This window comes from Jejuibacter sp. L23, from assembly GCF_050815825.1.
Taxonomy (GTDB): Bacteria; Pseudomonadota; Gammaproteobacteria; order Enterobacterales; family Enterobacteriaceae; genus Jejubacter; species Jejubacter calystegiae.
The window spans coordinates 2,928,707-2,986,377 of record NZ_CP138199.1 but is presented as its reverse complement, the minus strand read 5'-3'; the positions used below and the strand labels follow the sequence as shown (position 1 = coordinate 2,986,377).

Sequence of the window (57,671 nt, the reverse complement as noted above, 5' to 3'; positions counted from 1 at the left end):
AACGCTGCGCACTGGGGCGCCTAAGGGCAACGATGATGGCCCCATGCCGATGGCTTGCTGGAGCTGCAAAAGTCCGGATGTGGCACGGGAAATTGCGGAAAACGGCGAGCAGGCGTACTTCCACGGTCAGTGGGCCAGGGGCGGGCCTCAGGTAGTGAACGCCCTGGGCTGGGCTGATTGCCATAACACCGCCGCTCCCGGGTTTTCCAGCGGCAAACCTGCTCTGGTGCTGTCCCGCCCCTATGCCGCCCGTGCCATGAACGCCCTGGGTACCCCATTTGAGCAGGCCAGTCGCTTTGATCAACAGTCGATGGTTTGTGGACAGTGTCACGTTGAATACTACTTCGCGGGCAAAAGCAAAGCGGTGACTTTCCCCTGGAAACAGGGCACCACTGCGGATGCGATGGAAGCGCTGTATGACGATATCCGGTTCAGCGACTGGACTCATCAACTTTCCGGAGCACCGATGCTTAAAGCCCAGCACCCTGAATATGAAACCTGGCGCAGCGGTATCCACGGCCAGAACAATGTGACCTGTATCGACTGCCATATGCCGAAGGTGCAGAACAGCCAGGGTCAGCTCTATACCAGCCATAAAATTGGTAACCCCTTCGATAACTTTGAACAGACCTGCGCCACCTGCCATACCCAGGATAAACAGACGCTCACGCGGATTGTGGCTGAACGTAAGCAGAGCATCGGGGAAATTAAGCTGAAGGTGGAGGATCAACTGGTTCATGCCCATTTTGAAGCCAAAGCGGCCCGGGACGCTGGCGTGAGTGAGGCGGCGCTAGCCCCGGCATTGCAGGATATCCGTCATGCCCAGTGGCGCTGGGATTATTCCATCGCTTCCCACGGTATTCATATGCATGCCCCCGAGGTGGCGCTGCGCACCCTGGGAACCGCGTTGGATAATGCCGCTGAGGCGCGCATCAAGCTGGCGCATCTGCTGGCGAGCAAAGGCATTAACGGGCCGGTGGCGCTGCCGGATATCTCCACCAAAGAGAAAGCCCAGCAGGCGATCGGACTCAATATGCCGCAGATCCTGGCGGAGAAAATCCAGTTCCTGAAGGCGGTAGTGCCAGCATGGGAGCAGGAAGCCCAGCGTGAAGGCCGACTGGATAAATAACCCGTCGCCCCGCCGGGCGGGGCACACCACGGAGCGGAGTGAATATGCGTACGATGCGTTGGTTATTAACGGTCGGTTTTGGCTGCCTGTGGCTGATGCTGTTGTCCCTGGCCCGTGCGGATACCGGGGTCGAGCTACAGCGCAGCCGGGACCAGGCCTGCCTGGATTGCCATAAGTCCCACCAGCAGGGGATGCTGGGGCAACATGCCCGGGCAACCAACCCCAATAATGGTCTGCCGGTGACCTGTACAGACTGCCACGGCAGGCCAGGTCCCCGACATCGCGAAGGGGCAAAGGACGTGATGCGCTATAACGACCCGGCTTTTAGCGTGGAGCAACAGAACAGCGTCTGCTTCGCATGCCATCAGCCGGAAGCGTTAAGGGAGGCTTTCTGGCCCCATGACGTGCATGCCGCCACGCTGACCTGTTCGGGCTGTCACCGGTTACATCCGGACAAGGATAGGGTGACGATGCTGAACGATAAGGCCAGGGTCAGGCTGTGTGTGGACTGCCACCGCGAACAGCAGGGCAATCCGGCTTTTAATCCGGCCTCGGTCTGGCCGGATAAGGAGCGGCCATGAGCTGTTCCCGTCGTCGTTTTCTGGCCGGGGCTGGCGTACTGGCGGTAGGGGGGCTTTCCATACCGCTGGTGCTGGCCCAGAGCAAGAACCGGGCTGGTGTGCGCCTTGGCATGGTGCATGATGAAACGCGCTGTATTGGCTGTACTGCCTGTATGGATGCCTGTCGGACGGTGAATCAGGTACCCGAATCAGTCTCGCGGCTGGAGATTATTCGCAGTGGCCCCACAGGGGCGTTTCCCGAAGCTCGCTATCGCTTCTTCCGCCACTCCTGCCAGCACTGCGATCGCGCTCCCTGCGTGGCGGTCTGTCCCACTGGCGCCTCATATCGCGATATGGCGACGGGGATCGTCGATGTCCATGCCGATCTCTGCGTGGGTTGTCAGTACTGCATCGTGGCCTGCCCGTATCAGGTACGTTTTATTCATCCCGAAACCCGGGTTGCCGATAAGTGTGATTTTTGCCGTAAAACCCGTCTCCGGCAGGGGCAGCAGCCCGCCTGCGTTGAAGCCTGCCCGACAAAGGCGTTGATCTTCGGCAACCTTGAGGATCCACAAAGCGACATCGCACGGCTTATTGCGGCGCGCATCACCTATCGCTACAAACCGGCGTTGGGCACGCTCCCCAAACTCTACCGGGTCCCCTTCCGCTATGGCGAGGTGAAACTATGAGATCGGCGTTTCATTTTGAAGGACTTGTCTGGGACTGGCCCATTGCCGTCTATCTGTTTCTGATTGGCATATCGGCGGGGTTGGTGATGGTGGCGATTATGCTGCGTCGCGGGCTTCCGGAAGCGGGAGAGCCGCAGAGTCCGGTGATGCGCGCCACGCTGTGGGTGGCGCCGCTGTCGGTGATACTGGGTCTGCTGATACTCATCTTCCATCTGACCCGCCCCTGGGCCTTCTGGAAGCTGATGTTTCACTACAGCCTGACCTCGGTGATGTCGATGGGGGTGATGTTGTTTCAGATCTATATGCTGACGCTGGCGGCGTGGCTGGCGGTGGTGTTCCGCGCGCCGCTCAACGCGCTGGTACGGCGTTGGCTGCCGCCGCTGTTGCCCGCCGTTGCGCTACTGGAGAGGTTTCAGCGCTGGCTGCGACCGCTGGAACATCTGATGCTGGGGCTGGCGCTGCTGCTGGGGGCTTATACCGGCTTTCTGCTGTCGGTATTGACCTCCCGCCCCATGCTTAACCATCCCGTGTTACCCGCGCTGTTTCTGTTTTCCGGGCTGTCATCGGGTCTTGCCGTCGCCATGCTGGCGGCTGCCCGGGAGCGGCATGCCAGGACTCTGCACTGGCTCCATGGCCTGGAAATGCCGATCCTGGCAATGGAGATTTTTCTGCTGGTGGCCTTTTTTGCCGGGCTGTGGCTGGGGGACGACGGTAAAGTCCGGGCGTTCGGGGCGGCGCTGGGCGGGGGATTCTGGAGCGCCTGGTTCTGGTGGGGCGTGGTGGGGCTCGGATTTGTGGCCCCCATTCTGGCGCGCTGGGCTATCCGGCGCAGGCCCGGGCTTCAGGTGGCGATTGCCTGCGGCTGCTCTCTGGTAGGAGTCCTGATGCTGCGCTTTTATATTCTCTACGCGGGGCAGATGACCCTTGCCTGAGTCTGCAGTGCTGCCCGGCGTGGGGAGCTGGCTGGCGGAAGGGGGCTATCTTTGCCTGCTGCTGGGGCTGGCGCTTAGCGTGGTGATACTGTTTGACGGTTTACGCCAGTACTGGCGGCCCAGGGGGGCGGCGCGGGCGGGCAGCAGTATTGCGCTGGCGCTGCTGCTGAGCGGTGCCATGCTGATTTTACTGCTGGCCCTGGCGCTGAATGACTTTTCGCTTCACTACGTGATGAGCCATAGCAATAGCGCGCTGGCGCTGCCGTTCCGACTGGCGGCGGCCTGGGGGGGTCATGAAGGCTCGCTGCTGCTATGGAGTCTCTCTCTTGCCGTCTGGCAGGCGATAGCCGCGTGGCGGTGGCGGGGGAAGGGGCTACGTCGTAAGGGGCTTACCCTGGCGCTGGGCTCGATTATCCAGGTTGCGCTACTGCTGTTTATTGTGACCCTGTCCGATCCTTTCGCCCGCCAGTTTCCCGCTCCGCTGGACGGGCGCGATCTCAATCCCATGTTGCAACATCCCGCGCTGCTAATGCATCCGCCGCTGCTCTATCTGAGCTATGCCGGATTTCTGTTTAGCGCGGCGCAACTGCTGGCGGGGTTGTTTTGCCAGACCGCGCCTGCCGCGCTGGCTCGCTTGTGTCTGCGTAACGTGGCCATTTCCTGGAGTCTGTCGACCGCCGGTATGATCCTGGGGTCCTGGTGGGCCTGGAGTGAGCTGGGCTGGGGGGGATGGTGGTTTTGGGACCCGGTCGAGAATGCATCGCTTCTGCCCTGGCTGACCGGCATCGCCAGTCTGCACGCGCTGGTCGTTATGCGCCGCAGCGGCCATTTAAGCCGCAGCGCCACGCTACTGGTGCTGGCGACCGGGCTACTGACGCTGTTGGGTACCTTTATCGTGCGTTCGGGCATATTAATGTCGGTACATGCCTTTGCGCTGGATGAGACGCGCGGGCTGCCGCTGCTGGCGCTGTTTGCGCTATTGAGCCTGGGGGCGCTGTCGGCGTTTGCCGTTAGCGCCTGGCGCTACCGCCGGATGCCGGACGGGCCCGCACCCAGCGTCTGGCTGGTGGGGGGCCTGTGGCTGTTTGTCGCCAGTGCGCTGGTGGTGTTGATCGGTACGCTATTCCCCATTCTGTACCGGCTGACCGGCGGTGGGCAGATCTCGGTGGGGGCGCCCTGGTTTAACCTGGTGCTGTTGCCCTTCGCGCTGGTGGGGATAGCGCTGATGCTGGCCGCAAGCCGCAGAGGCCGTTGGCCGACATGGCTGGCCCATAGTGGGGTATTAGTCTGCGCTGCCGGTATCGCCAGTGCAGCGTTACTTAAGCAGGAGGTGAGCGTATTGCTAATGCCGGGTGAGAGCGTCACTCTGGCCGGTTACCGCTTTACGCTTCAGGAAACACGTCTTCTGGCGGCAGGAAACTATAGCGCTGAGCAGCTCACCATCGGCGTCTGGCGTGATGATACCGTGCCGATAGCCACCCTGCGGCCGGAGCGGCGTTTTTATAGCGTCCGTGGGCAGCAGATGTTTGAACCGGATACGGCCACCAACGGCTGGCGCGACTGGTACGCGCTGGTGGGGGAAAAACCCGCCCCCGGCCGTTATGCGGTGCGTCTTTATGTACAGAGTGGCGTTCGGCTGGTCTGGGGGGGAGGGGTATTGATGCTGCTGGGTGCGGCATTTAGTGGAGCGGGGAGAAAGCGGCAATGAGGAGACTGGCCTGGAGCCTGATGCTGTGGTGCCTGGTGACGACGGGGGCGTTGGCGGAGGTCGTGGATACCTGGCGCTTTAGTTCGCCAGAGGTACAGGACAGGGCGCTGGCGATTTCTGGCAGGCTGCGTTGCCCCCAGTGCCAGAACCAGAGTCTGCTGGAGTCGACAGCGCCGGTGGCGGTTGCCATGCGTCATCAGGTCTTCGCGATGGCGGAACAGGGGAAGAGCGAGCAGGAGATCACCGGCTATATGACCGAACGCTATGGGGATTTTGTCCGTTACCAGCCGCCGTGGCGCGGCGCGGCGCTGGTGTTGTGGCTGTTTCCGCCGTTACTGCTGGTCGCCCTGGCGGTGGCGCTGTGGCGTTACCACAGGAGGCGACAATGACCATGGGGGGCTGGCGTACTCTGTTGGTTATTACGCTGCTGGTACTCTGCGGCCTGGCGCTGGCGCCACGCTGGCAGAAGGTGATGGCGCAGCAGGAAAAACGGCCGCTGTCGGTATCTCAGCCCGTCCCACAAAGCGGTGATGACTGGGCTTTGCTGGGCGACAGGCTGATGCTCGATGACCGCTATCCGCAGGCACTATTTGCTTATCGTCAGGCGCTGACGCTGCGTGGCGGCGATGCCCGACTTTATGCGGCGCTGGCCGTGGCGCTTTACTATCAGAACGGGCAACAGCTGACGCCAGAGGTACGGCAGTGGATCGATAGCTCGCTGGCGGCCGAGCCGGATGAAGTGACGGCACTGATGCTGCTGGCGTCGGATGCGTTTCTGCACGCCGATTATTCACGGGCGATAACGTTATGGACGCGAGTGCTGGATACGCCGTCGCCGCGGGTTAATCGTCAGCGGCTGGTAGAGGCGATAGGTATGGCACAGAGGCTGGCGGATGAGGCGAAGTAACAGGGGCCGCAGGTGCGGCCCCTGTTACAACTCAGGCGAAAATCGTCATCAGATAGGCGGCAAACAGCGCCAGATGCGCTGCACCGTTCAGCACGTTAGTACGGCCGGTAGAGAAGGAGATCTGGCACAACACCAGCGAGGCCAGCATCACAATCATCTCCGGGGCGCCCAGTGCGAAGATCAGCTCATTGCCGGTGATAATGGCGATCAGGGTCACTGTAGGCACCGTCAGGGAGATGGTCGCCAGCACCGAACCGAAGAACAGGTTCATGGCGCGCTGTACCTGGTTATTCAGCACCGCTTTAATGGCGCCAAGCCCTTCCGGCGACAGAATCAGTAGTGCTACCAGGAAACCGGTGAAGGCTACCGGGGCGTTCATCCAGGTCAGCAGGTTTTCCAGAGGCACGGCGTTCATCTTGGTGACTGCAATCACAGCAATCAGATGGACGATCAGCCAGACGGTGTGCCAGGCGCTGCTGTGCGCAGAAGGTTTGCCGTGATGCGGATCGTCGTCATCCGCTTCGTCTTCGTGCTCGTAAACGAACAGGCTCTGGTGAGTGCGGGTCTGGATCAGCAGAAATACGCCATACATGGCGGCGGAAATCAGGGCGACTAACAGCGACTGGCCGATAGTGAAGTTCGCCCCCGGCAGCGCCATGGGGAACACCAGCACAATTACCGCCAGCGGGAACATGGCGATCAGATACTGCTTAATACCGAACAGGTTGACGTACTGAGTGGCGAATTTGCGCCCGCCCATCAGCAATGCGAATCCGACCAGACCGCCGGTGACAATCATAATGATAGAGTAGAGTGTGTCACGCATCAGGGTTGGGGCGGCGTCGCCGGTGGCCATCAGCGCCGAGATCAGGCTGACTTCAAGAATCACTACCGACAGACTGAGAATCAGAGAGCCGTAGGGTTCGCCCAGTCGGTGGGCAAGCACGTCGGCGTGACGTACCACGCTAAAGGCGCTGCTCAGAATGGCGACCAGCGCCAGGAGGTTAATACCGGCGATGGCCGGCAGCGACTGGCTGGAGCCCCACATCGCGAGCACCACCAGTGCCACAACCGGGAAGATGAGGGTAGTCTCCTTGTGGCGGGTTTTTACCGCCTCATGCTGCTTTGTCAATTGTAATTCTCCCTATTATCGCAGGTGAATAGCCTGCCGTTACCAGCAGTCATTATAGTAAAACCATGAATACTCGATAAAATAGCAGATATTTTGCTAAATGCTGCGTTTTTTTACTAAATTTTACTGCTTTAGGGATATTTTCTTTAATCGCCTGATAAATCGCATAATAGTTTTTAAATTATACGTTAATCAATGAGTTATAATTTTATTGTCTGTAGAACTGTCTGAGCCCTGCTGATGACTCGCCGTGCGGCGAGGATAAGATTTTCATGGCGATTTCCCCCAGAACTTGTGCCCGTATTCAGACAGTTGATACTTATCTGGCGTGTAGATGCCCATGCTGGTGTCGTCAGTCATGATAAGGGAAAAGGCGACTCAGAACCGGTATTGGTGATTTATCAGTAAAAAGTATGCGTCAGGAGGCGGGTACTCCGTCAGGTTACGGATAATATCGCGGGGGGGCCAAAAAGTATCAAAGTGCCCCTTGTCAGCGACGCCGTAATTTTCTATGGTCGAAATAGCGCGCGCACAGGCAGGGCATGCGCGAGCCGGGAAGGCTCCTGACTGGCCGGGATGCAGTAACGCTAAGCAGGGGGATACGGGTGATCACACGCGATTTTTTAGCTAACGCAGATTGTAGTACCGCCTTTGGTACCATTGAATCTTCATTACTTTGGTCGGTCGAACAGCGGGCGGCATCGCTGGCCGCAACCCTGGCCTGCCGTCCCGGGGGGCCAGTGTGGATCTTTGGCTATGGCTCCCTGATGTGGAACCCGGCGCTGGAGTATGAAGAGTCAGCTACCGGCTCTCTGGAAGGGTGGCACCGGGCTTTTTGCCTGCGGCTCACCGCCGGGCGCGGCACTGCCAGCCAGCCCGGGCGCATGCTGGCGCTTAAAGAGGGCGGCCGCACCACCGGCGTGGCCTTCCGGTTGCCGGAAGCGACCCTGGAGCAGGAGCTGACGCTACTGTGGAAGCGCGAGATGATCACTGGCTGTTATCTGCCGCGCTGGTGTCCGCTGCGGTTGGACGATGGCCGTACCGTGAATGCGTTGGTGTTTACCATGGACCCCCGCCATCCGCTCTATGAGTCAGACACCCGGGCGCGGGTAGTGGCGCCGCTGATTGCCGCGGCCTGCGGTCCCCTTGGCAGCAATGCCCAGTATCTGTTCTCGCTGGAGCAAACGCTGGGCAAACTCGGTATGCACGACAGCAACCTTGACGATCTACTGGCTGAGGTGCGCGCCATTCAGGGCGTCAGCGGTACGGCGCCGGAACGTTAATGGCTCAGAAAGTCAGCACCTTATCGGCCGCCAGGGTCCATTCAGCCAGTTCCACCAGAGTACCTATCTCCACGCCATCCACCAGCGGTAGGGCGCTGACGCCGCGGCCGTCGGCGCAGGTCTTACACAGTTTCACGGGCACGTCCTGAGCGGTCAGAATCTCCAGCATCTGTTGGATGTTGTAGCCCTCGGTGGGGTTCTGGCCGCGCAGTCCGGCGGTCACCGCATCGGACATTAAAAACAGCTTCACTTCCGGCTGGATGTTCTGCTCGCGCAGCGCAATGGCCAGCCGCAGGCTGTTAAACAGAGACTCGCTGCCGTAGGCGGCGCCGTTGGCGATAATCACGATCTTTTGCATTTTCTCTCCCTGCCCGGGCGGGCATGACTTTTGCTTGCTCTGAAATAACGGTTATTTCGGAGGGAGTATATGACGACCACGTCCCCGCCGCCAGGCGATGCGCGCGCCTGGTTCCTGGCGGCACGCGAACGCCAGCAGGCCCAGCTTTCCCGAGTGCTGGATATTGGCCACTGGGCAGGGCAAATCAGCCATCTGGTGCATCTGCTTCAGCGCGAACGCGGCGCTTCCAATATCTGGCTGTGCTCCGGCGGTGAGCTGTTCGCCCGGGAGCGGGTGCAGAGCGCCCGGCAAACGCAGCAGGCGACGGCCGGTTTTCAGGCGGGGCTGCCATCGCCGCCCGCGGCCCTGAGCGGCGCTTTTTGTTCCCGACTGGCCTGCGCCCTGTGGGCGCTGGATCAACTGCCTGAACTGCGCCAGCGACTGAGCCGGGGAGAGGTCGCCGCACAAGAGGCGATGTCGTGCTTCAACTGCGCCATTCGTCATCTGCTGAGCCTGGTGCCGGAAGCCAGCGAAGCGCTGGAATCCCGGGAGGTGGTCCAGGGGCTGACGGCGCTTTACAGCTTTATGCAGGGGAAGGAGCTGGTTGGTCAGGAGCGGGCGCTGGGGGCCATTGGCTTCACCGAGGGCAGTTTCACGGCAGAACTGCGCCAGCAACTGGTGGATCGTATCGATGGCCAGCAGCGCTGCTTTGCCTCGTTTCTGGCGCTGGCGGATCCGGTGACCGTGGCCCGCTTCCATCAGCGCGGCGAGGCCTGTCTGGAAACAGAGCAGCTACGGCGCATCGCCTGCACCCGGCTACCGGGAAAGGGGACGGCCACCCTGCGCTGGTTTGAGCTCCAGACCCGACGTATCGATGCCCTGCGTGAGCTGGAAGAAAGCCTGATCGGCCAGTTGATGGCGCTGGCCGCGGCAGCGCTGGCCTCTGTCCGGGAAGCAGAAAGCCAGGATGAACCCGCTTTCGCCCGCTGGGTGGCGAGCCATGCCAGCGACGATATGGCCCAGCCTCCAAATCGTCATTTGCTGCAGCTGGTGCGCCAGCAGGCCCGGGAGCTGGAAACTTTGAGCCGTCAGTTAGCCTCCCTACAGACCACCCTGGAAGAGCGCAAAGTTATCGATAAAGCGAAAGCGCTGTTAATTCGCCATCAGGGGATGAGTGAAGAGCAGGCCTGGCAGCAGCTACGCAAGCTGGCGATGGACCAGAACCGTCGCATGGTGGAAATAGCTCGGGCTATGCTGACCCTTTCCGGGCTATGGCCCGACGACTGACTGCACAATCGGCGGGCAGTTTGCGCCCCTTGACGGTGCAGTCCATGGCGCTTAAGCGTTGATTGCCGCCGCTGGCGGGCTGCGGCGAACTGGCACGGGGTTTGCAAAACGGTGGTGACAGTTTACAGAAAAATTGACTGAGCCCTGGCGCCAACGGCGGTGTCAGAGTCAGCGGATAAAGGCGTCCGGCGCTGCCATCAGGCAGCGCGGGGCGCTTTTTTTTGTCTTTTTTACCAGGAGTCGCCATGCCTAAAAACTCGTTTACCCTTTCGCGTCGCCGGCTGATTCAGACCGGGGCGGCACTCGGTGGATCGCTGCTGCTGCCCGGCCTGATGAACGCTGCCTGGGCGGCGGGATCGGATAAACCGGAGCAGACCACCATCCGGGTAGGTTTTATTCCGCTGACCGACTGTGCGCCGGTGGTGATGGCGGCGCTTAAAGGGTTCGATAAGAAGTATGGGATTCGGATCGAGCCGGTTAAAGAGGCCAGTTGGGCCTCGGTACGCGACAAACTGGTCTCCGGCGAACTGGATGCCGCCCACGTTCTTTACGGACTAATTTACGGCCTGGAGCTGGGCATTGCCGGTAAGCCACAGCGAATGGCGAATCTGATGACCCTGAACAATAACGGTCAGGCTATCTCGCTCTCTGCCGACCTGCGGGAGAAAGGGATCGTCGATGGCGCCGGGCTGAAGAAACGGGTGGCCGGGTCGGCACCGGGAACCTATACCTTCGCCCACACGTTTCCGACCGGCACCCATGCTATGTGGCTTTATTACTGGCTGGCGGCCAACGATATTCACCCGTTCAACGATGTGCGCACCGTGGTGGTTCCGCCGCCGCAGATGGTGATGAACATGATGATTGGCAACATGGTGGGCTTCTGCGTGGGCGAACCCTGGAATGCCCGCGCCATCAACGATCGCATCGGCTATACCGCCACCACTTCTCAGCAGATCTGGCCCGATCACCCGGAGAAGATCCTTGGCACCCGCCGGGACTGGGTGGAACAGAATCCTAACAGCGCCCGGGCCCTGACGGCCGCGGTGCTGGATGCCGCCCGCTGGCTGGACGCCAGCCCGGAAAACCGGCGCGAAACCGCAAAAGAGCTGGCCCGCAGGGCCTGGCTCAATACCAAAGAGCAGTACCTGGCGCCGCGTATGCTCGGCGACTACGAAGATGGTCTGGGCAATCGCTGGCAGGACCGGCACGGCATGCGCTACTTCGGCGATGGCGAAGTGAGCTGGCCCTGGCATTCCGACGGCATCTGGTTTCTGACTCAGTTCCGGCGCTGGGGTCTGCTGAAACACGAGCCCGACTACCAGGCGCTGGCGGCACGCATTAACCGTAATGATGTCTGGCGCGAGGCTGCCAGCGCCGTTGGCGGTATTACGCCACCGGGCGAAACGCTGCGTACCAGCCGCCTGATGGATGGCACCTTGTGGGACGGGCGCGATCCCGCCCGCTATGCCGCCAGCTTTGCCATTAAACGCTAAGGGGGAAGTAATGAAAACGCTGCATCAAACCGTAGAAAACCCCGCTCCGACGCGGGAAGGAGAAGTGATCGTGCTGCCGCCGCTGGCGGTACGAAAAGCGACGCCGGACTGGCGGCGGCGCGGCAACCGGCTGCTGCAACGGTTGATTCCCGCGCTACTGGGGTTAGGCATTCTGCTGGTGGTCTGGCAACTGGCGGCCATCAACAGTCGCGGCTTTCCCACGCCGCTCAGCACCCTGGATTCGGCGCGGGTCCTGTTTGCCGACCCTTTCTATCGCGATGGCCCTAACGACATGGGGATTGGCTGGAATGTGCTGGCCTCGCTTAGCCGGGTGGCGGTGGGTTTTGGTCTGGCGGCGCTGGTGGGGATCCCCCTTGGGTTCGCCATTGGTCGCTTCACCCTGCTGGCCCATATGTTTAATCCGCTGATTGCGCTGCTGCGCCCGGTCAGCCCGCTGGCCTGGCTGCCGATTGGCCTGCTGCTGTTCCAGCGCGCAGAACCGGCTTCCAGTTGGACCATTTTTATCTGCTCGATCTGGCCGATGGTGATTAACACCGCCGAAGGAGTCAGGCGCATTCCGCAGGACTACCTCAACGTGGCGCGGGTGTTGCAGCTTTCCGAATGGACGGTGATGCGCCGCATTCTGTTTCCGGCGGTACTGCCCGCGGTGCTGACCGGCGTGCGGCTTTCCATCGGCATTGCCTGGCTGGTGATTGTCGCCGCTGAAATGCTGACCGGCGGGTTGGGCATCGGCTTCTGGATCTGGAACGAGTGGAACAACCTCAACATGGAAAACATTATCGTCGCCATCGTCATTATCGGCGTGGTGGGGCTGCTGCTGGAGCAGGGACTGATGCTGCTGGCGCGCCGCTTTAGCTGGTCGGAATAAAGGGGGCCTTATGAAACCGATTATCCAGGTACAGAACGTCAGTCAGCGTTTCAACACCGCCAGCGGCGAATTTCTGGCGCTGCAAAACGTCAGCTTCGATATCGCACCAGGGGAGACTCTGAGTCTGATAGGCCATTCCGGCTGCGGCAAATCGACGCTGCTTAATTTGATTGCCGGTATCGACCGCCCCAGCGCTGGGGGGCTGCTGTGTGAAAATCGCGAAATTGCTGGTCCTGGCCCGGAACGGGCGGTGGTGTTCCAGAATCACTCACTGCTCCCCTGGCTCAGTTGCTACGACAACGTGGCGCTGGCAGTCGACAAAGTATTTAAGCGCAGCATGAACCGTCGCGAGCGGACGGAGTGGATAGTCCATAACCTGGAACAGGTGCAGATGGGCCATGCCCTGCATAAACACCCGGGGGAGATCTCCGGCGGCATGAAGCAGCGGGTGGGCATTGCCCGGGCGCTGGCTATGAAGCCCAAAGTGCTGCTGATGGATGAACCCTTCGGTGCGCTGGATGCCCTGACCCGGGCTCATCTTCAGGATGCGGTGATGCGCATCCAGAACAGCCTGAATACCACCATTGTGCTGATTACCCACGACGTGGACGAGGCGGTACTGCTCTCCGATCGGGTGCTGATGATGACTAACGGTCCGGCGGCAACGGTGGGCGAGGTAGTGGACGTGAATCTGCCGCGGCCGCGCAACCGGGTTCAACTGGCGGATGACAGCCGCTACCACCAGTTGCGACAGCATATTCTCCACTTTCTGTATGAAAAGCAGCCGAAAGCGGCCTGAGGAGCGGCAATGGCGCAACGACTGGTGATTATCGGCAGTGGCATGGCGGCGCTGCGGCTGGCGGAGCGACTGTGGGAGCTGGCGCCTGGCCGCTATGCCATCACGCTTATCGGCGAAGAGCCGGGACTGGCCTATAACCGCATCCAGCTCACGCCGCTGCTTGCCGGAGAAACCGATGAGGAAGCGCTGTGTCTGCATGATGCCGCCTGGTATCGGGAGCGGAGTATCCGGGTGTTGAGTGGCACGCCGGTGACGGCGGTCTGCCTCAGGACGCGGACGCTTACGGTGGCGGATCGGCACCTGGCCTGGGACCAACTGGTGTTTGCCACCGGAGCCCGCCCGCAGATACCGGCGATCCCCGGAAGTCAGCTACCCCATGTTCACGCTTTCCGTACCCGGGCCGATGTGGCGGCCATGCTGGCCCAATCCGGCGATGCGGTGGTACTGGGGGGCGGGTTACTGGGCGTGGAGGCCGCCGCCGCACTGCGCCAGCGCGGAAAGGAGGTCACCCTGGTGCACCGTCAGCCGTGGTTGATGGATGCGCAACTGGATGCCTGTGCCGGGGAGCTGTTGGAGAGGGATTTGCAAGCACGGGGGATCCGCTGTGTGACCGGTAGTGGTATCTGCCAGATTGATAGTGACGGTGTCACGCTCACTGACGGCGAACGCCTGTCGGCGGAGCTGGTGGTCATGGCGACCGGGGTTCGTCCCAATCAAGAACTGGCTCGCCGGGCAGGCGTGGCCTGCGCTACCGGTATCCTGGTGGACGCACAGCTACAGACTTCTCAGCCGCAGGTCAGCGCGCTGGGGGACTGCTGCGAGACAGAAGGCCGCTGTCCGGGACTGTTGGCTCCGGCGCTGCAGCAGGCGGAGATCCTGGCTGCCAGGCTGGCCGGTACGTCGCTTACGGGCTACCGCTACCGGGAAACCGGTACCCGACTTAAGGTCACCGGCATCCATCTGTTCTGCCTGGGCGACACCCGACCCCGGCCGGGCGACCAGCTACTGACCGCCATCGACCCCCGAACCGACCACTACCGTCGTCTGCTGCTGCGTGACGGACGACTGCGCGGCGCGCTGCTGTATGGCGATCTCAGCCCGGCGGCGCGCCTGAGCGAACACCTGGAGCACGGAACCCCGGCGGGGACCGCGCTGTTATTCGACCATACAGCGCCGCGCGATGACGCGGCAGGAAGCGAAACAATGACAGAGCTAACAACCAAACAGACGCTGGTGGTCGTGGGCCACGGCATGGTCGGCCATCATTTCCTTGAGCAGGCGGTACAACTGGATCTGCATCTGCGCTATCACATCGTGGTCTTTGGTGACGAACGCCATGCCGCCTATGACCGGGTCCATCTTTCCGAATATTTTGCCGGGCGCAGCGCTGAATCGCTATCGCTGGTTGAAGCGGGTTTCTTTGAACGCCATGGCATCGAACTGCGTACCGGCTGCGCCATCAGCGAAATCGATCGCGAGCGTCGCGTGGTACGGGACGCAGAAGGCCATGAGGTGCGCTGGGACAAGCTGGTACTGGCCACCGGCTCCCGGGCCTTTGTGCCGCCGATTCCGGGGCAGAATCTGCCGGGCTGTCTGGTCTACCGCACCCTTGACGATCTGGCGGCAATTCGTGAACGCGCCGTCAGCGCCCGGCGCGGCGTGGTGATCGGCGGCGGTCTGCTGGGACTGGAAGCCGCTAATGCGCTCAGGCAACTGGGGCTGGAAACTCATGTGGTGGAGTTCTCACCGCGCCTGATGGCGGTGCAACTGGATGAAGTCGGTGCCGGGCTGTTACGCGACAAAATTACCGCGCTGGGGGTCAGCGTACATACCTCTAAAAATACCACGCGAATCGATGAAGAGCAGGGGCGGTTGCGGTTGAACTTTGCCGACGGTGAACAACTGGAGACCGATTTGCTGCTGTTTTCCGCCGGGATCCGCGCCCGGGACGAACTGGCCAGGGATTGCGGTCTGACGCTGGGGGATCGCGGCGGTGTGGCGATCGATGATGCCTGCCGCACCGACGATCCCGATATCCTGGCGATTGGTGAGTGCGCGCTGTGGCAGGGGCAAATCTTCGGGCTGGTGGCGCCGGGATATCAGATGGCGCGGGTGGCTGCTGCTGGCCTGGCTGGGGAAGCGGCGGTATTTAACGGTGCCGATATGAGCACTAAACTGAAACTGCTGGGGGTTGAAGTGGCTTCGTTCGGCGACGCCCATGGCCGCACGGAGGGCAGTCAGAGCTATCAGTGGCGCGATGGTCCGGGCGGAATCTACAAGAAGATCGTCACCTCGGCGGATAATTCCCGGCTGTTGGGGGGCGTGCTGGTGGGGGACAGCGGCGATTACGCGACCCTGACACAGATGATGCTTAATGATATGGCACTGCCGTCCCGGCCGGAAAGCCTGATTCTGCCGCTGGCAGAGGGGGGGGCCCGCAAGGGCGTGGGTGTTGCTGCGCTGCCGGAAAGCGCGCAGATCTGCTCCTGCCACAATGTCAGCAAAGAGGATATTTGCGCCGCCGTGGATGCCGGAGCTCAGGACATGGCCGCCTTAAAGGCCGCGACCAAAGCGGCCACCGGCTGCGGCGGCTGCGCGGGGCTGGCGAAACAGGTGCTGGAATGCCAGTTGGCGGCCCGGGGCGTGGAGGTGAAAAAAGATATCTGTGAACACTTCCCCTGGTCACGTCAGGAGATCTACCACCTGGTGCGGGTTAACCATATCCGCACCTTTGAGCAGTTGATTAGCCGCTATGGGCACGGCCACGGTTGTGAAATCTGTAAGCCGCTGGTGGCGTCGGTGCTGGCTTCTTGCTGGAACGACTATCTACTACAGCCAGCGCATCTGCCGTTACAGGACACCAACGATCGCTACTTCGCCAATATCCAGAAGGATGGCAGCTATTCGGTGGTGCCCAGGGTGGCCGGGGGCGAAATCACCCCGGATGGTCTGATCGCCATTGGTGAAGTGGCAAAACGCTATGGACTGTACAGTAAAATTACCGGCGGTCAGCGTATCGATCTGTTTGGCGCCCGACTGGAGCAGCTACCGGATATCTGGCGCGATCTGCTGGCGGCGGGCTTTGAAACCGGTCACGCCTACGGCAAGTCGCTGCGCACCGTGAAATCCTGCGTCGGATCCAGTTGGTGTCGCTACGGGGTACAGGACTCTACCGGGCTGGCTATCGAGCTGGAGCATCGCTACAAAGGGTTACGCTCGCCCCATAAGATCAAGATGGCGGTTTCCGGCTGTACCCGCGAGTGCGCCGAAGCCCAGAGCAAGGATGTGGGGGTGATTGCCACCGACAAGGGCTGGAACCTGTACGTGTGCGGCAACGGCGGCATGAAGCCACGCCATGCCGATCTGTTTGCCAGCGATCTCGATACCGCGAGTCTGATCCGCACTATCGACCGTCTGTTGATGTTTTACATCCGTACCGCCGACCGGTTACAGCGCACCAGCGTCTGGATGGACAACCTGGAAGGGGGCATCGACTACCTGCGGGCGGTGATTCTGGAAGATAGCCTGGGGATTGGCGACGAGCTGGATCGCGAAATGGCGCATGTCATCGCCAGCTACCAGTGCGAATGGCAGACCACTCTTAACAGCCCCGAACGGCTGGCGCTGTTTCGCTCGTTCGTTAACGATGATACCCCGGATGAACGGCTGCAATCGCGGATGCTCCGCGGTCAGCGCCAGCCGGCAGCGCAGATTACGGTGGCCGATGCACGGCTGCCATCGCGCCCCTGGCAGGCCATCTGCGCACTGGAGTCGATCCCGGAAAATGCCGGTATCGGCGCCCGGCTTGGCGAACAGCAGATTGCGCTATTTCGCTTTGGCGAACAGGTCTTCGCTCTGGATAACCTGGAGCCCGCCAACGGCGCGGGGGTACTTTCCCGTGGGATCCTTGGCGATCGCGACGGTGAACCGATGGTGATCTCGCCGCTCTATAAGCAGCAGATCCGGCTGCGCGACGGTTGTAATCTGGAAGATGGCGCACCGGCGGTGCGTGCCTGGCCGGTGAAGGTGGAAGCGGGCCAGGTATGGGTCGCCAGCCAGGCGTTAATCGTGCGGGCCCGGGCGTCATGAGCGCGGTGCGAACCACCTGTCCGTACTGTGGCGTGGGCTGCGGGCTGGTGGCGGAGCGTGACGATAAAGGCACGCTCAGCCTGCGCGGCGATCCCGACCATCCGGCCAGTTTCGGGCGCCTGTGCGTTAAAGGGGCGGCGCTGGGAGAAACCCTGGGGCTAAGCGGGCGCCTGCTGTACCCGCAGGTCAACGGCCAGCGTCAGACATGGTCGCAGGCGCTGGACTATGCTGCCGGGCAGATGAAGGCGATTATCGAACAGTACGGGCCACAGGCGGTGGCATTTTATGCCTCCGGGCAACTGCTGACCGAAGACTATTACGCTGCCAATAAACTGATGAAGGGATTTATCGGCAGCGCCAATATCGATACCAATTCCCGGCTCTGCATGTCTTCGGCGGTGGTGGGCTATAAGCGCGCCTTTGGTGCCGATGCCGTTCCCGGCTGCTACCAGGATCTGGAGCAGACTGACCTGCTACTGGTAACCGGCTCTAATGCCGCCTGGGCCCATCCGGTGCTGTGGCAGCGTGTGCTGGAGGCGAAACGGCGGCGGCCGCAAATGAAAATTGTGGTCATTGACCCCAGACGCACCGCCACCTGCGATGGCGCCGACCTGCACCTGGCATTGCGTCCGGGCAGCGACGGGGCGCTGTTTAATGGGTTGTTGCGTGAGGTGGTGCGCCGCAAACCGCTGGCGGCGGTGCGCTTTGCCGGACAGGAGCAGGCGCTGGCGGCGGCAGAGCCCTGGCATCTGGTCGCCTGCGCCGATTTCTGCCAACTGCCGCAAGCGCAGCTACGTCAGCTTATCGACTGGTTGTGCGCCGCCGACAGCATGATAACGCTGTGGACCATGGGTATTAACCAGTCCACCAGCGGTAGCGACAAGAGCAACGCCATTATTAATCTGCATCTGGCGAGCGGCCATTACGGGCGCCCCGGCTGCGGGCCTTTTTCGCTGACCGGTCAGCCCAATGCCATGGGCGGCCGCGAAGTGGGGGGGCTCGCCAGCCAGTTGGCCTGTCATATGGATTTTGTGCCGGAAGATATCGCTCGCCTGCGGCGTTTCTGGGGCAGCGAACGCATTGCGCAGACCCCTGGACTGAATGCGGTGGCGCTGTTCGATGCCATTGCGCGGGGAGAGGTTAAGGCGGTGTGGATTATGGGCACCAACCCGGCGGTGTCGCTGCCGGACAGCCTGCGGGTTAATCAGGCGCTGGCCTGTTGTCCGCTGGTGATTGTCTCGGAAGTTGCGGCACAGACTGATACTTCACGCTATGCCCACGTACGCTTCCCGGCGCTGGCGTGGGGGGAAAAGAACGGCACGGTGACCAATTCGGAACGCCGGATCTCCCGCCAGCGCCCCTTTTTACCGGCGCCGGGGGAAGCCAGAGCCGACTGGTGGATAGTGGCACAGATAGCCCGGCGGCTGGGCTATGGCGACGCCTTCGCCTGGCAGCATCCGCAGCAGATTTTCTGCGAGCATGCAGCGCTTTCCGGCTTTGAAAATCAGGGCCAGCGGGCCTTTGATATCAGCGCGCTGGCAGGGTTGAGCCAGCAGCAGTATGACCAGTTGAAACCGGTACAGTGGCCGGTTACGGCGCAGCATCCGCAGGGGACGGACCGGTTGCTGATTGAACGGGAAGGCTGGCGCAAAGATGGGCGGGCGGCGCTGGTGGCGGTTGAGCCGCAGTTGCCCCGAGCCGTGGTTGGGCGCCACTATCCACTGTTGCTTAATACCGGACGACTGCGCGATCAGTGGCACACCATGACCCGCACCGGTGCGGTGCCGCGGCTGATGGCCCATACGCCACAGCCGCAACTGGCAATCGCCCCGGCTGATGCCCGGCGATACGGGCTAAGGCAGGGGGGACTGGCGCGAGTCGTCTCCCCTCAGGGATGGATCGCCGTCCGGGCGCGGGTGAGTGACGAGCAGCTCGCCGGTTCGCTGTTTCTGCCCATGCACTGGACCGACAGCTTTGCCGGTCAGGGGCGGGTGAACGCCCTGGTAAGTGCCGCCTGCTGTCCGCACTCCGGGCAACCGGAAAGTAAGCAGACGGCGGTCAGGGTGGAGCCCTGGCGTCCGCGCTGGCAGGGCGAGCTGCTGTGCCGGGAAGCGCCGACCTTTGACAGCCAGATCCAGTGGTGGCGGCGACCAATGGAGGGCTGCGATCATTATCATCTGGCTGGAGAAGGCGACCCGGAAGGCTGGATCAGGGCGCAGTGCCAGCAGCGCGGTTGGTTGATTCAGCACGCCGCCGGACCGGGGTTTGTGCACCTGTTGGCCTGGCAGGGGGAGCGCCTGATGCTGGCATTCTATAGCGCAGAGCGGCTGCCTGAGGTGGATATCCCCTGGGTGGCGTCCGCGTTTTGCGGCGATGCGAGTCAGCGCCACGCTCTGCTGGCCGGGCAGGCGCCGCAAGGAGAGGGCGGCGAAGGGCGGTTAATTTGTAGCTGCTTCGGCGTGGGGGAGCGCGCCATAGCGGCCGCTATCGCCGGGGGTTGCGTCACCACCGAGGCGCTGGGCCAACGACTGCGCTGTGGCACCAACTGCGGCTCCTGCCTGCCGGAATTACGTCACTGCCTGAAAAGTGCAGGCTGACTACTGACTAAAGCGCCCCACCAGCCTGGCCGCGCCCAGGGCGTGGCCTTTCAGGCGCGTCATCAGCGCTTCCCGGGTGAGTCCGGCAGGTAAGTTGGGCTCCAGATCGCTGGCTATCAGGGTAAAGGTGTAGTGGTGAGGGCTGGTGCCCGGAGGCGGGCAGGGGCCGTGCCAGCGCTGGTTGCCTGGTGTATTGGTGCCGCCAGTATAGCCCTTGCCGTCACGCAGATCATTGGCAACAAAGCCGCTGCTGGATGCCGGAATGTTGTAGGCCACCAGATGGGTGACGCCCAGCCCCTTCGCCCCTTCAGGGTCGTGCATCAGCAGCGCAAAGCTACGGGTATTCGCTGGCGCGTCGTACCAGTTTAGCGCCGGAGAGTGATTTTCACCGGTACAGTTGGGATTGTCAGGCGCGTTACCGGCGAAGCGCGGAGCAAGGCGGGCATTGTCGGTGAAGTCGGGCGAACTCAGGCGGAATGGCGTGTCTGCCAGCGCGGGCATACCGCATAACGCGCAGAATAACATCAGATAGCGAGTGTGCATGGAGGCCTCGGCGATCGGGGATGGCTGGCATAAGTCTGGCACATCCCGCCGATTTTTCAGCTAAAGTCAGTCGATTCACGGGAGCGGCGCCGACCCACTGTTATGTTATACTCGCGGTTCAGGCTCGTGTCGTTGGTCGAACCCGGATTCTCAGGAAGTAGCTACAACCTTTATATGCGGTATCCATCTTTTTGCACATTCACGCTTCTGCTGTCGCTCTGCCACGCCAGTCCCGGTATCGCTGCCGGGGATTCCTATATGCAGAAGGCCCAAAACCCCTTTGATAATAACGGGGATAGCCTGCCCGATCTCGGATCGGCGCCGGACAATTCGGCCACCGAAAAAAAAATCGCCACCATGGCTAAAGCCTTTGGCGAAGCCAGCATGACCGATAGCGATCTCCATACCAGTGAACGGGCGCGGCTGTTTGCCCTGGACCATCTGCGCGATGCCCTGGCGACCCGAGTGACCAGCGAGGCGGAGTCACTGCTTTCGCCTTACGGCAATGCCGATGTGGCGCTGAAGGTGGATCAGGAAGGGGAGTTTACCGGCAGTAGCGGTTCGCTGTTTACCCCCTGGCAGGATACCGACCACTATCTGACCTGGAGCCAGGTGGGCGTCAGCCAGTTGAATCAGGGGCTGGTGGGCAACCTGGGCATGGGGCAGCGCTGGGTGGCGGGTGACTGGCTGCTGGGCTACAACACCTTCTATGATAACGAATTCGACGACAGCCTGCGGCGGGCCAGCCTGGGAGCCGAAGCCTGGGGCGAGAATCTGCGGCTATCCGCCAACTATTATCATCCGCTGGGTGACTGGCGGATGAGCGATATCAGCCAACAGGCACGCATGGCTCACGGTTACGATATTACCGCTCAGGCCCGTCTGCCGTTCTATCGTCATATTAATACCAGCGTCAGTCTGGAACAGTACTTCGGGGATAATGTCGATCTGTTTCGCAACGGCAACGGCTACCGGGATCCCATGGCGGTGAAGCTGGGGCTGAGCTATACCCCGATTCCGCTAATTACTCTGACCGCCTCTCATAAGCAGGGGGAAAAGGGGGATGTGCAGGAGGATCTGGGCTTTAAGCTGAACTACCGCTTCGGCGTTTCGATGGCCAAACAGCTCTCTGCCGATGAGGTGGCGCCCGCTACTTCGCTGCGCGGTAGCCGTTATGACAATGTCGAGCGCAGCGGCGCGCCTGTTATGGAGTTCCGCCAGCGTAAGACGCTGTCGGTGTATCTGGCAACGCCGCCGTGGCAGCTGCATGCCGGTGATTCGGTGGTGCTTAAGCTACAGGTAAATTCCCGCTACGGTATTCGCCGCCTTTCCTGGCAGGGGGATACCCAGGCGTTGAGTCTGACGCCGCCGGCGGATAGAAATAACCCGGAAGGCTGGACCGTGATTCTGCCGGCCTGGGATAATTCGGCTGAAGCGGAAAATAGCTGGCGACTGTCGGTGACAGTCGAGGATGAGAAGGGGCAGCGCGTCACCTCGAACTGGGTAACCCTGAAGCCGCAGGCGCCGCTGGATATTGCGCCTGAGCAGGATTCGCGCTGGCAGTTATTGCCCGACGAGTAGGGCTGTCAGAAGATCCGCTCCTGGTGAACCCAGACCGCCGCTTCGACCCGCGATTTCAGCTTCATCTTCTTCAGCAGATGCTTTACGTGTACCTTTACGGTGCTTTCAGTAATGTCCAGGCGGCGGGCGATCATCTTGTTCGGTAGCCCCTGGGCGATAAGTTTGAGGATATCGCGCTCGCGCGGGGTGAGTTGCGACACGTCTCGCCCGGAAGTGGCGCGGTTGGCGCGCAGGCTGGCGGCCAGTATCGGGGTCAGGGTTTCGCTTAACACCATTTCGCCCGCCGCGGCCTGATGCAGGGCCTTCAGCAGATCTTCCGGCTCCATATCTTTGAGCAGATAGCCGTCGGCGCCGCGCTTCAGGGCAGTGACCACATCCTCTTCATGATTCGATACGCTAAAGACCACCACCCGGCCGGACAGTGATTTTTCGCGCAGCCGATCCAGGGTTTCCAGACCGTTCATACCGGGCATATTGAGATCCAACAGGATCAGGTCCGGGTCGAGGGATTCCGCCAGTTCAACGCCCTGCTCGCCATTGCCGGCTTCGCCCACTACGCTCAGATCGGGGGCCATGCTGATCAGCTGTTTCACACCGGTGCGCAGCATCGGGTGATCGTCGATAAGCAGGATGGTTGATGCTTCCTGGTGACTCATGTATTTGCTCCTGTTGTAGAAGAGAGTTGGGCTTCGGGGATAAAACTTACCACCACCTCGGTACCGCCGCCGGTGCGTGGGCGAACCTGGCAATCCCCCTTCAGACTATGGGCTCGATCGCGCATGATGATCAGGCCATAGTGGTTACTTTTTTCACCGCTGCCGGTAATGCCGCGGCCGTTGTCCCAGACCGTCAGGCGAATCTGGTCGTCATTCTGGGTAACGCTGACGCCAGCGGCGCTGGCTTCGGCGTGCTTAAAGGTATTGTTGAGCGCCTCGCGGGCGATCTGTACCAGGTGAATGGCCTGGTGCCCCGGTACCCGGCGCGGCGGTAGCTGATAATCCAGCGCGACCGGAAAGCCCAGACGGGTACTGAACTGCTGACAACTTTCCTCCAATGCCGGGCGCAGCCCCGGCTCGGTCAATTTCAGGCGGAAAGTCGTCAGCAGTTCTCGCAACTGGCGCCAGGAGGTATTCAGTTCATTGCGGATCTGCCCCAGCAGTTCGCGGCTTTGCTCAGGTAGCGCTTCGCCCTGCATCTGGAGACAGCTGACCTGCATCTTCATACAAGAGAGGGACTGGGCGATGGAGTCGTGCAACTCCCTGGCGATGGCGGAACGCTCCTCCATCACGACCAACTGCTGCTGACGCTCTGACTGACGCTCCAGCGCCAGGGTGGTGGTGAGCTGCTCCATCAGGGTATCCACCATCTGTTGCTGATCCAGACTCAGGCTACTACCCAGGGGTAACTGAGCCAGCACCAGCCCATACTGGGTATGGCTGTCGGTCAGGCGCCACTTCAGCGCGGTGGTAGCGCCGTGCGGCTCCGGCTCATGACGGGAACACTGCTGGCAGTCGTCGTGCGGGCAGTCGGCATCCGGGCGCAGGGTAAATTCCTGGTAGTGTTCTTCGTCGTCATGCTCGTAGACCCGCAGTTCGATTTCGCATAGCGGGGTGAGGGTGCGTAGTTCGTTGAGCACCGGCGTGACCCGCTGACAGAAACCGGCCTGGGAGTGCAGGCGGCGGTTGGCGTTATAGAGGAAGGAGAGCATCTGATTGGTGCGTGCCAGTCCGGCGGTCTTTTCCGCCACCCGCTGCTCCAGCCCGGCATAGCTTTCCGCCAGCTCGTCGGACATGCTGTTCAGGGCATCGCCCAGGGTCGCCATTTCGTCGCGCCCGCGTACCCGCACCCGGTGGTTGAAGTTACGTTGACCTATGGCGGCAGCCATCTCCAGCAGCTGGCGCCACGGATTAAACAGGCGCTGGCGCAGCCATACCACGGTGAAAATAAGGAGTAGCCCCATCAGTAACGCCATCGCCAGTTGCAGCATGATGACGTGGTGGATGCGCAGCTCGGTGGTATGGTCGAAGGCGGTGACCAGTTCGTCGATATAACCCACGAAGGCGTCGACTTTGGCGCTGACCTCGTCGCGATCCCGGGCATTCTTCAGGGCCGGGGCCAGAATGGTACGCCAGTAGTCGGTGAGCGCTGCCAGCTGGCGACTTTGCTGGTCGTTACGGGCAGCATCGCGCAGCTGGATGCTGTTAGCGGTTCTGGTCATCTCTTCCAGTAGCCGTTCATCCTTGGGCTGGAGCGGTACCGCCGACAGTAGTCGGTAACTCTGCATACGCAGAGAACCGGCTTTATTGATGGCGTGGGCGCTCCCCTGTAGCCCCTGGCCCAGCCAGGCCGACAGCGCCAGTCCCGCGCCGCCCAGTGCCGCAAGCAGCAGCACGATTAGCGCCAGCTGGTTGGACAGGGTCAGGGGAGAGAGGCTGCGTTTTAGCATAAGCGGATGGCTCCGTTGGAAGGCGCGGGAGAAGCTATTGGCTCTATTTTCTGTCATCCCCCGGAGTATACCCATACCTCCAAATAATTACTCCTTAATTGCCAGAGGGGTAAGGAATGTCGGCACTTTTTTGCCACCTGTGGACAGCATAGTGAAAAATCGCGCTTTTTTGCCTTTCGGGGAGTACTCCCCCTGGGGTATGCGCATTTTTTGCTCATGGCAAAGTCTGATTATCCATTGATTTACATCAACTTATCTTCATCTGTTCGGCCTAATGTGGCGGCAGATATCCCATAAAGTTTAGAGGTAAATATGACTCAGTCAGCCCTGCCCGAGCGGTCGTCAGGTGCAACTATTACCGACTGGCATCCTGAAGATCCGGCTTTCTGGCAACGCACGGGACACCGCGTGGCCAGCCGTAACCTGTGGATTTCGGTACCCTGTCTGCTGCTCGCTTTCTGCGTCTGGATGCTGTTTAGCGCCGTTGCAGTGAATCTGAATAAGGTCGGTTTCAGCTTTACCACCGACCAGCTGTTTATGCTGACTGCGCTGCCGTCGGTTTCCGGAGCGCTGTTGCGCGTACCTTACTCTTTTATGGTACCGGTATTCGGCGGTCGTCGCTGGACGGCGTTCAGCACCGGTATTCTGATCGTTCCCTGCGTGTGGCTGGGTTTTGCGGTACAGGATCCGACCACGCCCTTTAGTACCTTTATTATTATCTCGCTGCTGTGCGGTTTTGCCGGTGCTAACTTTGCATCGAGCATGGCCAACATCAGCTTCTTTTTCCCCAAGAGCAAGCAGGGCGGCGCGCTGGGTATTAACGGCGGTCTGGGTAACATGGGGGTGAGCGTGATGCAGCTGGTCGCCCCCCTGGTGCTGTCGCTGTCGATGTTTGCCGTGTTCGGCGGTGAAGGAGTGATGCAGAGCGACGGTAACCGCTTGTTCCTGGAGAATGCCGCCTGGGTATGGGTGATTCCGCTGGCGATTTTTACCGTGGCAGCCTGGTTTGGTATGAACGATCTGGCGGCTTCGAAGGCTTCCCTGAGCGAACAGTTGCCGGTACTTAAGCGCGGCCACCTGTGGATTATGAGCCTGCTGTATCTGGCGACCTTTGGTTCATTTATCGGTTTTTCCGCCGGTTTCGCGATGCTGTCTAAAACCCAGTTCCCGCAGATTGATGTGATGCATTACGCCTTCTTCGGTCCGCTGATTGGCGCACTGGCGCGCTCTGCCGGTGGGGTTATCTCCGACCGTCTGGGGGGTATTCGGGTCACTCTGGTGAACTTTGTCCTGATGGCGATTTTCAGCGCCGCGCTGTTTGTGACCCTGCCGACAGCGGGTGAGGGGGGCAACTTTGTGGCCTTCTTTGGCGTGTTCCTGGTGCTGTTCCTGACCGCAGGTCTGGGTAGCGGCTCCACCTTCCAGATGATTTCGGTGATCTTCCGCAAGCTGACCATGGATCGCGTTAAAGCGGCAGGCGGTAGTGAAGAAGAGGCGATGCGCGAGGCAGCCACCGACACTGCCGCCGCGCTGGGCTTTATTTCGGCCATTGGCGCTATTGGCGGATTCTTTATCCCCAAAGCCTTCGGGACCTCGCTGGAAATGACCGGCTCTCCGGCCGGGGCCATGAAGATCTTCCTGGTGTTCTACATTCTGTGTGTGGTGATTACCTGGGCCGTCTATGGCCGTAAGCGCGCCAGTTAATCAATGATTAAAAAGCATTAACCTTTAGGGTTATCCTTTTGCGCGGCGACGGGCCGCGCTTTTTTTTGCCAGTGCATGATTACAATGCGTTTACAATGATGCAATTTATTTGCTACATCAATCGCTTAGTGCTGATTGAGTCCTGTCTTCTCTACCCCTTAATACCCCTGTACTGATTTATTTCTATCACTCCCCCGAGGTTTATAAAAATAATGCATATAAAACATTAGGTTAGGTGATATTTATTTCTGCCACTTTTGGAGTAGCTGTTTTCTCCTGGGAATGACCTAAGCCCTGGCGCGTTGATCGTTATCAAATCTCCTGACAATTCCGCGCGTTACCGTTGCGGCAAATCCAGCAATGTCGATTTATAAGAGCCAAAGGCTCCACATCAGGAGAATCCCGATGAGCAAATTTCTTGACCGGTTTCGTTACTTCAAACAGAAGGGCGACACCTTTGCCGACGGTCACGGTCAACTGCTGAATACCAACAGGGACTGGGAAGAGGGTTACCGCCAGCGCTGGCAGCATGATAAAATTGTGCGTTCAACCCACGGCGTAAACTGTACCGGCTCCTGCAGCTGGAAGATCTACGTTAAAAACGGTCTGGTGACCTGGGAAACTCAGCAGACCGACTACCCACGCACCCGCCCGGATATGCCCAACCATGAGCCCCGCGGCTGTCCGCGCGGCGCCAGCTACTCCTGGTACCTCTACAGCGCCAACCGCCTGAAATATCCCCTGATGCGCAAGCACCTGATGAAGCTGTGGCGCGAAGCAAAAACGCGCAACAGCGATCCAGTCGAGGCCTGGGCGTCCATTATGGCGGACAAAGAGAACGCCAAACGCTACAAACAGGCCCGTGGCCGCGGCGGTTTTGTCCGCTCCTCCTGGCAGGAAGTGAATGAAATTATCGCTGCCGCTAACGTCTGGACTGTTAAAAACTACGGCCCTGATCGGGTCGCCGGTTTCTCGCCGATTCCGGCAATGTCCATGGTTTCCTACGCCTCCGGCGCCCGTTATCTGTCGCTGATTGGCGGCGCCTGCCTGAGCTTCTACGACTGGTACTGCGACCTGCCGCCGGCTTCACCGATGACCTGGGGCGAGCAGACCGACGTACCGGAATCTGCTGACTGGTACAACTCCAGCTATATTATCGCCTGGGGCTCTAACGTGCCTCAGACCCGTACCCCTGACGCCCATTTCTTCACCGAAGTGCGTTACAAAGGGACCAAAACGGTTGCAGTGACCCCGGACTACGCGGAAATCGCCAAGCTGTGCGATCTGTGGCTGGCACCGAAGCAGGGCACCGACAGCGCTATGGCGCTGGCGATGGGCCACGTGATGCTGCGCGAGTTCCACCTGGATAACCCGAGCCAGTACTTCACCGACTACGTGCGCCGCTACACCGATATGCCGATGCTGGTGATGCTGGAAGAGCGCGACGGTTACTATGCCGCGGGCCGTATGCTGCGTGCCGCCGACCTGGTGGACTCTCTGGGCCAGGAAAATAACCCTGAGTGGAAAACCGTAGCCTGCGACGACGCGAAAGGCGAGCTGGTGGCGCCGAACGGCTCTATCGGTTTCCGCTGGGGTGAGAAGGGTAAATGGAACCTGGAGCAGCGCGATGGCACCTCCGGTGACGAAACCACCCTGCGCCTGAGCCTGCTGGGCAGCCACGACGAGGTGGCCGAAGTAGGCTTCCCGTACTTTGGCGCCGAGGGCAATGAAAACTTTAACCGGGTCGAACTGCAAAATATCCTGCTGCATAAACTGCCGGTGAAACGCCTGCAGCTGGCCGATGGCACCAGCGCGCTGGTCACCACCGTTTACGACCTGACCATGGCCAACTATGGTCTGGATCGCGGGCTGGATGACGCCAACTGCGCCACCAGCTACGACGATGTTAAGGCCTACACCCCGGCCTGGGCCGAGCAGATTACCGGCGTACCGCGCCAGCAAATCATCCGTACCGCCCGTGAATTCGCCGATAACGCCAATAAGACCCACGGTCGTTCCATGATTATCGTCGGCGCCGGTCTGAACCACTGGTATCACATGGATATGAACTACCGTGGCCTGATCAATATGCTGATCTTCTGCGGCTGTATCGGCCAGAGCGGCGGCGGTTGGGCGCACTACGTGGGCCAGGAAAAACTGCGTCCCCAGACCGGCTGGCAGCCGCTGGCGTTTGCCCTGGACTGGCAGCGTCCGCCGCGCCATATGAACAGCACGTCGTTCTTTTACAACCACTCCAGCCAGTGGCGCTATGAGTCCCTGACCGCGCAGGAGCTGCTGTCGCCGATGGCGGATAAGTCCCGCTACAGCGGTAGCCTGATTGACTTTAACGTGCGCGCCGAACGTATGGGCTGGCTGCCGTCCGCGCCGCAGCTCAACACCAACCCGCTGACCATTAAAGCGGCGGCGGATGCGGCGGGCATGAGTCCGGCGGATTACACCGTTAAGGCGCTGAAAACCGGGGATATACGTTTCGCGGCTGAACAGCCTGACAGCGGAACTAACCACCCGCGTAACCTGTTTATCTGGCGTTCTAACCTGCTGGGCTCTTCCGGTAAGGGCCATGAGTATATGCTGAAGTACCTGCTGGGTACCGAAAACGGCATTCAGGGTAAGGACCTGGGAGCGCAGGGCGGCGTAATGCCGGAAGAGGCGGAATGGGTCGATAACGGTCTGGAAGGCAAACTGGATCTGGTGGTCACCCTCGACTTCCGTCTGTCCAGTACCTGCCTGTACTCCGATATCGTGCTGCCGACCGCCACCTGGTATGAGAAAGACGATATGAATACTTCGGATATGCATCCGTTTATTCACCCGCTTTCCGCCGCCGTCGATCCCGCCTGGGAATCGAAGAGCGACTGGGAGATTTATAAAGGCATTGCGAAGAAATTCTCTGAGGTCTGTGAAGGTCATCTGGGTCAGGAGACCGATGTGGTCACGCTGCCGATTCAGCATGACTCTGCCGCCGAACTGGCGCAGCCGCTGGAGGTAAAAGACTGGAAGAAAGGCGAATGCGACCTGATTCCGGGCAAGACCGCGCCGCACCTGATGGTGGTGGAACGCGACTATCCGGCCACTTACGAACGCTTTACCTCTATCGGCCCGCTGCTCGAGACGGTGGGTAACGGCGGTAAGGGGATCGCCTGGAACACCCAGAGCGAAATGGATCTGCTGCGTAAGCTCAACTACCAGAAGGCGGAAGGTCCGGCCAAAGGGCAGCCGATGTTAAACAGCGCTATCGACGCTGCAGAGATGATTCTGACCCTGGCGCCGGAAACCAATGGTCAGGTGGCGGTGAAAGCCTGGGCGGCGCTTAGCGAGTTTACCGGTCGCGACCATACCCATCTGGCACTGAACAAAGAAGACGAGAAGATTCGCTTCCGCGATATTCAGGCCCAGCCGCGCAAGATTATCTCCAGCCCCACCTGGTCAGGTCTGGAAGATGAGCATGTCTCCTATAACGCGGGCTACACCAACGTTCACGAACTGATTCCGTGGCGCACCCTCTCCGGTCGTCAGCAGTTGTATCAGGATCATCAGTGGATGCGTGATTTCGGTGAAAGCCTGCTGGTTTACCGTCCGCCTATCGACACCCGTTCGGTGAAAGCGGTGATGGGCACGAAATCCAATGGCAACCCGGAAAAGGCGCTGAACTTCCTGACGCCGCACCAGAAGTGGGGTATCCACTCCACCTACAGCGACAACCTGCTGATGCTGACCCTGTCACGCGGCGGTCCGATTGTCTGGATGAGCGAAGTGGACGCCAAAGAGCTGGGTATTGCCGATAACGACTGGATCGAAGTGTTTAACAGCAACGGTGCCCTGACGGCTCGTGCCGTGGTGAGCCAGCGCGTGCCGTCCGGGATGACCATGATGTACCACGCCCAGGAGCGCATCGTGAATATTCCGGGCTCGGAAATTACCGGCCAGCGCGGCGGTATCCATAACTCGGTCACCCGTATCAGCCCGAAACCGACCCATATGATCGGCGGCTATGCCCAGTTGGCTTACGGCTTTAACTATTACGGCACCGTAGGCTCTAACCGTGATGAGTTCGTGGTAGTTCGTAAGATGAAAAATATTGACTGGTTGGATGGTGAAGGTAACGACCAGAAACAGGAGAGCGCAAAATGAAGATTCGTTCACAAGTCGGCATGGTGCTGAATCTGGATAAGTGCATCGGCTGCCACACCTGTTCGGTAACCTGTAAAAACGTCTGGACCAGCCGTGAGGGAATGGAGTACGCCTGGTTCAATAATGTTGAAAGTAAACCCGGCGTCGGCTTCCCCAATGACTGGGAAAATCAGGAAAAATGGAAGGGCGGCTGGATCCGTAAAATCAACGGTAAGCTGCAGCCGCGCATGGGCGGCCGCGGCATGCTGCTGGGCAAGATCTTCGCCAACCCGCATCTGCCGGGCATCGATGACTACTATGAGCCGTTTGACTACGACTATCAGCATCTGCATAACGCGCCGGAAGGCAAGCATCAGCCTATCGCCCGTCCGCGCTCGCTGATTACCGGCAAGCGGATGAACAAAATCGAAGCGGGTCCCAACTGGGAAGAGATCCTGGGCGGCGAGTTCGAAAAACGCAGCCAGGATCAGAACTTCGAAAACATGCAGAAGGCGATGTACGGCCAGTTCGAAAACACCTTTATGATGTATCTGCCGCGCCTGTGCGAACACTGCCTTAACCCGGCCTGTGTCGCCACCTGCCCGAGCGGCGCCATCTATAAGCGTGAAGAAGACGGCATCGTGCTGATCGACCAGGATAAGTGTCGCGGCTGGCGGATGTGCATTACCGGCTGCCCGTACAAGAAAATCTACTTCAACTGGAAGAGCGGCAAGTCCGAGAAGTGCATCTTCTGCTACCCGCGTATCGAAGCGGGTATGCCGACCGTTTGCTCCGAAACCTGCGTGGGCCGTATCCGCTATCTGGGCGTGCTGCTCTATGATGCAGACGCCATTGAACAGGCAGCCAGCACCGAGAGCGAACAGGATCTCTACCAGCGTCAGTTGGATGTCTTCCTGGATCCGAACGATCCGAAAGTCATTGAACAGGCCCTGAAAGACGGCATTCCCCAGAGCGTTATCGACGCGGCTCAGCAGTCGCCGGTTTACAAAATGGCGATGGACTGGAAGCTGGCGCTGCCGCTGCACCCGGAATACCGCACTCTGCCGATGGTCTGGTATGTGCCGCCTCTGTCGCCGATTCAGTCTGCGGCCGACGCGGGCGAACTGCCGCATAGTGGCATTCTGCCGGACGTGGAAAGCCTGCGTATTCCGGTTCAGTATCTGGCGAACCTGCTGACCGCTGGCGATACCCAGCCGGTACTGCTGGCCCTGAAACGGATGCTGGCGATGCGTCACTACAAGCGCAGTGAGACCGTGGATGGTGTGAGTGACACCCGGGCGCTGGAAGAGGTGGGTCTTACCGAAGCTCAGGCGCAGGAGATGTACCGCTATCTGGCCATCGCCAACTATGAAGATCGCTTTGTGGTGCCGACCAGCCACCGCGAACTGGCCCATGACGCCTTCCCCGAGAAGAGCGGCTGCGGTTTCAGCTTCGGCGACGGTTGCCACGGTTCGGATACCAAATTCAATCTGTTCAACAGCCGCCGTATCGATGCCATCGATGTGACCACCCGGAGCAACGCTAATGATTGAACTGGTGATTATCTCCCGTCTGCTGGAGTACCCGGACGCGGCGCTGGTTGAGCATCAGCAGGAGCTGTTTGCCGCCATCAGCGATGCTCAGGCGCTGAACAAGAACGATGCCCAGGCGCTGGGCATTTTCCTGCGCGATCTGCTGGGCCGGGATCTGCTGGATGTCCAGGCCGCTTACGGCGAGCTGTTCGATCGCGGCCGTGCTACCTCGCTGCTGCTGTTTGAACACGTGCATGGCGAGTCCCGGGACCGCGGTCAGGCTATGGTCGATCTGATGGCGCAGTACCAACGGATCGGTTTGCAGCTCGACAGTCACGAGTTACCGGATCACCTGCCACTCTACCTGGAGTATCTGGCTCAACTGCCGGAGCAGGAAGCGCGTGCTGGTCTGGGCGATATTGCGCCGATTCTGGCGCTGCTGAGCGCCCGACTGAAGAAACGGGACAGCCGCTATGCGCTGCTGTTCGATCTGCTGCTGTCGCTCAGTGCAAGCCAGGTCGATGTGGCGCAGGTTGGTAAACAGATCGCCGATGAAGCGCGCGACGATACCACCCAGGCCCTGGACGCGGTCTGGGAGGAGGAGCAGGTGAAATTCTTCGCGGACAGCGGCTGCGGTGACTCTGAAATCTCCGAGCACCAGCGTCGCTTTGCTGGCGCAGTGGCGCCGCAATATCTGAATATCTCTACCGGGGGACAGCAATAATGCACTTCCTGAATATGTTCTTCTTCGATATCTACCCCTATATCGCCGGGACGGTGTTTCTGGTCGGTAGCTGGCTGCGTTATGACTATGGCCAGTACACCTGGCGTGCGTCATCCAGCCAGATGCTGGATAAAAAAGGCATGAATATGGCCTCGAACCTGTTCCACCTGGGGATTCTGGGCATCTTTTTCGGGCACGCCTTTGGCATGCTGACGCCGCACTGGATGTACGAGGCGTTCCTGCCCATCGACGTGAAGCAGAAGCTGGCGATGATTGCCGGTGGTCTGTGTGGCGTGATGACGCTGGTTGGGGGGCTGATGCTGCTGAAACGCCGTCTGTTCAACCCGCGTATTCGCGCGACCTCTACCGCGGCAGATATTCTGATCCTGAGCCTGCTGATGATTCAGTGCGCGCTGGGTCTGCTGACTATCCCGTTCTCCGCCCAGCATATGGATGGCTCCGAGATGATGAAGCTGGTGGGCTGGGCGCAGTCGGTGGTGACCTTCCACGGTGGCGCTTCCGCCCATCTGGACGGCGTGGCCCCGATATTCCGCATTCACCTGGTGCTGGGGATGACGCTGTTTGTGCTGTTCCCGTTCAGCCGCCTGGTGCATATCTGGAGCGCGCCGGTGGAGTACCTGACCCGCAAATATCAGGTAGTTCGCGCCCGTCGCTGATATCCGCTACCTGTCACGAGAAACCCTGCTTCGGCAGGGTTTTTTTTAACGGTTTTTAAGAAGTTCTTCGCGTGCGGCCGCGGCCAGAAAAGCGCTTCGGCTACCGTACTCAGGCTGCTGTTTAACGGTGGCGTCTATGCGCTCAAGTAGCCGGTGCGCAAGCGTAATATTGATACGCTCAGCGCGTCCGTCAAATTTATCCATATTGATATCAATGTAGAGCCAGAGACCATTCAGGCCGTCGCTGCCCTTCGCGTTAGCATGCTCTTCAATGCGACGCGGCGTTGGTATTTCTCGCTCTTTTTCACTCAGCAGCTCAAAGTGCGCTTCTATAGCGCTGCGTGCATCGATAAAAGCGTCTTCGATGGTATCACCGGCGAAGGTACACCCCGGAACGTCCGGAAACCAGCCGCTGGCTGTACCGTCAGTATCGACTTCAATGAAAGCAGGGTAGAGCATGGTTACTCCTTAAGTTTCGCGCTCTTCAGAATTTGATGAAGCGTTCCCGGTTTCATATCTTTGCGTGGATGCGGGACCGTGATAACGATCGAAAAGTCCGGATGGGAGAACTGATGATGGCTACCTTTTATTCGTTCAAGAATCCAACCGTTTTTCTCCAGTCGTTTGATAAGTTCCGCGCTTTTCACTCTGGCCTCCCTGCCGCAGACCGACAGGTTGACTGTACACATTATACACACAATATCGAGTATGCAGAGAACAGGCTGTGATGCGATATCAGGGAGAACAGCAACAGCATGCTGCATTTTGCATGGTCGAAGGAATCCATGCCTGAAAAATCAAATGACGAACGCTGGGCTATGCCAGAAAGATGGGGGAGGTTCGGGAATCAATAACGAAGAGTTCTCTCGCTTACGCTCGAGTCGAACCTTAGTCGAAGGTTTTCGTCCTTCCCTGTGTTTACGCACTATGGGAAAACTGACTCTGGGATTAAACATGGAGGAACATAAAGTGATGGTGGTGGGGGAAGGATTCGAACCTTCGAAGTCGATGACGGCAGATTTACAGTCTGCTCCCTTTGGCCACTCGGGAACCCCACCAGGGGCAAATCAAATTGTCGTGGCTTTACGCCGCTTCACTGTAAAACAGTGAGATAGGATGGTGGTGGGGGAAGGATTCGAACCTTCGAAGTCGATGACGGCAGATTTACAGTCTGCTCCCTTTGGCCACTCGGGAACCCCACCACTGGCCTGCTTCCGTCTCGGGAAGCGGGGCGCATCATATCAAATGAAGCGCCCCTGTAAAGAGATGAATAATGGAAAATAAATTGTTTGCGTACTTTTTGCGCGTAACGCCCTAAAGTTAAACAACCTTTTCCCTGGCTGATTACAGAATGATCGTCCGGTTACCGTAAACGAAGACCCGCTGAGCCAGTACCTGGTACAGAGCACGGCTCAGTACGTTTTTCTCAACGTCGCGCCCTGCGCGCATCATATCTTCGGCGGTATAGGTGTGATCGACGTGAATCACATCCTGCATGATGATCGGACCTTCATCCAGATTATCGTTCACGTAGTGCGCCGTAGCACCGATAATCTTCACGCCGCGCTCATAGGCCTGATGATAGGGACGCGCCCCAATAAAGGCTGGTAGAAACGAGTGGTGAATATTAATAATCTGATTCGGGAAACGGGCCACGAATTCCGGGGTCAGCACCCGCATATACTTCGCCAGCACTACATAGTCAGGCGCGTGTACCTCAATGGCGTCCGCCATCTGGCGATCGTGCTGTTCGCGCGTCAGCCCTTCGTGGCTGACCAACTGGAAAGGAATATCAAAGCTTTCGACCAGGCCGCGCAGAGTGTCGTGGTTGCCGATAACCGCGGCGATTTCCACGTCCAGCCCGCCGTAACGCGACTTCATCAGCAGATCCCCCAGACAGTGGGCCTCTTTGGTGACCAGAATCACTACCCGACGCGAACCGGCGGGATGCAGCTCGCGCAGGGAACCTTGCGGTAGGGCACCGTCAAGATCCGCCAGTAGGGTAGTGTCATTAAAGATCCCTTCCAGCTCGGTACGCATAAAGAAGCGGCCAGTACGATGGTCGACGAACTCATTATTCTGAACGATGTTCAGCTCGTGCTTGTAGCAGATATTAGTGATGCGTGCGATAAGCCCTTTCTGGTCGGGGCAGATGGTACGCAGTACTTTTCGTTGTAAAGCTTGCATTGCGGGGAAGATCCTGTTGAAGGAATGTCAGTTGTTGTGCGTGCCGTTAGCGGCCGCAGCACTTTTTAAATTTTTTCCCGGACCCGCAGGGGCAGGGATCGTTACGTCCGATATCCGGTCGCTGGCCGTCGACATAGTACCACTGTCCCTGTTCTTTTAAGAACCGGGAGCGTTCGATAATCGCGCCGGGCACGCCCTGTTCCTCATAGCGCGCAACAAAGCTGACGTAGCCTTCATCCGCGTTGCGTCCGGGGCTCTCTTCGAATAGCGTGAGTCCCTGCCATTGAGTGCGGGCGAAACCGGATTCAAGGTCGGCACGCAGCCGTTCGGCTTCCACCGTGGGATGCCAACTGACGATCAGCCATCCGGCGTCTTTCATTACGAAAGCGCTGTAGCGGCTGCGCATAAGTTGTGACGGATCTTTAGGTAACAGGTCTCCGCGTAGGTAAGGCTGGCAACATAGGCTATAATCCAAACCGCTGCCACAAGGACAAAGCTGCGACAAAGTATCTCCTTGGGTATAAAAACGAACGAATACGGCCAGGCAGCCTATATTAACTGAGCGGTGGCGTTGACGCCACGAGGTGTTTTTTCCGGGGAAGCAGACCGAGGCGTAATGAGACAGGTGAAAATTGGACTGGCGCTGGGTTCGGGCGCAGCCAAGGGATGGGCCCATATTGGCGTGATTAATGCGCTGGCGAAGATCGGCATTCGGCCGGATATTATTACGGGCTGTTCAGTAGGATCCCTGGTGGGCGCCGCCTGTGCCTGTGACCGCCTGACGACGTTTGAACGCTGGGTTCGCTCCTTCAGCTACTGGGACGTTTTGCGTTTGATGGATCTCTCCTGGCGTCGCGGTGGCCTGCTGCGCGGCGAGCGGGTATTTAATCACGTACGTCGACTTATTCCTCTCGATCGCATCGAACAGATGCCACTGCGCTTTGCCACAGTGGCGACCAACCTGAGTACCGGCCGCGAGCTGTGGTTTACCGAAGGTGACTTACATACCGCCGTGCGTGCGTCGTGCAGCATGCCGGGTCTGTTGTCGCCGGTGCGTCATAATGGGTACTGGCTGGTGGATGGCGCGGTGGTCAACCCGGTTCCGGTCTCGCTGACCCGGGCGCTGGGAGCGGATATCGTTATTGCGGTCGATCTCCAGCATGACGCCCACCTGATGCAGCAGGATTTGCTGTCTGATGAGCCGCGCAATGAGCCCGGACGTCAGCCAGCCGGGTGGCGCAAGCGCCTGGGCCAACTGCTGACCCGGCGAACCAGCGCGCCGCCCGGTGCGATGGAGATCATGAGTACCTCTATTCAGGTGCTGGAAAATCGTCTGAAGCGCAACCGTATGGCGGGGGATCCGCCGGATATCGTTCTGCAACCCTACTGCCCGCAAATCTCCACCCTGGATTTTCATCGGGCCGATGAGGCGATTGCGGCCGGAACGCTCGCGGTTGAGAAAAAGCTGGATGAACTATTACCACTGGTGCGTACTTATGAATAATAGTTCCGTGCGCTTTAAGCTTCTTCGGCTAAATCTGACAGGCGCAAACCCCCGACACATGCCACTATTTAACTATTGCCAGTCTGGGGAACACACATGACACAGCCGTTGGTCGGAAAACAGATTCTCATTGTCGAAGACGAAGCCGTTTTCCGATCGCTGCTGGACTCTTACCTGGTCTCTCTTGGCGCTATAACGCGACTGGCCGGGGACGGCGTGGAGGCGTTGGAGCAGATTGCCAGCGCCATGCCCGATCTACTGATCTGCGATCTGGCCATGCCGCGCATGAATGGTCTGACGCTGGTGGAGCGCATTCGTAACACCGGCAATCAAATGCCCATTCTGGTGATTTCAGCCACCGAGAATATGTCGGATATCGCCAGAGCTTTGCGATTGGGTGTTCAGGACGTCCTGCTCAAACCGATTAAGGATCTTAACCGACTGCGGGAGACGGTCTTTGCCTGTCTTTATCCTTCCGCCTTTAATTCCCGGGTGGAAGAGGAGGAACGCCTGTTTCAGGACTGGGATGCGCTGGTTAGCAACCCGCAGGCGGCAGCCAGCCTGCTGCAGCAATTACAGCCGCCCGTGCAACAGGATATCGCCCACTGTCGGGTCAATTACCGACAACTGGTCTCTGCCGATAAACCCGGTCTGGTGCTGGATATTGCCCCGCTGTCGGACAACGATCTGGCATTCTACTGCCTGGACGTGACCCGGGCAGGGGATAACGGCGTACTGGCGGCATTGCTGCTGCGTGCGTTATTTAACGGGTTACTTCAGGAACAGCTGGCGCGTCAGCGTCAGCGACTTCCGGAATTAGGGACTTTACTTAAACAGGTGAATCAGTTACTTCGCCAGGCTAATTTAGTCGGACAGTTTCCGTTACTGGTTGGTTATTATCACAGTACGTTAAAAAATCTTATTTTAGTCTCTGCCGGTTTGAATGCTTCTTTAAATACCGGCGGCCATCAAATTCAGGTCAGCAACGGTGTTCCGCTGGGTACTCTGGGAAATACCTACCTCAATCAAATCAGCCAACGCTGCGACGCCTGGCAGTGCCAGGTCTGGGGCGCAGGGGGGCGGCTGCGGCTTATGTTGAGCACAGAGTAAGCATCTAAATCCTTTGCCTAAAAATGGTCTCTGCTCTTATGACCTGTGGTGCTAATATCACCTCAGGTTGTTTCGTATTAGTCTTAATTTACTGGTGAGGCAGGTATTTCGGGGCGGAAATTTTTTTCAAGCTGATATACTCGACCTCGTTTTAATTGACGTACAAGTATCATGCTTGAACAGTCCAGGAGATTTTTAATGGCTGCTAATAATGCAAAAGTAAGGAAAGCGGTAATCCCGGTTGCGGGTCTGGGAACGCGTATGTTGCCGGCGACCAAGGCCATCCCCAAAGAGATGCTGCCGCTGGTTGATAAACCGCTGATTCAGTATGTGGTCAATGAATGTATTGCCGCAGGAATCACCGAGATTGTTCTGGTTACCCACTCCTCCAAGAACTCCATTGAAAACCACTTCGATACCAGTTTCGAACTGGAAGCCATGCTGGAAAAACGCGTTAAGCGTCAGTTGCTGGCCGAAGTGCAGTCCATCTGTCCGCCGCACGTGACCATTATGCAGGTGCGTCAGGGGCTGGCGAAAGGGCTGGGACATGCGGTGCTGTGCGCCCATCCGGTGGTCGGCAATGAGCCGGTGGCTGTGATTCTGCCGGACGTGATTCTGGACGAATACGAGTCCGATCTGAGCCGGGATAACCTCGCTGAAATGATTCATCGTTTCGAAGAGACCGGGCACAGCCAGATTATGGTCGAGCCGGTGGAAGATGTAACCGCATACGGCGTGGTGGATTGCAAAGGCGCGGAGCTGAACCCGGGCGATAGCGTGCCGATGGTTGGCATTGTGGAAAAACCGAAGGCCAGCGAAGCGCCTTCTAACCTTTCCGTGGTGGGCCGCTACGTGCTCAGCGCTGATATCTGGCCGCTGCTGGCCCGTACACCTCCGGGCGCTGGCGATGAAATTCAGCTGACGGACTCTATCGCTATGCTGATGGATAAAGAGACCGTTGAGGCTTACCACATGAAGGGTAAGAGCCACGATTGCGGCAACAAGCTTGGCTATATGCAGGCGTTTGTTGAGTACGGCGTCCGCCACGATAGCCTGGGCGAAGAGTTCAAGGCCTGGCTAACAGAGGCCGTTGGCGGAAAAAAATAAATCACTGAAACCGGGACAACCTAATGAAAGTGACGGTATTTGGCATTGGCTACGTGGGGCTGGTGCAGGCTGCAGTGCTTGCTGAAGTCGGCCACGACGTCATGTGTATCGATGTCGATGAAACCAAAGTTGAGAATCTGAAAAAGGGGAATATCCCCATTTATGAACCGGGCCTGACGCCGCTGGTCACTAAAAATTACGAAGAGGGGCGTTTGAATTTCAGTACTGACGCCCGTCTGGGGGTAGAGCACGGCACGATGCAGTTTATCGCCGTGGGAACACCACCGGACGAAGACGGCTCTGCGGATCTGAAATACGTTCTCGCCGTTGCCCGCACTATTGCCCAGCATATGACCTCTCATAAGGTGGTGCTGGATAAGTCAACCGTACCAGTCGGTACGGCGGAGAAAGTACGTGCGGCTATGGACGAAACCCTGAAGAGCCGCGGCGTTGAGATTCCCTTCGATGTTGTCTCTAACCCTGAATTCCTGAAAGAAGGGGCCGCGGTGGCGGATTGTAAGCGCCCTGAGCGCATTGTGGTGGGCACCGACAATGAAGAGGTTGTCGACCTGCTGCGTGAGCTCTATGAGCCTTTCAACCGCAACCATGACCGGATGATCCTGATGGATATCCGCAGTGCCGAGCTGACCAAATATGCCGCCAACTGCATGCTGGCGACCAAAATCAGCTTTATGAACGAGATCGCCAACCTGGCGGAGCATCTGGGCGCGGATATCGAAAAAGTACGTCAGGGAATCGGTTCGGATTCTCGCATTGGTTACCACTTTATCTATGCCGGCTGTGGCTACGGTGGTTCCTGTTTCCCGAAAGATGTGCAGGCATTAATCCGCACAGCGCAGCAGATTGGCTATGAACCCAGACTGTTGCGTGCGGTTGAAGATATTAACGACGATCAGAAACAGAAGCTGCCGCAGTATATCGCGCGTCACTTCGGTGAGGATCTGAAAGGGAAAACCTTCGCGCTGTGGGGACTTTCTTTTAAACCCAACACTGACGATATGCGTGAGGCCTCCAGCCGCGTTCTGATGGAAGAACTCTGGAAACGTGGTGCAACGGTACAGGCATACGATCCCGAGGCGATGGATGAGACTCAGCGTATCTATGGGCATCGCGATGATTTGCGTCTGATGGGCACCAAAGAGGCCGCATTGCATAAGGCAGATGCATTAATTATCTGTACCGAATGGCAGAGCTTCCGTGCGCCGGACCTGGAGTTTATTCAGCAGACGCTGAACCAGCCGGTTATATTTGATGGACGAAATCTGTTCGATCCGGAGCGTCTCAGCCGTCGCGGTTTTACCTATTATGCGATTGGTCGCGGAGCCTCTTTGAAACAGGCCTCCTGATACTTCATCCGCGTTATGAAACAGGCAGTCGCTTCAGCGACTGCCTGTTTTTTTATCGGTATTTGCCGTGCGTCGCAGACTTCATTTCATTGAGCTCTCTTTTCATTAACCGGAACGGTACACGGGTTATTTGCTATGGCTGCCTGGCAGATGATACGTTGTGGGTATAAATCTGGGACTTTATCTGATAACGAAAATTAAGGTACAGAGTGTTATAAGTCGTGGAGGAGGAGAGGGGGAAATCAGAAAATCCCTGACGATATCGTCTAAGAAGATTCTCTATTCGCATCATGACGGGCGCATGGGTGCGGCAAGGTCAGGAGAAAGATGAATTTATTGCCACAGGTCTATTGCGGCTTTGTTATTTAGCTGTAATTAATCACGGCGCTGGGGGGATGGGAATTTTCACGGCACTGAGTCCAGGTCGGGGAGAGAGGCAATAAAAAATCCCGCCATGGCGGGATTTTTCATAGCAATACCAATCACTCTTTGATGAGGAAGTCTTCCAGGCTCTTGCCCTGCTCATCAATGGCTTTCTTGATTACCGCCGGGGTACGGCCCTGGCCGGTCCAGGTTTTAGCTTCACCGTTTTCGTCGGTGTATTCATATTTTGCCGGACGAGCAGCGCGCTTGGCTTTGGTACCCGCTTTGCTGCTGCTCATAGCGCTCAGCAGATCGTTAGGATCAATACCGTCGGCAATCAGCATTTCGCGATATTGCTGCAGTTTCTTGTTACGCTCTTCAATTTCAGCTGCTGCAGCGTTTTCTTCTTCGCGGCGCTCATTTACCACGACTTCCAGTTTCTCCAGCATTTCTTCGAGCGTTTCCAGTGTGCATTCTCTGGCCTGAGCACGAAGAGTACGGATGTTGTTCAGAATTTTAAGTGCTTCGCTCATTTTAGTAATCTCAAACTTATATTGGGGGAGTGGTTTGTTGAGGTAATAATAGAGCCTTCATTCTGGTTCTGCAATAGGGTAAATGTAAGGAACGCAAAATATCGCATTGGCCGACACATCTTTTATTATTCTATTTACTTTAATTGACCCTGTTCTGTATCACAGAAAAACGCCATGACAGTCAAAATTTCGGCAGAGAGCATGGGGGGAGGGTGTCAGATAAAAGCATCAATCGATAATTTTTTTCATTTCACTGGTCGCTTATTCTTCGATATAGCGGGATAACAGGAGGGCGATCACAGTTTTTGATTATGAATGAAAGCGAGCGGAGTGACGATAAAAATGCTTTATAGTCCGTAAGTTAACAAACGATAACCTGATAATGACCATGCGGACAATCACAGATGCGAATAGTTCTAAGCCATATATAATATGTTAATCACCCTGAAGTCAGAGGGGAATGGAGCCGGGGAGACTCGGGGATATGGTACAATCATGGCTCTATACTTTTTGACATCCAGACCGGGGTTTTGACTTCGATGGCGCAGCTCTATTTCTACTATTCTGCAATGAATGCCGGTAAATCTACCGCACTGTTACAATCCTCATGGAACTACCAGGAGCGTGGTATGCGGACGGTTGTTTATACCGCAGAAATTGACGACCGTTTTGGTTCCGGTAAGGTGAGTTCCCGTATCGGCCTCTCTTCTCCCGCCCGGCTATATAATCCTGAAACTTCCTTACTGGCAGAGATTCGCGAAGAGCACCAGCGTCAGACCATCCACTGCGTGCTGGTGGATGAGAGCCAGTTTCTGACTCGTGAGCAGGTCTCTGAACTTGCTGCGGTGGTCGATGACCTGGATATTCCTGTGCTCTGCTACGGGCTGCGTACCGATTTTCGCGGCGAACTGTTTAGCGGCAGTCAATATCTGCTAGCCTGGTCGGATAAGCTGGTGGAATTAAAGACCGTCTGCTTCTGCGGCCGTAAGGCGAGTATGGTGCTGCGGCTGGACCAAAACGGACGTCCTTATCAGGAAGGGGCTCAGGTGGAAATAGGGGGCAATGAGCGCTACGTATCGGTGTGTCGCAAACACTATAAGGAAGCGCTGGCGAAAGGCTCTTTGCAGGCGATACAGGGCTGCTGATGTCTTGTGAAGCAGGCAATAAAAAACCCGCCGGGAAACGGCGGGTTTTTTTATTGCTTAGCGATTAGGCGCTTTTCTTGCTCTTGCGCGCTTTAGCCGCCGGTGCAGCTTTCGGTTTTGCCGCTGCTGCCGGTGCTTCAGTGGTTTCGCCTTCTACGAAATCGCGGCCGTAGTAGGTATCCAGCATAATCTGTTTCAGCTCGGCGATCAGCGGGTAGCGCGGGTTAGCGCCGGTGCACTGGTCGTCGAAAGCGTCTTCAGACAGCTTGTCCAGGTTCGCCAGGAAGTCGGCTTCCTGAACTCCAGCTTCGCGGATAGATTTCGGAATCCCCAGCTCAGCCTTCAGGCTTTCCAGCCATGCCAGCAGTTTCTCAATCTTCTGCGCGGTACGGTCGCCTGCGGCACTCAGGCCGAGATGATCGGCAATCTCAGCGTAACGACGGCGTGCCTGCGGACGGTCGTACTGGCTGAATGCGGTCTGCTTGGTCGGGTTGTCGTTCGCGTTGTAGCGGATGACGTTACAGATCAGCAGGGCGTTGGCCAGACCGTGCGGAATGTGGAACTGAGAACCCAGTTTGTGCGCCATAGAGTGGCACACGCCCAGGAAGGCGTTAGCAAACGCGATACCGGCGATGGTGGCCGCACTGTGCACGCGCTCGCGGGCTACCGGGTTATGGGCGCCTTCGTGGTAAGAGGCCGGCAGATGCTCTTTGAGCAGCTTCAGCGCCTGCAGGGCCTGACCGTCAGAGAACTCGGATGCCAGCACTGAGACGTAGGCTTCCAGCGCATGGGTTACCGCATCCAGGCCGCCGAAGGCGCACAGGGATTTCGGCATATCCATCACCAGGTTGGCGTCGACAATCGCCATATCCGGGGTCAGCGCGTAGTCTGCCAGCGGATACTTCTGGCCGGTTTCATCATCGGTCACGACCGCGAACGGCGTGACTTCAGAACCGGTACCGGAAGTGGTGGTCACGGCAATCATCTTCGCCTTGACGCCCATTTTCGGGAACTTATGGATACGCTTGCGGATGTCCATAAAGCGCAGCGCCAGCTCTTCGAAATGGGTTTCCGGATGTTCGTACATCACCCACATGATCTTCGCGGCATCCATCGGGGAACCGCCGCCCAGCGCGATAATCACGTCAGGCTTGAAGGAGTTCATCTGCTCTGCGCCTTTGCGCACGATGCTCAGCGTCGGATCCGCTTCAACTTCGAAGAAGACCTCGGTTTCCACACCGGCAGCCTTCAGAACGGAAGTAATCTGGTCGGCGTAGCCGTTGTTGAACAGGAAGCGGTCGGTCACGATAAAGGCGCGTTTGTGGCCATCGGTAACCACTTCATCCAGCGCTACCGGCAGTGAGCCGCGGCGGAAGTAGATTGATTTCGGAAGTTTATGCCACAACATGTTTTCAGCTCGCTTAGCAACGGTTTTCTTGTTGATCAGGTGCTTAGGACCAACGTTCTCGGAGATAGAGTTACCGCCCCATGAGCCGCAGCCCAGGGTAAGAGAAGGCGCGAGCTTAAAGTTGTACAGGTCGCCGATACCGCCCTGAGAGGCCGGAGTGTTAATCAGGATACGGGCAGTCTTCATCTTATCGCCGAAGAAGTTCACGCGAGCCTGCTGGTTGTCCTGGTCGGTGTAGAGGCAGGAGGTATGACCGATACCGCCCATAGCCACCAGTTTTTCCGCTTTCACGACTGCGTCTTCGAAGTCGGTGGCGCGGTACATCGCCAGGGTCGGGGAGAGTTTTTCGTGAGCAAACGGCTCGCTCTCATCCACGTCGGTCACTTCACCGATCAGAATCTTGGTGCCGACCGGAACCTCGATGCCCGCCATTTCCGCGATTTTCGTTGCGGGCTGACCCACGATGGCGGCATTAAGCGCGCCATTTTTCAGGATAATGTCCTGAACGGCTTTCAGCTCTTTACCCTGCAGCAGGTAACCGCCGTGGCTGGCGAAACGCTCGCGAACCGCGTCGTATACCGAGTCCACCACCACTACCGACTGCTCGGAGGCGCAGATGACGCCGTTGTCGAAGGTTTTGGACATCAGGATCGACGCCACGGCGCGTTTGATATCGGCCGTTTCGTCGATAACTACCGGAGTGTTACCCGCACCCACGCCGATAGCCGGTTTGCCGGAGCTGTAGGCGGCTTTCACCATACCCGGACCACCGGTGGCCAGAATCAGGTTGATGTCAGGGTGGTGCATCAGCTGATTTGAGAGCTCCACGGAAGGCTCGTCAATCCAGCCGATAATATCTTTCGGCGCGCCGGCCGCGATAGCCGCCTGCAGCACGATGTCCGCGGCTTTGTTGGTGGCGTTTTTGGCACGCGGGTGCGGAGAGAAGATAATAGCGTTACGGGTTTTCAGGCTGATCAACGCTTTAAAAATTGCGGTTGAAGTCGGGTTCGTAGTTGGAACGATACCGCAGATGATCCCGGTGGGTTCGGCGATGGTGATGGTGCCGAAGGTATCATCTTCATCAAGAATGCCGCAGGTCTTTTCATCTTTATAGGCATTGTAGATATATTCGGAAGCGAAGTGGTTTTTGATCACTTTATCTTCAACGATACCCATGCCGGATTCAGAAACGGCCATTTTGGCGAGGGGGATTCGAGCATCGGCGGCAGCCAGTGCAGCGGCGCGGAAGATTTTATCGACCTGCTCTTGGGTGAAATTGGCATATTCACGCTGGGCCTTTTTTACGCGCTCGACGAGTGCGTTCAGTTCAGCGACGTTAGTAACAGCCATAATGCTCTCCTGATAATGTTAAACTCTTTTAGTAAATCAGCATCCAGGACCTCAGTATAGCCTGCCGATTGGCTGTCGCTGGCGCGAAAACAGCAGCGACGCAGATTTACTAAAAGAGCCTTGCCTTAAACATCATCAACCTGACGCTGTTATCCCTGGCGGCGACACCAAGATTACTCACTTCTGAGTAGTTATTTTGTGATCGGCGTCAATTTTACGCCAAGCTGACACCTTTCAGCATGCGGTTTTGATGGTTTTTTAATCGTGCGGGGTCACGCCAAAGGAGTAGCCGCCAGGCGACTGACTATAATCTCAGCGAAAAGCCGTGGCGCCTTGCCGCAGTGGCGGTGGAGATAAGCGCCGGATGGTGAATTAACGTGGCGTCGCTGGCGCTTTTCCATTACATTACGCGGGCCTTTTTTCCCGTTCATTTTGTGGAGTCTCGGGTGACTCAGATACTGTTCGATTTTCCGACCTGGTTTAAGTTCTTTATTGGTCTGTTTGCGCTGGTTAACCCGGTAGGGATCCTGCCAGTGTTTATCAGTATGACCAGCTACCAGACCGCGGCGGCGCGTAACAAGACCAATATGACCGCCAGTCTTTCGGTCGCCATTATTCTCTGGAGCTCGCTGTTCCTGGGAGATGCCATCCTGCAGATGTTTGGTATCTCTATCGACTCTTTCCGAATTGCTGGCGGTATTCTGGTGGTCACCATCGCGATGTCGATGATTAGCGGCAAGCTGGGTGAGGACAAACAGAACAAGCAGGAAAAATCGGAAACGGCCATCCGCGAGAACGTGGGGGTGGTGCCGCTGGCGCTGCCGCTGATGGCGGGCCCCGGTGCTATCAGTTCTACCATTGTCTGGAGCACCCGCTACGACAGCTGGCTTCATCTGGCGGGATTTAGCGTAGCGATCGCGCTGTTTGCCCTGAGCTGCTGGCTGCTATTCCGCGCCGCGCCCTGGTTGGTGCGTCTGCTGGGGCAGACCGGCATTAACGTTATTACCCGAATCATGGGCCTGCTGCTGATGGCGCTGGGGATTGAGTTTATCGTCACTGGTATTAAATCGATATTTCCGGGCCTGTTAAGTTAATCGACGGTTATTTATTCCCATTCTCTGCGGCGCCTGACGGGCGCCGCTGTCGTATATATCTCTTCTGATATACAAAAATTGTATCGGCAATGCCGGAACAAGTCTGGCGGCTGCCTGACGTCAATGCTATTGATACGGCATCCGTCGGCATCCGTCGGCATTGTCGCAATTGGGTGATTTTTATCCGCCCGTCGCATAGCTTAACAATTTTGCAAAATAATCCTGGCGGAAGCGTTTTGTTCTTTGCTAGCCTGCGATGGGCGGCTTTATATAACTCTTTATAATGCAATAACGATAATTTATAGCGTTAAGCGCCATTTTAAATCTTTCACCTGGTGATGGTGTCTACCTCTGTCTGGCCGATTTAACAATACGGCGCGCCGGATTAGCGCGACGTAAAAGAGTGACGGGTTGTCGGTCTTTCGTTCATACCGACGCCCGCCGCCGGGCTCGTCCCGGTATGGCGCAGGCCTGAAAGGGCCAATAATTATAAGTACAGGAGCAATAACACAATGACCATCATCACAAAGAAGACCGGGATCGCCGTCGCGATACTGGCGGCGTTTATCACGGCGAATGGGGCAGGGGCGGCGGAGGTTCCTGAAGGAACGACCCTGGCGGAAAAGCAGACCCTGGTGCGTAATAACGGTGCGGAAGTACAGTCGCTGGATCCGCATAAAATAGAAGGAGTCCCTGAATCTAATGTGAATCGCGATCTGTTCGAGGGGCTACTGATTTCCGATCTTCAGGGGCATCCCATCCCAGGCGTAGCGGAAAAATGGGACAACCAGGATTTTAAAGTCTGGACCTTCCATCTGCGTAAAAACGCTAAATGGTCCAACGGCGAACCGGTGACTGCCCAGGACTTTGTCTATAGCTGGCAGCGACTGGCGACGCCAGATACCGCATCGCCTTACGCCAGTTATCTTCAGTATGGGCATATCGCCAACGTCGACGATATTATCGCCGGTAAGAAAAAACCGGAGACTCTGGGGGTTAAAGCGCTGGATGCTCATACCCTACAGGTCACGCTAAGTGAACCGGTGCCTTATTTTTATAAACTGCTGATTCACCCTTCGATGTCGCCGGTGCCCAGGGCCACAATTGAAAAATATGGTGAGAAGTGGACCCAGCCAGGAAATATGGTGAATAATGGCGCTTATAGCGTCAAGCAATGGGTGGTGAATGAGCGCCTGGTGCTGGCCCGCAATCCGCAGTACTGGAATAACGCCAAAACTGTGATTAACCAGGTGACCTGGTTACCCGTTGCTTCTGAAGTGACCGATGTTAACCGTTACCGCAGCGGCGGAATTGACATCACCAATAATTACCTGCCCATTGAGCTGTTTCGCAAACTGAAACAGGAACTGCCGAAAGAGCTCAGTATCACCCCCTATATGTGCACCTACTATTTCGAAATCAATAATAAGAAACCGCCGTTTAATGACCCGCGGGTGCGTACCGCGCTTAAACTGGGGCTGGATCGCGATATCATTGTCAATAAGGTGAAAAACCAGGGCGACCTCCCGGCGTACAGCTATACCCCGCCTTACGCCGACGGAATGAAACTGACGAAGCCGGAATGGTTCGGCTGGAGCCAGGAAAAACGTAATGAAGAGGCGCGTAAACTGCTGGAAGAAGCGGGCTATGGCAAAGGAAAACCGCTGAGTGTCGACCTGCTGTATAACACCTCGGATCTGCATAAGAAGATGGCGATTGCCACCGCCTCTATCTGGAAGAAAAACCTGGGGATTAACGTTCGTCTGGAAAACCAGGAGTGGAAAACCTTCCTGGATACCCGCCATCAGGGGAATTATGATGTGGCCCGCGCCGGCTGGTGTGCCGATTATAATGAGCCAAGCTCGTTCCTGAACACCATGCTGTCGGGCAGTTCCAATAATACTGCGCATTACCAGAGCCCGGCATTCGATAAGATTATTGCCGAGACCCTGAAAGCCTCTGGCGATGAGGCCCGGGCAGAGCTTTATGATAAGGCGGAGCAGCAGTTGGACAAAGACTCCGTCATTGTGCCTGTCTATTACTATGTGAACACCCGACTGGTGAAGCCGTGGGTAGGGGGATATACCGGCAAGGATCCGCTGGATAATACCTACACCAAAGATATGTACATTATTAAGCACTGATGGTCCGCGGCGGGTTAAGTCCCGCCGCACGATGCCTCTTCAGTGACAGAGCCAGAGGGTTAGGGCAATGCTGAAATTTATCCTGCGTCGCTGTCTGGAAGCGATACCGACGCTTTTTATCTTAATAACCATCTCCTTTTTTATGATGCGCCTGGCGCCCGGTAGTCCATTTACCGGCGAGCGTAATCTACCGCCCGAAGTGATGGCCAATATCGAGGCCAAATACCACCTTAACGATCCCATCATGACCCAGTATGCGAGCTACCTGAAACAGCTGGCTCACGGGGATTTCGGGCCGTCATTTAAATATAAAGATTATTCGGTTAACGATCTGGTGGCCGGCGCCTTCCCGGTATCGGCGAAGCTGGGGCTGGCTGCATTCGCACTGGCGGTCATTCTGGGGGTGGGAGCCGGTACTGTGGCCGCCCTGAAGCAGAACACCAAATGGGATTATACGGTGATGGGGTTCGCCATGACCGGGGTGGTGATTCCCGGCTTTGTAGTGGCGCCGCTGCTGGTGCTGATCTTCTCGATTACCCTGAAGTGGCTGCCGGGAGGCGGCTGGAACGGTGGGCAGATAAACTATGTGATTTTGCCGATGGTGGCGCTGTCACTGGCTTATATCGCAAGTATTGCCCGTATTACCCGCGGCTCGATGATCGAGGTGCTGCACTCGAACTTTATTCGTACCGCCCGGGCCAAGGGGCTGCCGATGCGGCGTATTATTCTGCGCCATGCGCTGCGTCCCGCGCTGTTACCGGTGCTCTCCTATATGGGGCCGGCTTTCGTGGGTATTATTACCGGCTCGATGGTGATTGAGACCATTTTTGGCCTGCCGGGAATCGGCCAGCTGTTTGTTAACGGCGCTCTGAATCGTGACTATTCACTGGTACTCAGTCTGACGATTCTGGTTGGGGTGCTGACCATTCTGTTTAATGCGGTGGTCGATGTACTTTATGCGCTGATCGACCCGAAAATTCGTTACTGACGCGGAGCTGACCGATGATGATGAGTAATAAAAACAGCGCCGTGCTGGAGGATTTCAGCCAGCAACTGGATGTTAAAGGGCGCAGTCTGTGGCAGGACGCGCGACGCCGCTTCCTGCATAACCGTGCCGCTACCACCAGTCTGCTGGTTCTGGCACTGATCGCGCTGTTTGTGGTGCTGGCGCCGATGCTATCCGCTTTTACCTATGATGATACCGACTGGGCGATGATGTCCGCGGCGCCGGAATGGGCCAGCGGGCACTACTTTGGTACCGACTCTTCCGGGCGCGATCTGCTGGTGCGGGTGGCCATTGGCGGGCGTATTTCTCTGATGGTGGGGATCTGCGCGGCGCTGGTGGCGATCGTTGTGGGCACGCTGTATGGCGCGCTTTCTGGCTACCTCGGCGGCCGGGTGGATTCTGTGATGATGCGCCTGCTGGAAATCCTCAACTCGTTTCCGTTTATGTTTTTCGTGATCCTGCTGGTGACCTTTTTTGGCCAGAACATTTTGTTGATCTTTGTGGCGATCGGCATGGTTTCCTGGCTGGATATGGCGCGTATCGTGCGCGGCCAGACCCTGAGCCTTAAGCGCAAGGAGTTTATCGAAGCAGCTCAGGTCGGCGGCGTCTCGACCGCCGGGATTGTGATGCGTCATATCGTTCCCAATGTACTGGGCGTGGTGGTGATCTATGCCTCGCTGCTGGTACCGAACATGATTCTGTTTGAATCCTTCCTGAGCTTTCTGGGGCTGGGCACTCAGGAGCCGCTTAGTAGCTGGGGAGCGCTGTTGAGCGATGGCGCCAACTCAATGGAGGTATCGCCCTGGCTGCTGCTGTTCCCGGCGGGTTTTCTGGTGGTGACCCTGTTCTGTTTTAACTTTATCGGCGATGGCCTGCGTGATGCCCTCGACCCGAAAGATCGTTAAGGAGTGAGTCGATGAGTCACAGCCAAACTATGACGGCGCCTCTGCTGGCAGTGAAAGATCTGCGGGTGACTTTCGCCACGCCGGATGGCGATGTTACCGCGGTCAACGATCTGAACTTCAGCCTGCGGGCCGGAGAAACCTTAGGGATAGTCGGCGAGTCCGGATCCGGTAAGTCCCAGACCGCGTTTGCGTTAATGGGGCTGCTGGCGTCCAACGGTCGGACCGGCGGCTCGGCGCGCTTTAACGACCGTGAGATCCTCAACCTGCCTGAGTCGCAGATGAACCGGCTGCGTGCCGAACAGATTGCGATGATTTTCCAGGACCCCATGACCTCCCTGAATCCCTATATGCGGGTCGGGGAGCAGTTAATGGAGGTGCTGATGTTGCATAAAAGCATGAGTAAGAGCGACGCTTTCAACGCCTCGGTACAGATGCTGGATGCGGTGCGTATGCCGGAAGCCCGCAAACGCATGCGGATGTATCCTCACGAGTTTTCTGGCGGTATGCGCCAGCGGGTCATGATTGCCATGGCGCTGTTGTGTCGCCCGCAACTGCTGATTGCCGACGAACCCACCACGGCGCTGGATGTCACCGTTCAGGCGCAGATTATGACCCTGCTGAACGAGCTGAAGCGCGAATTTAATACCGCCATTATTATGATCACCCACGATCTGGGAGTGGTGGCCGGGTTGTGCGACCAGGTGCTGGTTATGTATGCCGGGCGCACCATGGAATACGGCAGCGCCCGCGATATTTTCTACCGGCCGTCGCATCCCTATTCCCGGGGGCTTTTAAGCGCGGTACCGGCCCTGGACAGCGAAGAAGAGATGCTGTTAACCATTCCCGGTAATCCGCCTAATCTGCTGCATCTACCGTCCGGTTGCCCGTTCCGGCCGCGTTGTCCCTGGGCTATGGAAGAGTGCGGTCAGACTCCGGCGCTGACCCCGTTTGAACAGGGGCGCCTGCGCGCCTGCTATAAGCCGCTGGAGGAGATGGTATGAATCAGACCGTAGAGCGCAATGTGCTGCTGGAAGTCGACAGCCTTAAAGTCCACTTCGATGTACGCGATGAGAAACGCTGGTTCTGGCAGCCGGTACAGAAACTGAAAGCGGTAGATGGCGTGACCCTGCGCCTGTACGAAGGCGAAACCCTGGGGGTCGTCGGGGAGTCCGGCTGCGGTAAATCAACCTTTGCCAGAGCCATTATCGGCCTGGTAAAAGCTTCTGCCGGGCGGGTAGCCTGGCTGGGACGTGAACTGACAGAGCTGGATACCCGGGCGTGGCGCGAAGTGCGTAGCGATATCCAGATGATCTTCCAGGATCCGCTGGCATCGCTGAATCCGCGTATGACAATCGGTGACATTATTGCCGAGCCGCTGCGGACTTATTACCCGAAGATGCCGCGCCAGCAGGTGACCGATAAGGTTAAGACGATGATGGCGAAGGTGGGGCTGTTACCTAATCTGATTAACCGCTATCCCCATGAGTTTTCAGGCGGACAGTGTCAGCGTATTGGCATCGCCAGGGCGCTGATTCTGGAGCCGAAGCTGATTATCTGCGACGAACCGGTATCGGCGCTGGATGTCTCTATTCAGGCTCAGGTGGTGAATCTGCTGCGGGATTTGCAGCGTGAAATGGGGCTGTCGCTGATCTTTATCGCCCACGACCTGGCGGTAGTGAAACATATCTCCGATCGGGTTCTGGTGATGTATCTGGGGCAGGCGGTGGAGCTGGGGGGGCGCGATGAACTGTATCGCAATCCGCTGCATCCCTATACCCGGGCGCTTATGTCGGCAGTACCGTTGCCGGACCCGGATCGTGAAAAGGCGAAGCAGATACAGCTACTGGAAGGCGACCTGCCGTCACCCATTAATCCGCCTTCGGGCTGCGTGTTTCGCACCCGCTGCCCGATAGCCGGGCCTGAGTGCGCCGCTACTAAGCCGCCGCTGGAGGGCAGTTTCCAGCATGCGGTGGCCTGCCTGAAGGTGGATCCGCTATAACAAAAAGCCGCCGTAAACGGCGGCTTTTTTCTGGCGTCTATTCGCGCCACAGAATGTGACACAGCTTGTGGCTCTTTTCGCGACACATCAGTACCCGGGCGAAGATATCGTTAATCTCGCCGCCGTCTTCGTCGGCAAGACCAATCACCACCTCAGCGAAAAAGTCGGGATTAAGATCGAAGTCCACGTGTTCAGCCCAGTCTTCAGAGGGGTCGAACAGTTCCGCGCCGCCGCGCTCTTCGAACTGCAGGTTAAACAGGATGATATCCGCCGGATCCAGATTATCTGGCGCCAGCTCCAGAAAGATATCGTAGGCCTGTTCCAGGGTTTCGTCTTCGCTCAGGCGGTTGTTAAGATCCATATCCATCATGATTACCACTCGTTGATTTGGGCCATGTTTTACAGCAACGGACTAAAGAAGTAAAACAGTCGCTCGCAGATGCGCTGCCACAGCGGGCGCTTCAGCCATAGCTGTTCATCCACCAGTCGCGAGCGGGAAATATAGTCGTCCTGTACCGCCGCCAGATCGCTACCGAAACCGTCATCGTCAATCACCAGGGTTATCTCAAAATTGAGCCACAGGCTGCGCATATCCAGGTTGACGGTGCCCACCAGGCTGAGCTGACCGTCCACCAGTACGCTCTTGGTATGTAGCAACCCTCCTTCGAACTGGTAGATCTTGACGCCAGCGGCCAGCAGCTCGGTAAAGAAAGCTCGGCTGGCCCAGCCCACCAGCAACGAATCGTTCTTGTGGGGAATAATAATGCTGACCTCCACGCCGCGCTGGGCTGCGGTACAGATGGCGTGCAGTAGATCGTCGCTCGGCACAAAGTAGGGGGTAGTCATAACCAGGTACTTTTTCGCCGCATAAACGGAGGTCAGCAGCGCCTGGTGGATCAGATCCTCGGGAAAGCCGGGGCCGGAAGCGATGGTCTGGATAATATGGCCGCTGGCCTGCTCGAACGGCATCACGTTGGCGTCCGGCGGCGGCGGCAGAATACGCTTGCCGGTTTCAATCTCCCAGTCGCAGGAGTAGATCACGCCCATTGAGGTGGAGACCGGGCCTTCCATACGCGCCATCAGATCCACCCACTGACCCACGCCAGCGTCCTGCTTGAAGTAGCGCGGGTCGACCATATTCATGCTGCCGGTATAGGCAATATAGTTATCGATCATCACCATTTTACGGTGCTGGCGCAGATCCATGCGGCGCAGGAAGACACGGAACAGGTTAACCTTCAGGGCTTCCACTACTTCGATACCGGCGTTGCGCATCATACCGGCCCAGGGGCTTCGGAAGAAGGCGACGCTGCCTGCGGAATCCAGCATCAGGCGGCAATGGATGCCGCGTCGCGCTGCCGCCATCAGCGATTCTGCGACCTTGTCCGCCATGCCGCCTGGTTGCCAGATATAGAACACCATCTCGATATTGTGGCGCGCCAGCTGGATATCACGGATCATCGCCTGCATCACATCGGCCGAATCGGTCAGCAGCTGTAGCTGATTGCCCTTAACCTCGCCAATGCCCTGGCGACGTTCGCACAGTTCAAACAGTGAGCTGGCCACGTCGCTGCATTCGGTCGCGAAAATATGTTTACAGGCTTTAAGGTCGTTGAGCCAGCGGGCGGTCGAGGGCCACATGGCCTGAGCCCGTTCGGCCCGACGCTTACCCAGATGCAGTTCGCCCAGCGACAGATAGGCGATAATACCCACCAGCGGCAGAATATAGATAATTAGCAGCCATGCCATTGCAGAAGGGACCGCGCGACGTTTCATCAGTATCCGCAACGTCACGCTGGCGATTAGCAGCCAGTAGCCCAGAATGACCAGCCAACTCACCACCGTGTAGAAGGTTGTCATAATTCAAAAATCCGTTAGAAACCCAGTTCTTAAGAGTGTACGCACAACGGCGGTCACGGGAAACTAAAACAGTTGGTAAAACGGCTGGTTTAGTGTGGGGAAGGATCTATAATGGAGCGTCGTTTTTATGAAAGAGTCAAAAAAATGAGGCGTAGTCGAACCGAGGTCGGTCGTTGGCGTATGCTGCGTCAGACCCAAAGACGCAAGACCCGCTGGCTGGAAGCCCAGTCGCGGCGCAACATGCGCATTCACGCCATTAGAAAGAGTCTGGCTCAGCAGCAGCGTTTAACGTTACTGTTTGCCTTTCATGATAGTTAGCGCGTGTAGCAGGGCACCCCACGGGTGCCCTGAATGTTTGCACGCTACGCCTTTCCTTCCCCTGACAGTATATTCTCTTAGTGATTGATTTTTACAGCAATATAACATGCATTTAATATGCATCTTTTTCTGGTCAGCACCCCCGCCGGGTGGTATAGTACCGCCATCCGGTAGAGACTCTTTCCCTTTACCGAATGTCTTAGCGAATTGTTTTCTTAACCTGCATATTTACTGCGCCAGCACCGTTGTGCTGGCTTTTTTTTGCCATAAAAAAACGCGCCCGGCGGAAATGCAGAGCGCGTCTGGTCGCGGTTGAATCAGAAGGTGCGTCTGTAAGGCTTTACCGTGACTTTCTGATAGACCCCCGCAGCGACAAAGGGATCGTCCTGGGCCCAGGACTGCGCCTCTTCCAGGGATTCGAATTCGGCGATAACCGTTGAACCTGTGAAACCGGCGGCGCCGGGTTCGTTACTGTCGACGGCAGGCATTGGACCGGCGGTTACCAGTCGGCCTTCGTCATGCAGAAGCTGCAGACGGGCCAGGTGCGCAGGGCGCACGGCCATACGCTTCTCCAGGGAATCGGCGACATCTTCTGCATAAATCACATACAGCACGGTAAAACTCCTTGAGTTTGGATCAATCGCTGTTCACGTTATTTGAAAGCGTCGGATGACGCAACGGAAAGATGACAGGCCTTGATAGGCCGCACATTTTATGGGGTAAAAAACAGCAAACAAGCTGAATGGGTCAGACAAATTGTCGCTCGTTATTGAATATGATTGCTATTTGCATTTAAAATTGACGCCTTATTACGTTACCGGGACCGCTATGACTGCAATGACCCTCGATACTCCCCGCCGTTTTCCGTGGCCAACGCTACTTTCTGTTGTGCTGCACGGGGCCGTAGTGGCGGGGCTGCTTTACACCTCGGTAAATCAGACAGTGCAACTGCCAGCCCCTTCACAGCAGGCGATTAGCGTTTCTATGGTGGCGCCTGAAGCGCTTGAGCCGCCAGCGCCGCCCCCCGCCTCAGAGCCGGAACCGGTTGTTGAACCCGAACCGGTGGTTGAGCCGGAGCCGGTTCCCGAACCGCCGAAAGAGGCGCCGGTGGTGATCCATAAGCCCAAGCCCAAGCCGAAACCCAAACCAAAGCCGGTACATAAGGTGGAAGAGAAGCCGAAGCGCGAGGTTAAACCCGAGTCGCGTCCGGCCTCGCCGTTCGACAGCGATAAGCCCGCACGGCCTGCCAGCAGTACCAGCACCGCACGCAGTAGTAACAATAGCCCGGCAGCGCCTGCGGCGCCGAGCGGTCCGCGGGCCGTGAGCCGTAATCAACCCCAGTACCCGTCACGGGCTTACGCACTGCGTATGGAAGGGCAGGTCAGGGTGAAATTTGACGTAGACAGCAGCGGGCGGGTCGACAATATCTCCATACTGTCGGCAAAACCGGCCAATATGTTTGACCGCGAAGTGAAGCAGGCGATGCGCAAATGGCGCTATGAGCCGGGCAAACCCGGAACCGGTCTGATTGTCAATATCGTATTCCGGATTAACGGCGGGGCATCGGTGCAGTAAACTGAATCCGCGAAAAAAAGCCCGCAGGATGTTGTCCTGCGGGCTTTTTTTACGCCTGATCGGGGCGAGGCAGAGGACGTGGACGGCCGTTATCGTCGACTGCCACGTAGATAAAATTGGCTTCGGTGGCCTTGCAGCGCTGTCCCACCGGCGAAGAAGAAACCTTCTTTACCCAGACTTCGACGTGAATGGTAATAGAGGTATTACCGCGCTTCACGACGCTTGCATAGCAGCAGACAACATCGCCTACGGCTACCGGGTTAAGAAAAGTCATGCCGTCAACCCGTACGGTAACCACGCGGCCCAGGGCCTCTTCTTTGGCCAGAATGGCGCCGCCCATATCCATCTGCGACATCAGCCAGCCGCCAAAAATATCGCCATTGGCATTGGTATCGGCGGGCATTGCCAGGGTGCGCAGCACCAGATCGCCCAGAGCGGCTTCGTTTTCTTGTGTTGTCATTGCTGTGTTCCTGATACATCGGTCTAAAAATCGTGGCCGATTATACCAGATGTCGCGATGGTGGCAGGGGTTCTGTGTGCGGCCAGCGAAGGGATAATAAAACGCCGGCTCAGGGGCCGGCGTGAGTGGTTATTTTTGCTCTGGCGCCATATGGCGATACATGTAAACGCCGCTCAGAAGCGTAAAGACCAGCGTCAGAGCCGTCAGGCCAAAGACCTTGAAGTTGACCCAGACATTCTGAGGTAGCCAGAAGGCAACATAGATATTCGCCAGCCCGCAGATGATAAAGAATAGCGCCCAGGCCAGATTCAGCCGCGACCAGACGCTGTCCGGCAGCGTAATCTCTTTACCAAGCATGGTTTTGATCAGGTTCTTTTTCATGACCCACTGACCAATCAGCAGCGCAGCGGCGAACAGGCCGTAGATAGCGGTGACTTTCCACTTAATAAACTCATCGCTGTGAAAGAACAGCGTCAGGCCGCCGAAGACCGCTACCAGTACAAAGGTCACCAGGGTCATCTTCTCGACCTTACGGTATTTGTACCAGGTGAAGATTAACGCCAGCGCGGTGGCGATAATCAGGGCACCGGTGGCCACGAAGATGTCGTACAGCTTATAAAAGGCAAAAAAGACGATCAGAGGTAAAAAGTCGAGCAACTGCTTCATAGTCGGTTCCACATTGTGGGCGCCGCGGATCTGCCCCGGCGCCCCAGGTTCATTACTGGCGCAGCAGCATATACAGGCGATAGAGATAGACAATCATCGCCGCGGTAATCAAATTGCTGAGCGTGTTAAGTATGATGGAGGCTACCGTTGGCGTTACGGCAGCAAAGGAAGAGGCCACGATCATCAGAATCACCTTTGCCAGCAGCCAGCCGAGCACGGCGGGTGCCACCAGACGCATATTGGCCCAGCCAAGGCGCATGCTGTTACGCATGGACTGGAAGATGCCTGACTTATCCTGGGCCAGCATAATTGGCGCCAGCGCCAGCACGATAGCCAGTAGCACGCCGGGTACGATGATCAGCATCATCCCCATCTGCACCAGGAAGGTGGTCAGAAAC

General features: G+C 57.8%; 50 protein-coding genes and 2 tRNA genes (2 of these 52 running past the window's edge). 33 read left to right on the top strand and 19 right to left on the bottom strand.

The features are described 5' to 3' along the window. The 7 genes in view from nrfA to SCU88_RS13805 are tightly spaced (at most 44 nt apart) and all read left to right on the top strand, a layout consistent with a single transcriptional unit that may run on beyond the window. On the top strand, positions 1 to 1,129 hold the 3' portion of the coding sequence (gene nrfA, locus SCU88_RS13835) for an ammonia-forming nitrite reductase cytochrome c552 subunit (RefSeq protein ID WP_175340649.1). It extends 308 nt beyond the left edge of the window; only the last 1,129 of its 1,437 coding nucleotides appear in the window; its start codon lies off the left edge, out of view; the stop codon is at positions 1,127 to 1,129. 44 nt (positions 1,130 to 1,173) lie between these two features. Then, complete coding sequence (gene nrfB / locus SCU88_RS13830) at positions 1,174 to 1,710, top strand: cytochrome c nitrite reductase pentaheme subunit (RefSeq protein WP_175340648.1); 537 nt, start codon at positions 1,174 to 1,176, stop codon at positions 1,708 to 1,710. Continuing rightward, positions 1,707 to 2,378 carry a 4Fe-4S dicluster domain-containing protein gene (locus tag SCU88_RS13825; RefSeq protein ID WP_138097796.1) on the top strand — a complete coding sequence of 224 codons (672 nt, stop codon included), beginning with the start codon at positions 1,707 to 1,709 and terminating at the stop codon, positions 2,376 to 2,378. The genes nrfB and SCU88_RS13825 overlap by 4 nt, the downstream gene beginning before the upstream one ends. Next, positions 2,375 to 3,310 (top strand): cytochrome c nitrite reductase subunit NrfD, encoded by a 936-nt coding sequence (gene nrfD / locus SCU88_RS13820; protein ID WP_138097795.1) that lies wholly within the window; start codon positions 2,375 to 2,377, stop codon positions 3,308 to 3,310. The genes SCU88_RS13825 and nrfD overlap by 4 nt, the downstream gene beginning before the upstream one ends. A 10-nt stretch (positions 3,311 to 3,320) precedes the next feature. Continuing rightward, positions 3,321 to 5,018, top strand: coding sequence for a heme lyase NrfEFG subunit NrfE (gene nrfE, locus SCU88_RS13815; RefSeq protein WP_431810169.1), 1,698 nt, complete (start codon positions 3,321 to 3,323; stop codon positions 5,016 to 5,018). After that, positions 5,015 to 5,407: a heme lyase NrfEFG subunit NrfF gene (gene nrfF / locus SCU88_RS13810; protein ID WP_175340647.1), complete on the top strand. Its 393-nt coding sequence runs from the start codon at positions 5,015 to 5,017 to the stop codon at positions 5,405 to 5,407. The genes nrfE and nrfF overlap by 4 nt, the downstream gene beginning before the upstream one ends. Beyond that, positions 5,380 to 5,925, top strand: a complete 546-nt coding sequence (locus SCU88_RS13805; RefSeq protein ID WP_431810012.1) for a TPR domain-containing protein — start codon at positions 5,380 to 5,382, stop codon at positions 5,923 to 5,925. Before nrfF ends, SCU88_RS13805 begins: the two co-directional genes overlap by 28 nt. Before the next feature lie 31 nt (positions 5,926 to 5,956). On the opposite strand, the gene chaA is transcribed toward SCU88_RS13805, so the two are convergent. Continuing rightward, positions 5,957 to 7,057, bottom strand: a complete 1,101-nt coding sequence (gene chaA / locus SCU88_RS13800) for a sodium-potassium/proton antiporter ChaA (RefSeq protein WP_138097794.1) — start codon at positions 7,055 to 7,057, stop codon at positions 5,957 to 5,959. Between the two features lie 605 nt (positions 7,058 to 7,662). On the opposite strand from chaA, the gene SCU88_RS13795 reads away from it, so the two are divergent. Next, positions 7,663 to 8,340, top strand: coding sequence for a gamma-glutamylcyclotransferase (locus SCU88_RS13795; protein ID WP_138097793.1), 678 nt, complete (start codon positions 7,663 to 7,665; stop codon positions 8,338 to 8,340). 4 nt (positions 8,341 to 8,344) lie between these two features. Here the strand turns inward: SCU88_RS13795 and SCU88_RS13790 are convergent, their stop codons facing one another. After that, on the bottom strand, positions 8,345 to 8,698 hold the full coding sequence (locus tag SCU88_RS13790) for a DsrE/DsrF/TusD sulfur relay family protein (RefSeq protein ID WP_138097792.1): 354 nt from the start codon (positions 8,696 to 8,698) through the stop codon (positions 8,345 to 8,347). Positions 8,699 to 8,767: 69 nt separating this feature from the next. Here SCU88_RS13790 and SCU88_RS13785 point away from each other — a divergent pair, with 69 nt between their 5' ends. The 6 genes from SCU88_RS13785 (at position 8,768) to SCU88_RS13760 (ending at position 19,834) form a co-directional block, all read left to right on the top strand. Next, positions 8,768 to 9,964, top strand: coding sequence for a nitrate- and nitrite sensing domain-containing protein (locus SCU88_RS13785; RefSeq protein ID WP_175340646.1), 1,197 nt, complete (start codon positions 8,768 to 8,770; stop codon positions 9,962 to 9,964). 245 nt (positions 9,965 to 10,209) lie between these two features. Beyond that, on the top strand, positions 10,210 to 11,460 hold the full coding sequence (locus SCU88_RS13780) for an ABC transporter substrate-binding protein (protein ID WP_175340645.1): 1,251 nt from the start codon (positions 10,210 to 10,212) through the stop codon (positions 11,458 to 11,460). Between the two features lie 10 nt (positions 11,461 to 11,470). Then, positions 11,471 to 12,349: a nitrate ABC transporter permease gene (ntrB, locus tag SCU88_RS13775; protein WP_175340644.1), complete on the top strand. Its 879-nt coding sequence runs from the start codon at positions 11,471 to 11,473 to the stop codon at positions 12,347 to 12,349. Positions 12,350 to 12,359: 10 nt separating this feature from the next. Further along, complete coding sequence (locus tag SCU88_RS13770; protein ID WP_175340643.1) at positions 12,360 to 13,148, top strand: nitrate ABC transporter ATP-binding protein; 789 nt, start codon at positions 12,360 to 12,362, stop codon at positions 13,146 to 13,148. A gap of 9 nt (positions 13,149 to 13,157) precedes the next feature. Continuing rightward, entirely contained in the window at positions 13,158 to 17,237 is a 4,080-nt protein-coding gene (gene nirB, locus SCU88_RS13765; protein ID WP_175340642.1) for a nitrite reductase large subunit NirB, read from the top strand. Continuing rightward, on the top strand, positions 17,234 to 19,834 hold the full coding sequence (locus SCU88_RS13760; RefSeq protein WP_175340669.1) for a molybdopterin-dependent oxidoreductase: 2,601 nt from the start codon (positions 17,234 to 17,236) through the stop codon (positions 19,832 to 19,834). The genes nirB and SCU88_RS13760 overlap by 4 nt, the downstream gene beginning before the upstream one ends. Here SCU88_RS13760 and SCU88_RS13755 read toward each other — a convergent pair whose 3' ends face one another. Then, positions 19,835 to 20,359, bottom strand: coding sequence for a YbhB/YbcL family Raf kinase inhibitor-like protein (locus tag SCU88_RS13755; RefSeq protein ID WP_431810168.1), 525 nt, complete (start codon positions 20,357 to 20,359; stop codon positions 19,835 to 19,837). A gap of 192 nt (positions 20,360 to 20,551) precedes the next feature. On the opposite strand from SCU88_RS13755, the gene SCU88_RS13750 reads away from it, so the two are divergent. Further along, entirely contained in the window at positions 20,552 to 21,958 is a 1,407-nt protein-coding gene (locus SCU88_RS13750; protein WP_175340640.1) for a YchO/YchP family invasin, read from the top strand. A 5-nt stretch (positions 21,959 to 21,963) separates the two neighbouring features. On the opposite strand, the gene narL is transcribed toward SCU88_RS13750, so the two are convergent. Next, positions 21,964 to 22,614 carry a two-component system response regulator NarL gene (gene narL, locus SCU88_RS13745; RefSeq protein WP_138097784.1) on the bottom strand — a complete coding sequence of 217 codons (651 nt, stop codon included), beginning with the start codon at positions 22,612 to 22,614 and terminating at the stop codon, positions 21,964 to 21,966. Further along, complete coding sequence (narX, locus tag SCU88_RS13740; RefSeq protein ID WP_175340639.1) at positions 22,611 to 24,404, bottom strand: nitrate/nitrite two-component system sensor histidine kinase NarX; 1,794 nt, start codon at positions 24,402 to 24,404, stop codon at positions 22,611 to 22,613. The genes narL and narX overlap by 4 nt, the downstream gene beginning before the upstream one ends. Before the next feature lie 312 nt (positions 24,405 to 24,716). Between narX and SCU88_RS13735 the strand changes: the two genes are divergently transcribed. The 5 genes from SCU88_RS13735 to narI all read left to right on the top strand — a co-directional run bounded on the left by SCU88_RS13735 (position 24,717) and on the right by narI (position 33,172). Continuing rightward, on the top strand, positions 24,717 to 26,108 hold the full coding sequence (locus tag SCU88_RS13735) for a NarK family nitrate/nitrite MFS transporter (protein WP_175340638.1): 1,392 nt from the start codon (positions 24,717 to 24,719) through the stop codon (positions 26,106 to 26,108). 405 nt (positions 26,109 to 26,513) lie between these two features. After that, the gene (locus tag SCU88_RS13730; RefSeq protein ID WP_175340637.1) at positions 26,514 to 30,260 is read left to right on the top strand and encodes a nitrate reductase subunit alpha; all 3,747 of its coding nucleotides are present in this window, start codon (positions 26,514 to 26,516) and stop codon (positions 30,258 to 30,260) included. After that, on the top strand, positions 30,257 to 31,792 hold the full coding sequence (gene narH, locus SCU88_RS13725; RefSeq protein ID WP_138097780.1) for a nitrate reductase subunit beta: 1,536 nt from the start codon (positions 30,257 to 30,259) through the stop codon (positions 31,790 to 31,792). The genes SCU88_RS13730 and narH overlap by 4 nt, the downstream gene beginning before the upstream one ends. Then, the gene (gene narJ / locus SCU88_RS13720) at positions 31,785 to 32,495 is read left to right on the top strand and encodes a nitrate reductase molybdenum cofactor assembly chaperone (RefSeq protein WP_175340636.1); all 711 of its coding nucleotides are present in this window, start codon (positions 31,785 to 31,787) and stop codon (positions 32,493 to 32,495) included. The genes narH and narJ overlap by 8 nt, the downstream gene beginning before the upstream one ends. Beyond that, complete coding sequence (gene narI / locus SCU88_RS13715) at positions 32,495 to 33,172, top strand: respiratory nitrate reductase subunit gamma (RefSeq protein WP_138097778.1); 678 nt, start codon at positions 32,495 to 32,497, stop codon at positions 33,170 to 33,172. Before narJ ends, narI begins: the two co-directional genes overlap by 1 nt. 45 nt (positions 33,173 to 33,217) lie before the next feature. Here narI and SCU88_RS13710 read toward each other — a convergent pair whose 3' ends face one another. The 6 genes from SCU88_RS13710 to SCU88_RS13685 all read right to left on the bottom strand — a co-directional run bounded on the left by SCU88_RS13710 (position 33,218) and on the right by SCU88_RS13685 (position 35,864). Next, entirely contained in the window at positions 33,218 to 33,631 is a 414-nt protein-coding gene (locus tag SCU88_RS13710; protein WP_175340635.1) for a type II toxin-antitoxin system HicB family antitoxin, read from the bottom strand. 2 nt (positions 33,632 to 33,633) lie between these two features. Next, complete coding sequence (locus SCU88_RS13705) at positions 33,634 to 33,819, bottom strand: type II toxin-antitoxin system HicA family toxin (protein WP_138097776.1); 186 nt, start codon at positions 33,817 to 33,819, stop codon at positions 33,634 to 33,636. 326 nt (positions 33,820 to 34,145) lie between these two features. Then, positions 34,146 to 34,230: transfer RNA gene (locus tag SCU88_RS13700), tRNA-Tyr, on the bottom strand. Positions 34,231 to 34,289: 59 nt separating this feature from the next. Next, positions 34,290 to 34,374, bottom strand: a tRNA-Tyr gene (locus SCU88_RS13695). A gap of 142 nt (positions 34,375 to 34,516) precedes the next feature. After that, entirely contained in the window at positions 34,517 to 35,359 is an 843-nt protein-coding gene (purU, locus tag SCU88_RS13690; protein ID WP_175340634.1) for a formyltetrahydrofolate deformylase, read from the bottom strand. A 46-nt stretch (positions 35,360 to 35,405) separates the two neighbouring features. Beyond that, positions 35,406 to 35,864: a YchJ family metal-binding protein gene (locus tag SCU88_RS13685; protein WP_175340633.1), complete on the bottom strand. Its 459-nt coding sequence runs from the start codon at positions 35,862 to 35,864 to the stop codon at positions 35,406 to 35,408. A 111-nt stretch (positions 35,865 to 35,975) separates the two neighbouring features. On the opposite strand from SCU88_RS13685, the gene rssA reads away from it, so the two are divergent. The 4 genes from rssA (at position 35,976) to SCU88_RS13665 (ending at position 40,447) form a co-directional block, all read left to right on the top strand. After that, positions 35,976 to 36,863, top strand: coding sequence for a patatin-like phospholipase RssA (gene rssA / locus SCU88_RS13680; protein ID WP_175340632.1), 888 nt, complete (start codon positions 35,976 to 35,978; stop codon positions 36,861 to 36,863). A 96-nt stretch (positions 36,864 to 36,959) separates the two neighbouring features. Further along, positions 36,960 to 37,973: a two-component system response regulator RssB gene (gene rssB / locus SCU88_RS13675; protein ID WP_175340631.1), complete on the top strand. Its 1,014-nt coding sequence runs from the start codon at positions 36,960 to 36,962 to the stop codon at positions 37,971 to 37,973. A gap of 198 nt (positions 37,974 to 38,171) precedes the next feature. Further along, positions 38,172 to 39,080, top strand: coding sequence for a UTP--glucose-1-phosphate uridylyltransferase GalU (gene galU / locus SCU88_RS13670; RefSeq protein ID WP_175340630.1), 909 nt, complete (start codon positions 38,172 to 38,174; stop codon positions 39,078 to 39,080). 23 nt (positions 39,081 to 39,103) lie between these two features. After that, entirely contained in the window at positions 39,104 to 40,447 is a 1,344-nt protein-coding gene (locus SCU88_RS13665; protein WP_175340629.1) for a nucleotide sugar dehydrogenase, read from the top strand. 482 nt (positions 40,448 to 40,929) lie between these two features. On the opposite strand, the gene hns is transcribed toward SCU88_RS13665, so the two are convergent. Then, positions 40,930 to 41,343, bottom strand: a complete 414-nt coding sequence (gene hns / locus SCU88_RS13660; RefSeq protein ID WP_138097769.1) for a histone-like nucleoid-structuring protein H-NS — start codon at positions 41,341 to 41,343, stop codon at positions 40,930 to 40,932. A 539-nt stretch (positions 41,344 to 41,882) separates the two neighbouring features. On the opposite strand from hns, the gene tdk reads away from it, so the two are divergent. After that, positions 41,883 to 42,488 carry a thymidine kinase gene (tdk, locus tag SCU88_RS13655; RefSeq protein ID WP_138097768.1) on the top strand — a complete coding sequence of 202 codons (606 nt, stop codon included), beginning with the start codon at positions 41,883 to 41,885 and terminating at the stop codon, positions 42,486 to 42,488. A gap of 64 nt (positions 42,489 to 42,552) precedes the next feature. On the opposite strand, the gene adhE is transcribed toward tdk, so the two are convergent. Continuing rightward, positions 42,553 to 45,246: a bifunctional acetaldehyde-CoA/alcohol dehydrogenase gene (gene adhE, locus SCU88_RS13650; protein WP_175340628.1), complete on the bottom strand. Its 2,694-nt coding sequence runs from the start codon at positions 45,244 to 45,246 to the stop codon at positions 42,553 to 42,555. Positions 45,247 to 45,692: 446 nt separating this feature from the next. Here adhE and SCU88_RS13645 point away from each other — a divergent pair, with 446 nt between their 5' ends. From SCU88_RS13645 to oppF, 6 genes are all read left to right on the top strand, one after another. Next, positions 45,693 to 46,340 (top strand): YchE family NAAT transporter, encoded by a 648-nt coding sequence (locus SCU88_RS13645; protein ID WP_175340627.1) that lies wholly within the window; start codon positions 45,693 to 45,695, stop codon positions 46,338 to 46,340. A gap of 512 nt (positions 46,341 to 46,852) precedes the next feature. Further along, positions 46,853 to 48,484, top strand: a complete 1,632-nt coding sequence (gene oppA, locus SCU88_RS13640) for an oligopeptide ABC transporter substrate-binding protein OppA (RefSeq protein ID WP_175340626.1) — start codon at positions 46,853 to 46,855, stop codon at positions 48,482 to 48,484. Positions 48,485 to 48,551: 67 nt separating this feature from the next. Continuing rightward, positions 48,552 to 49,472, top strand: coding sequence for an oligopeptide ABC transporter permease OppB (gene oppB / locus SCU88_RS13635; protein WP_175340625.1), 921 nt, complete (start codon positions 48,552 to 48,554; stop codon positions 49,470 to 49,472). 14 nt (positions 49,473 to 49,486) lie between these two features. Further along, positions 49,487 to 50,395: an oligopeptide ABC transporter permease OppC gene (oppC, locus tag SCU88_RS13630; RefSeq protein WP_138097763.1), complete on the top strand. Its 909-nt coding sequence runs from the start codon at positions 49,487 to 49,489 to the stop codon at positions 50,393 to 50,395. Between the two features lie 11 nt (positions 50,396 to 50,406). Further along, on the top strand, positions 50,407 to 51,396 hold the full coding sequence (locus SCU88_RS13625; protein WP_175340624.1) for an oligopeptide ABC transporter ATP-binding protein OppD: 990 nt from the start codon (positions 50,407 to 50,409) through the stop codon (positions 51,394 to 51,396). Next, positions 51,393 to 52,394, top strand: coding sequence for a murein tripeptide/oligopeptide ABC transporter ATP binding protein OppF (gene oppF, locus SCU88_RS13620; RefSeq protein ID WP_138097761.1), 1,002 nt, complete (start codon positions 51,393 to 51,395; stop codon positions 52,392 to 52,394). Before SCU88_RS13625 ends, oppF begins: the two co-directional genes overlap by 4 nt. Before the next feature lie 37 nt (positions 52,395 to 52,431). On the opposite strand, the gene SCU88_RS13615 is transcribed toward oppF, so the two are convergent. Together SCU88_RS13615 and cls are read right to left on the bottom strand one after the other, a co-directional pair. Continuing rightward, positions 52,432 to 52,761 (bottom strand): HI1450 family dsDNA-mimic protein, encoded by a 330-nt coding sequence (locus SCU88_RS13615; RefSeq protein WP_138099263.1) that lies wholly within the window; start codon positions 52,759 to 52,761, stop codon positions 52,432 to 52,434. A 32-nt stretch (positions 52,762 to 52,793) separates the two neighbouring features. Beyond that, positions 52,794 to 54,254 (bottom strand): cardiolipin synthase, encoded by a 1,461-nt coding sequence (cls, locus tag SCU88_RS13610; RefSeq protein ID WP_175340623.1) that lies wholly within the window; start codon positions 54,252 to 54,254, stop codon positions 52,794 to 52,796. Positions 54,255 to 54,398: 144 nt separating this feature from the next. On the opposite strand from cls, the gene SCU88_RS13605 reads away from it, so the two are divergent. Next, positions 54,399 to 54,572 carry a YciY family protein gene (locus SCU88_RS13605; RefSeq protein WP_175340622.1) on the top strand — a complete coding sequence of 58 codons (174 nt, stop codon included), beginning with the start codon at positions 54,399 to 54,401 and terminating at the stop codon, positions 54,570 to 54,572. Between the two features lie 317 nt (positions 54,573 to 54,889). Here the strand turns inward: SCU88_RS13605 and SCU88_RS13600 are convergent, their stop codons facing one another. Next, positions 54,890 to 55,186: a YciI family protein gene (locus SCU88_RS13600; RefSeq protein ID WP_138097758.1), complete on the bottom strand. Its 297-nt coding sequence runs from the start codon at positions 55,184 to 55,186 to the stop codon at positions 54,890 to 54,892. 214 nt (positions 55,187 to 55,400) lie between these two features. On the opposite strand from SCU88_RS13600, the gene tonB reads away from it, so the two are divergent. Next, positions 55,401 to 56,147 (top strand): TonB system transport protein TonB, encoded by a 747-nt coding sequence (gene tonB / locus SCU88_RS13595; protein ID WP_175340621.1) that lies wholly within the window; start codon positions 55,401 to 55,403, stop codon positions 56,145 to 56,147. A 49-nt stretch (positions 56,148 to 56,196) separates the two neighbouring features. Here tonB and yciA read toward each other — a convergent pair whose 3' ends face one another. From yciA to SCU88_RS13580, 3 genes are all read right to left on the bottom strand, one after another. Then, a complete protein-coding gene (gene yciA, locus SCU88_RS13590) occupies positions 56,197 to 56,607 on the bottom strand; it encodes an acyl-CoA thioester hydrolase YciA (protein WP_175340620.1) in 411 nt (136 codons plus the stop codon). Positions 56,608 to 56,736: 129 nt separating this feature from the next. Beyond that, positions 56,737 to 57,273 carry a septation protein A gene (locus tag SCU88_RS13585; protein ID WP_138097756.1) on the bottom strand — a complete coding sequence of 179 codons (537 nt, stop codon included), beginning with the start codon at positions 57,271 to 57,273 and terminating at the stop codon, positions 56,737 to 56,739. A 52-nt stretch (positions 57,274 to 57,325) separates the two neighbouring features. Then, positions 57,326 to 57,671: the 3' end of a YciC family protein gene (locus SCU88_RS13580; RefSeq protein ID WP_138097755.1), read on the bottom strand. Its footprint extends 398 nt past the window's final position; only the last 346 of its 744 coding nucleotides appear in the window; its start codon lies beyond the right edge, outside the window; its stop codon occupies positions 57,326 to 57,328.

Bases quoted from the DNA above. Each gene is read 5' to 3' on its own strand.
- nrfB (WP_175340648.1), top strand. From the start codon at position 1,174: ATGCGTACGATGCGTTGGTTATTAACGGTCGGTTTTGGCTGCCTGTGG.
- SCU88_RS13825 (WP_138097796.1), top strand. From the start codon at position 1,707: ATGAGCTGTTCCCGTCGTCGTTTTCTGGCCGGGGCTGGCGTACTGGCG.
- nrfD (WP_138097795.1), top strand. From the start codon at position 2,375: ATGAGATCGGCGTTTCATTTTGAAGGACTTGTCTGGGACTGGCCCATT.
- nrfF (WP_175340647.1), top strand. From the start codon at position 5,015: ATGAGGAGACTGGCCTGGAGCCTGATGCTGTGGTGCCTGGTGACGACG.
- SCU88_RS13790 (WP_138097792.1), bottom strand. From the start codon at position 8,698: ATGCAAAAGATCGTGATTATCGCCAACGGCGCCGCCTACGGCAGCGAG.
- SCU88_RS13785 (WP_175340646.1), top strand. From the start codon at position 8,768: ATGACGACCACGTCCCCGCCGCCAGGCGATGCGCGCGCCTGGTTCCTG.
- SCU88_RS13780 (WP_175340645.1), top strand. From the start codon at position 10,210: ATGCCTAAAAACTCGTTTACCCTTTCGCGTCGCCGGCTGATTCAGACC.
- ntrB (WP_175340644.1), top strand. From the start codon at position 11,471: ATGAAAACGCTGCATCAAACCGTAGAAAACCCCGCTCCGACGCGGGAA.
- SCU88_RS13770 (WP_175340643.1), top strand. From the start codon at position 12,360: ATGAAACCGATTATCCAGGTACAGAACGTCAGTCAGCGTTTCAACACC.
- nirB (WP_175340642.1), top strand. From the start codon at position 13,158: ATGGCGCAACGACTGGTGATTATCGGCAGTGGCATGGCGGCGCTGCGG.
- SCU88_RS13760 (WP_175340669.1), top strand. From the start codon at position 17,234: ATGAGCGCGGTGCGAACCACCTGTCCGTACTGTGGCGTGGGCTGCGGG.
- SCU88_RS13755 (WP_431810168.1), bottom strand. From the start codon at position 20,359: ATGTTATTCTGCGCGTTATGCGGTATGCCCGCGCTGGCAGACACGCCA.
- SCU88_RS13750 (WP_175340640.1), top strand. From the start codon at position 20,552: ATGCGGTATCCATCTTTTTGCACATTCACGCTTCTGCTGTCGCTCTGC.
- narL (WP_138097784.1), bottom strand. From the start codon at position 22,614: ATGAGTCACCAGGAAGCATCAACCATCCTGCTTATCGACGATCACCCG.
- narX (WP_175340639.1), bottom strand. From the start codon at position 24,404: ATGCTAAAACGCAGCCTCTCTCCCCTGACCCTGTCCAACCAGCTGGCG.
- SCU88_RS13735 (WP_175340638.1), top strand. From the start codon at position 24,717: ATGACTCAGTCAGCCCTGCCCGAGCGGTCGTCAGGTGCAACTATTACC.
- SCU88_RS13730 (WP_175340637.1), top strand. From the start codon at position 26,514: ATGAGCAAATTTCTTGACCGGTTTCGTTACTTCAAACAGAAGGGCGAC.
- narH (WP_138097780.1), top strand. From the start codon at position 30,257: ATGAAGATTCGTTCACAAGTCGGCATGGTGCTGAATCTGGATAAGTGC.
- narJ (WP_175340636.1), top strand. From the start codon at position 31,785: ATGATTGAACTGGTGATTATCTCCCGTCTGCTGGAGTACCCGGACGCG.
- narI (WP_138097778.1), top strand. From the start codon at position 32,495: ATGCACTTCCTGAATATGTTCTTCTTCGATATCTACCCCTATATCGCC.
- SCU88_RS13710 (WP_175340635.1), bottom strand. From the start codon at position 33,631: ATGCTCTACCCTGCTTTCATTGAAGTCGATACTGACGGTACAGCCAGC.
- purU (WP_175340634.1), bottom strand. From the start codon at position 35,359: ATGCAAGCTTTACAACGAAAAGTACTGCGTACCATCTGCCCCGACCAG.
- rssA (WP_175340632.1), top strand. From the start codon at position 35,976: ATGAGACAGGTGAAAATTGGACTGGCGCTGGGTTCGGGCGCAGCCAAG.
- rssB (WP_175340631.1), top strand. From the start codon at position 36,960: ATGACACAGCCGTTGGTCGGAAAACAGATTCTCATTGTCGAAGACGAA.
- galU (WP_175340630.1), top strand. From the start codon at position 38,172: ATGGCTGCTAATAATGCAAAAGTAAGGAAAGCGGTAATCCCGGTTGCG.
- SCU88_RS13665 (WP_175340629.1), top strand. From the start codon at position 39,104: ATGAAAGTGACGGTATTTGGCATTGGCTACGTGGGGCTGGTGCAGGCT.
- hns (WP_138097769.1), bottom strand. From the start codon at position 41,343: ATGAGCGAAGCACTTAAAATTCTGAACAACATCCGTACTCTTCGTGCT.
- tdk (WP_138097768.1), top strand. From the start codon at position 41,883: ATGGCGCAGCTCTATTTCTACTATTCTGCAATGAATGCCGGTAAATCT.
- adhE (WP_175340628.1), bottom strand. From the start codon at position 45,246: ATGGCTGTTACTAACGTCGCTGAACTGAACGCACTCGTCGAGCGCGTA.
- oppA (WP_175340626.1), top strand. From the start codon at position 46,853: ATGACCATCATCACAAAGAAGACCGGGATCGCCGTCGCGATACTGGCG.
- oppB (WP_175340625.1), top strand. From the start codon at position 48,552: ATGCTGAAATTTATCCTGCGTCGCTGTCTGGAAGCGATACCGACGCTT.
- oppC (WP_138097763.1), top strand. From the start codon at position 49,487: ATGATGATGAGTAATAAAAACAGCGCCGTGCTGGAGGATTTCAGCCAG.
- SCU88_RS13625 (WP_175340624.1), top strand. From the start codon at position 50,407: ATGAGTCACAGCCAAACTATGACGGCGCCTCTGCTGGCAGTGAAAGAT.
- oppF (WP_138097761.1), top strand. From the start codon at position 51,393: ATGAATCAGACCGTAGAGCGCAATGTGCTGCTGGAAGTCGACAGCCTT.
- SCU88_RS13615 (WP_138099263.1), bottom strand. From the start codon at position 52,761: ATGGATATGGATCTTAACAACCGCCTGAGCGAAGACGAAACCCTGGAA.
- cls (WP_175340623.1), bottom strand. From the start codon at position 54,254: ATGACAACCTTCTACACGGTGGTGAGTTGGCTGGTCATTCTGGGCTAC.
- SCU88_RS13605 (WP_175340622.1), top strand. From the start codon at position 54,399: ATGAGGCGTAGTCGAACCGAGGTCGGTCGTTGGCGTATGCTGCGTCAG.
- tonB (WP_175340621.1), top strand. From the start codon at position 55,401: ATGACTGCAATGACCCTCGATACTCCCCGCCGTTTTCCGTGGCCAACG.
- yciA (WP_175340620.1), bottom strand. From the start codon at position 56,607: ATGACAACACAAGAAAACGAAGCCGCTCTGGGCGATCTGGTGCTGCGC.
- SCU88_RS13585 (WP_138097756.1), bottom strand. From the start codon at position 57,273: ATGAAGCAGTTGCTCGACTTTTTACCTCTGATCGTCTTTTTTGCCTTT.